Source organism: Providencia rettgeri (assembly GCF_041075285.1).
Classification (GTDB): domain Bacteria; phylum Pseudomonadota; class Gammaproteobacteria; order Enterobacterales; family Enterobacteriaceae; genus Providencia; species Providencia rettgeri_G.
On sequence record NZ_CP163512.1, the window covers coordinates 461,372 to 519,042 of the forward strand.

A 57,671-nucleotide genomic window follows, 5' to 3' on the forward strand; every position below is an offset into this window, starting at 1 on the left:
CTCTTTCAGATACCGTCACGCGGATCACCATTTCGCTAGGCGTCGCATACGGCTCAGATCTGGATAAAGTGAAACGCGTATTGCTTTTAGCGGCGACCAGTAATAGCAAAGTGATGACTGAGCCTGCTCCGAGTGTCTATTTCACTACATTTGGCGCGAGTACATTAGATCATGAACTGCGCTTCTATGTGCGCCAAATTGGTGATCGTAGCGTGACCAGTGATGAGGTGAATCGAGCAATAGATAGACTGTGTAGAGAAAACGGCATTGATATCGCCTTTAATCAGCTAGAAGTTCACCTGCACAATAATAAAGGGGAAGAGATACAGGAAGTGCAACGCTCCCCGAAACAAAACGGTCAAGAAAGCGAAAAATAATTAGGGTTCTTCAAAGCAAGTGATTGCTACCGCTTGCTTTTGTTGTTTTAAAATATAATCATTTTTAACAATATCAAGGGCTTTAAGAACAATATCAGTGTCGATATCTGAGGTTTCTAATAAATAAATTAAGTCAACGGCCAGTTGTGTTTCGAGAGGGGCGTCTTTAAGTGAGTCCATTCGTACTCCTTTTTACTTTGTGTATATTGTTATTCAATGTATTGATTTTCTTTATGTTCTATCGCTTTTTCAATGCGTAAAAGAGCTTGGCGGCAACGGTACAAACGACCTGCTAATGTCGCAAGATCTTTTTGGCATTGGTGTTGCAAACGGGAGTCCGTTAGCGTGGATAGCTGGAGCTCTTTTTCACTGACCATGGCTTGTAAACGGCGCTCATAATCTTGGTGTTGTGATAAACGTTCATATAAATCAATCTGTTCCTTTTTCTTAGTAAAGGATGATTCCTTTTCACGTAATGATTGAGTTGAAATTTCGCGGGAAATCGCCTGTATTTGGTGAACAATTTTTTCGGTAAGGAAATTCACTTGTTCTGTGTGGTTGAGCGTGACACTATGGCACAGTTGTTGGTAAAGGTTATTTAACTCTTTTTGGCAGTCCACTAAGCGCGTTGATTTATGGCTAAACAATTGCATATCAAAACGGGAATGGGAAAATTCGTTATCTTTAATGGGAGCAATACGGGTATCTAGCTCGTCAATTTGTTTTTTTAACGCATCTAATAAAGCTGGTATTTTCATTTTTTGTTCCCATTAAATGTGAAAAATCGCGTATAATTGATATTCAGCAACAAAACTCACTGCAAATAGACGGCTGCTTATTGCATTTTTATGGTACTTTACATAGATTCTACACTTTCGTGTTTACTACATGGCTTTTATTATGACCGCTAAAGAGCAACAACTGCAATTGATTAAAGAAAGTATCGCATCTATTCAAGATTATCCCATTAAAGGTGTGATCTTCCGTGACATTACGACTTTGTTAAATAATCCTGCTGCATATCAAGCAACAATTGATATGTTAGTTGAACATTATCAAAACAAAGGTGTCACTAAAATTGTAGGCACTGAAGCGCGTGGTTTTCTATTCGGCGCACCAGTAGCATTACGTTTAGGCGTCGGATTTGTTCCTGTTCGTAAAAAAGGGAAATTACCGCGTGAAGTATTAAGTATGACTTACGATCTTGAGTATGGCACTGACACACTTGAGATCCACAAAGACAGTATTTGCCCTGAAGATAACGTGCTAGTAGTTGATGATCTGCTGGCAACAGGGGGAACGATTGAAGCGACTGTTAAAATGATCAAACAACTCGGCGCAAAAGTCGTTGAAGCAGCATTTATCATCAGCTTGCCTGATCTTGGTGGTGTTGAACGCTTACAAAAAGAAGGCGTTTCTTCATATAGCCTTGTTGAATTTCCGGGCCACTAATCGTTATTTTTCCCCTATTCCTATCACAGTCTCGCCGTAAGGGTTGAGGCTGTGATAGCATGTACTATGATTATATTTATTCACGTATCATGTTAAATTACTGTGGGAACCATGAGCTATCAGGTACTTGCCCGTAAGTGGCGACCTCAAAAATTTTCAGACGTTGTTGGTCAACAACATGTCTTGACTGCACTTGCTAATGGGTTGGCGCATCAGCGGCTTCATCACGCCTATCTTTTTTCGGGTACCCGAGGTGTTGGGAAAACCACGATAGCCCGTCTTTTTGCCAAAGGTCTTAATTGCGAAACGGGGATTACGGCAACTCCCTGTGGCCAGTGTGCAAACTGCCTCGAAATTGAACAAGGTCGCTTTGTTGACCTGATTGAAATTGATGCGGCCTCACGCACTAAGGTTGAAGATACTCGTGAATTATTGGATAACGTCCAATATGCTCCAGCGCGTGGACGCTTCAAAGTCTATTTGATTGACGAAGTCCACATGCTTTCTCGCCATAGTTTTAATGCGTTATTAAAAACCCTTGAAGAACCGCCTGAGCACGTTAAATTTTTATTGGCAACGACAGATCCACAAAAATTACCTGTGACGATTTTATCGCGCTGCTTACAGTTTCATCTGAAAGCATTGGATGTGACTCAAATCAGTGATCAGTTGGATGTGATCCTCAATGCTGAAAATATTGAGCATGATCTGCGCGCTCGCCAATTAATCGCCCGGGCTGCTGATGGTAGCTTGCGTGATGCTTTAAGCTTAACTGACCAAGCGATTGCGATGGGTCAAGGGAAAGTGACAGCGAGCGTGGTTAGCCAAATGTTAGGCACATTGGATGACGAACAGCCGCTAGCGATTATTGAAGCCCTCGTGAGAGCCGATAGCATTGCTGTGATGGCTCAAGTGGAGCAAGCGGCGAGTCGTGGAGCCGATTGGGAAAATTTATTAGTTGAAATTTTATCACAGTTACATCGTATCGCGATGATACAACTGCTGCCTGCGGAACAAGAAACTGACCCCTCGTCGACGGAAGGGCGTTTACGGCAAGTGGCTAGGGTGGTTTCCCCCGCTGATCTGCAACTTTTTTATCAAACACTGTTGGTGGGGAGAAAAGAGCTTCCGTATGCGCCTGAGCGGCGTATGGGCGTTGAAATGACGTTGTTGCGTGCGTTAGCTTTTCACCCAAAGCGTGTGATTGAAGACATTGAACCCCCTCCTAGAATGGTGCAGCAGACGACAGTTGCGAGTCAGCCCGCTGCTCAACAACGTGTTGCACCACAAATGCCACGTCCAGAAAATTTGCCAGATAACAGCCCAACAGCGCAATTGTTGAAAGCTAGGCAGGCGCTACAAGCACCACAAAGTGAGGATCCTAGCCCAAAAAAGGCTAAACCGGTGACGCCTGAAAGGGCTAAGCCGGCGGCATCAGCACTTGAACGGCTGGCCGCCGTGACCAGTAAACATCAAAAAAATGTGGAAAACCGAGCCTCTCAGCCTGCGAAACCGGAAAAACCGCAACAGTATCAGTGGAAGCCTCAGAACGCAGCCGCCATGGCTGAGAAAGAGGCGATAACAACGCCAAAGGAAATTAAAGAGGCGCTTGAATACGAGAAAACCCCTGAGCTGGCGGTGAAAATTATCGAAGAAGGACGCGAACGAGATAGTTGGTCAGGTAAAATTGCACAATTAAAAATTCCTAAGCTAGTTGAACAATTAGCTTTGAATTCATATATCGAAGAATTAAGTGAATCGCAAATTGTTTTGCATTTACGTTCTGCTCAGAAACACCTTGATAAACCAGCGGCTCATAAAGCCCTGGAAGAGGCTCTGAGCGAATTATATGGTCGTACTGTTGAACTGAAAATCGTTCACGATGATAATAGCGAGGTGAAAACCCCGCTGGAATGGCGACAGGCGATTTATGAAGAAAAGCTGGCGCAAGCTCGTCAGTCTATTATTGCGGATAAAACGATTCAAAAACTGCGCTCAATGTTTGATGCACAGTTGGATGAAGAGAGTATTCGCCCCGTTTAACGCTACAGTCTCATTATTAAGCTGTAGCCTCAGTTGTGAGAGATAACTATGTTTGGTAAAGGTGGATTGGGTAACCTGATGAAACAGGCCCAGCAAATGCAAGACAAAATGCAAAAAATTCAGGAAGAAATCGCCAACTTAGAAGCGACGGGTGAATCAGGCGCGGGTTTGGTCAAAGTCACTATTAATGGTTCACACAACTGCCGTCGCGTGGAAATTGATCCTAGCCTGCTCGAAGATGACAAAGAAATGCTGGAAGATTTAATCGCTGCGGCATTTAACGATGCAGCACGCCGCATTGAAGAAACACAGAAAGAAAAAATGGCGAGTGTTTCCAGCGGCATGCAATTACCGCCAGGCTTTAAGATGCCATTCTAATGCAAACCAGTCCGCTTCTTGAATCATTAATGGAAGCGCTGCGCTGCCTGCCTGGTGTCGGGCCAAAGTCAGCGCAGCGCATGGCTTTCCAGCTATTACAGCGTGACCGCAGTGGGGGGATGCGCTTAGCGCAGTCGCTCACACGCGCTATGTCTGAAATTGGTCATTGTCGTGATTGCCGAACATTTACCGAACAGGAAGTGTGCAATATTTGCAATAATCCTCGTCGCCAACAAAATGGGTTGATCTGTGTGGTGGAAAGCCCCGCGGATATCTATGCCATTGAGCAAACAGGCCAATTTTCAGGGCGCTATTTTGTGCTTATGGGGCACTTATCGCCACTGGATGGGATCGGCCCGATGGACATAGGCTTGGATAGGCTAGAAGAGCGTTTGGCAACGGAAACGATTGTTGAAGTGATTTTAGCCACCAACCCGACGGTGGAAGGTGAAGCGACGGCGAATTATATTGGGCAAATGTGCGCGCAATATGGGGTAGCTGCGAGTCGTATCGCGCATGGTGTGCCTGTCGGTGGGGAGTTGGAGTTAGTCGATAGTACGACGTTGTCTCATTCGCTCTCCGGCCGCCTTAAACTTTGATATCCTCGTCATACTTTGCACTGTAGCGTTGTTGTCTTCATGCGTTAACCCTAGTCACATAGTGGTGTATGCTCCTAGGGATTAACGCATTGACGCCTAGCTACAGCACAAATTATTTAGAGGATATGATTGGAGATGAGTAAAATTATTCCTTTCATTAACTACCTTTAAAATGATTGCGGTTGTTATTATTTTCTTTCTAATCATTGGCTTTTGAGTTTGAACAGCTAAATTTTTTATCCCTTTCGCTTGAATTTCTGTTTTTCGCCCCCAATTAATCTGCATCGATAAGTCAAACCTATCCAATTAGATTGATGAAATAGAGGCGATTAATGAGTATGAAAGGACAGGAAACACGTGGTTTCCAATCAGAAGTTAAACAACTCCTCCAATTAATGATCCACTCTCTTTATTCCAATAAAGAAATCTTCCTGCGTGAGCTTATCTCTAACGCATCTGATGCGGCAGATAAACTGCGTTTTCGTGCACTGTCTAAACCAGAACTATATGAAAATGATGGTGAACTACGTGTACGTATCAGCGCGGACAAAGACAAAGGTACGCTGACTATTAGTGATAATGGGATTGGGATGAGCCGTGACGAAGTGATTGACAACCTTGGGACAATCGCCAAATCAGGTACCAAAGCTTTCCTTGAAACATTAGGCAGTGACCAAGTCAAAGATAGCCAAATGATTGGCCAGTTTGGTGTGGGCTTCTACTCGGCATTTATTGTTGCCGATAAAGTCACTGTACGCAGCCGTGCGGCAGGTGCGCCAGAAAACGAAGGTGTTTTCTGGGAATCAGCGGGTGAGGGTGAATACACCATCGCCGATATTGAAAAAGCAGAGCGTGGTACTGAAATCACGTTACATCTGCGCGATGACGAAAAAGAATTCCTTGATAACTGGCGTTTACGTTCAGTGATCAGCAAATATTCAGATCATATTGCTCTGCCTGTTGAAATCGAAAACAAAAACGAAGAAGACGGTACGGTTACTTGGGAAAAAATTAACCAAGCAAAAGCGCTGTGGACACGCAGTAAATCTGAAATTTCAGACGAAGAATATGTTGAATTCTATAAGCATATTTCCCACGATTATGCAGACCCATTAACATGGACCCATAACCGTGTAGAAGGTAAGCAAGAATATACTAGCTTGTTGTATGTGCCTTCCAAAGCGCCTTTTGATTTATGGAATCGTGACCAACAACACGGCTTAAAACTGTATGTTCAGCGTGTATTTATTATGGATGATGCAGAGCAGTTTATGCCAAATTACCTGCGTTTCGTCCGTGGTGTATTGGATTCGAATGATTTACCGTTGAACGTGTCTCGTGAAATTTTACAAGACAGCGCCCTGACTCGCAGCTTACGTAGCGCGTTAACGAAACGTGTTCTGCAAATGTTGGAAAAACTGGCAAAATCAGATGCGGAAAAATACCAAACTTTCTGGCAGCAATTTGGTCTCGTCATGAAAGAAGGCCCCGCAGAAGATATGGCGAACAGCGAAACTATCGCGAAACTTCTGCGCTTTGCGACAACACATACCGATAGCAACTTACAAAACGTGTCGTTAGAAGAGTATGTGAGCCGTATGGTTGAAGGTCAGGATAAAATTTATTATATCACCGCAGATAGCTATGCGGCGGCGAAAGGTAGCCCTCACCTAGAATTGTTCCGCAAAAAAGGGATCGAAGTGCTTCTGTTATCTGACCGTATCGATGAATGGATGATGAACTATCTGTCTGAGTTTGATGGCAAACAGTTCCAATCCGTCAGTAAAGCGGATGAATCATTGGATAAATTAGCCGATGAAAACAAAGCAGAGCAAGAAGAAGCAGATAAACAACTTGAGCCGTTTGTTGAACGCGTGAAAACATTCTTGGGTGAGCGCGTTAAAGAGGTGAAATTAACTCATCGCTTAACGGATACGCCTGCGATTGTGACCACCAATGCCGATGAGATGAGCACGCAAATGGCAAAATTATTTGCCGCAGCAGGCCAAGCCGCGCCAGAGGTGAAATATAATTTTGAGCTCAACCCTGCACATCCATTGGTGAAAAAAGCCGCTGAGATCTCAGATGAATCTGTATTTGCGGATTGGGTGGATGTCTTGTTGGATCAAGCTTTACTGGCAGAACGCGGTACATTAGAAGATCCAAACCTATTTATACGAAAAATCAATGAATTACTTTTAAAGTAATTTAAAATTGTATTTTCGTTTTTGAACATATTCCACGCTTTTGCTTATGCTTTAGCGTGGTTTTTTTCTTTTGCGAAAAAAGATAAATGCGAAAACGTTTACGTGTGTTCTTGAGTAAAGCGCCATGCTAATGGTATGGTAGCGTGTTTTCTTTTCAAATTATAAAAAACTAAATAGCAAGGGGTTTACGCAATGCGTATCATTCTGCTGGGCGCTCCGGGCGCTGGTAAGGGCACTCAAGCTCAATTTATTATGGAGAAGTTTGGGATCCCACAAATTTCGACAGGTGACATGTTACGTGCAGCTGTTAAATCAGGGAGCGAGTTAGGTTTGCAAGCTAAAGAGCTGATGGACAATGGCAAATTAGTAACCGACGAATTAGTTATCGCACTGGTTAATGAGCGTATCAAACAAGATGATTGCCGTAACGGCTTCTTGTTGGATGGGTTCCCTCGCACAATCCCACAAGCGGATGCAATGAAAGAAGCCGGCATCACCGTTGATTATGTTTTAGAGTTCGACGTACCAGATGAAATCATCGTAGAACGTATCGTTGGTCGCCGTGTTCATGCACCATCAGGTCGTGTTTACCACATCAACTTCAATCCACCAAAAGTGGAAGGTAAAGATGATGTTACGGGTGAAGAGCTGACAATCCGTAAAGATGACCAAGAAGACACGGTGCGTAAGCGTTTGGTTGAATACCATGCGTTAACAGCACCATTAATCGCTTATTATCAAAATGAAGCGAAAGTGGGTAACACGCAATATTTTAAATTAGACGGTACTCGCAAAGTTGCACAAGTAAGTGCAGAGTTAGCAAAAATTCTAGGCTAATAATGACACATATCATACGCGAAATTACAGTATTGATAACTGAAATTCGAATTATTTAGAGTATGAATGTATCATGTGAAGGCAGCGAATATCGCTGCCTTTCTTTTTATCTCACTAGATGATAAAAATTGTTATTTAACTGTGGTAAAGTTGGGAATGATTATCAATTAGGAGCTGTTTCATGTCAGAAAAAAAAACCGGCATTCTGTTAGCTAATTTAGGAACCCCTGATGCCCCAACAAGCTCAGCAGTTAGACGTTATCTAGCCGAGTTTCTTAGTGATAAGCGCGTTATTGATGTACCGAGTTTGATTTGGAAACCAATCTTATACGGGGCAATTTTGCCTCTTCGTTCATCGAAAGTGGCGAAACTCTATCAATCAATTTGGCTGGACGATGGCTCACCTTTATTAGTCTACTCATTGCGTCAAAAGCAAAAATTAGCCGAATTGATGCCAAATATCCCTGTAGAAATTGGGATGAGCTATGGTTCGCCGTCAGTAAAAAGTGCGATTGATCGCTTAATGGATCAAGGTGTGAATGATTTAGTCGTGCTACCGTTATACCCACAATATTCCTGTACAACTACTGCGGCGGTGTATGATGCGATAACGAGAGCGTTTGATGGGCGACGAACGCTTCCTTCGGTGCGTTTTATTCGCAGTTATGCAACCCATCCTGCGTATATCCAAGCACTGGTTGCATCAATTGAAGAAAGTTTTGCCAAACATGGTGAACCGGATCGGCTGGTATTGTCATTCCACGGCATTCCTCAGCGTTATTGTGATACAGGGGATATTTACCAACAAGAATGTGAGCAAACGGCTCAGGCGCTGAGAGAAGCGCTGAATTATCCAAGTGAGAAGGTGTTGCTTACTTATCAATCACGTTTCGGTCGTGAACCTTGGTTGATGCCATACATGGATAAAACAATGCATGAACTCCCCTCACAAGGCGTAAACTCAGTTCAGGTTATTTGCCCCGGATTCTCGGTGGATTGCTTGGAAACATTAGAAGAAATTAGCGAACAAAATAAAGAATTTTTTATCAGTAGTGGGGGCAGTAAATATAATTACATAACGGCTTTAAATGATAGTCCAAATAGTATTCGTATGATTAATTTGATTATTCAAGATGAATTAAACTAGGGGATCTTTTAAATTAGCATCAAAAAGTTCTGTAATCGATATATCAAAATTTCAAATATAGACTATAATAACTTATCTGAAATTAAAAACTATTAAAGAATTGTTATGTCTTTTGGAATTAATATGAGCAATGAGCAGCCGCCACGAGAAAGTGTTGAGCAGAAGTCAAATTCTACTCAACAATTTCACATTCAGCAGAATGACGAAATTGATCTTATGGCGTTATTGAGCGTTTTATTAAAAAATAAATTATTAATCCTCATTTTTACGGCACTGTGTATCGCTTTGAGTGCCGGGATTGTCAAACTGCTCCCTCAAAAGTGGAGTAGTACAGCCATCGTTATCCCACCTACCTCAGAAAATATGAAGGAGGTGAATGCATTAAAAGCCCAATTGGATGCCTTGGAAATCCCAATTGACTTAACTTCTCAACGTATTTTTAATACCTTTATTGACCAATATCGTTCTAAGGTGAATCAAAGTAATTATGTAAAAAGTACAGAGTATTATCATAAGTTGGTTCAAACCGTTGAACCGAAAGATGATACCGTAGCGCAGCAGCGCTTAGTGAATCAAATCATTAACAACGATATTGAAATCCAAGACCAATCCAAAGAGAAAAACAGTACTTCAAGCGATATCGTTTTGACATTTACGGCATCACAACCCACAGAAGCCCAAGATTTATTGGAGGGTTATATTCGCTACAGTGCATCCAAGGTCAGAAATCAGATTAAAAATGAGATAGATAATACGATTTCTCAACAGCTTATCTTTGCTACTGAATCACTTAAGCGTGAAGTGAGCAAAATTCAAACTGAGTATGACGTTAAAGTCGAAAGGCTAAAGCGTGCGGTTGATATAGCGAAAGCGGCGGGTATTGAAAAGCCCATTGCCAGTGACTCTCAGGCGATTAACGATGACCCAGATTACCCCATTGCGCTAGGGGCAGAGGCGTTAGAAAAGAAACTATTGATTGAGACTCAAAATCGTGATTTAGCCTTGATGAGCGAAAACCTACAAAATCGCCAAATTTACATCAATGAAATTAATGAGCTTAAAAGCAAGGAGCTGGCATTTACACCAGTGACATTTATTCTACAACCGGATTTGCCTTTGAGCAAAGATTCGCCTAAATCTGCATTAATTGTGGCATTAAGCGCCATTCTCGGGTTAATTTTAAGCTGTGCATTTGTATTAAGCCGCGAGCTATATCGAGATTATAAATTGCAAAATCAGTAAGCTCGCATTACAAAAGACAAACGATGAAGCCAGTATCTTCTTTGAAGGTGCTGGCTTTATTATATCGTGCTAGAATAGCGCGATGTTCCACTGTTAATCTTCTTATTATGAAATTCCCCGGTCAGCGTAAGTCAAAACACTATTTCCCTGTTAGTCTCAGAGACCCACTTTTACAGCCACTAAAAGAGACATTGGCTGATAACGAGAACTGTAAATCTTATATTGTGGGGATTGATCAAACCCTCGTTGATATTGAAGCAAAAGTGGATGACGATTTTATTCAACGTTATCAACTTAGCAAAGGGCATTCATTAGTTATTGATGATGATATGGCCGAGGCGCTATATATAGAATTAACGGATAATGCGTTGATTACCCATGAGTTTGCAGGTGGAACAATCGGCAATACGTTACATAACTATTCTGTGTTAGCAGATGATAGGTCGGTGTTGTTGGGCACAATGTGTAATAACATTCAAATTGGTAGCTATGCTTATCGCTACCTGTGCCATACTTCAAGCCGTATGGATCTTAACTATCTACAAGGTGTTGATGGACCTATTGGTCGATGTTTTACATTGATAACTGAAAATGGAGAACGGACATTTGCCATTAGCCCTGGTCATATGAACCGTCTGCATCCCATGAGTATTCCAGAGGATATTATTGCAGGGGCGTCGGCGTTAGTTTTAACCGCGTATTTAGTGCGCTGCAAACCGGGCGAAACTATGCCTGATGCGACAATGCAAGCAATCACTTATGCGAAAAAACATAATGTCCCAGTTGTTCTAACACTTGGAACCAAATTTGTGATAGCCCAAGATCCACAATTTTGGCGTGATTTCCTTGCGGAACATATTTCAGTCGTTGCCATGAATGAAGATGAAGCGCAAGAGTTGACAGGCCTAAGTGATCCGTTATTAGCCTCGAATATGGCACTTGATTGGGTTGACTTGGTGCTTTGCACCGCTGGTCCATCAGGGTTGTATATGGCGGGGTATACTGAAGAGCGTTACAAACGCACTACGCAACATCCATTATTACCTGGAGCAATAGCTGAATTCAATTTATATGAATTTAGTCGCGCTATGCGCCAGCAAGATTGCCAAGTACCGCTACGGATATTTTCACATATTGAACCCTATATGGGGGGACCTGAAAAAATCATGAATACTAACGGGGCTGGTGATGGTGCTTTATCTGCGTTATTGCATGATATTACAGCAAATTCTTACCATCGTTCAAATGTTCCTAACTCCAGTAAACATGAACGTCAATATTTAACTTATTCTTCATTAGCTCAAGTTTGTAAATATGCAAATCGAGTTAGCTATCAAGTGCTCACACAACATTCACCACGGTTAACTCGTGGGCTTCCGGAAAAAGAAGACAGTTTAGAAGAGGCTTATTGGGAGCGTTAAATAATCATATTTAGATTGTAATTTGTACAATTTAAAAATAAGTAATATAAAAAACAGGTTAATGTCGATATAGATATTAACCTGTTTTTTATATGCCCAATATAGCTATATCATTTATAAGTTAATAAAAGAATAAACTTAATTTGCGAGTAAGTTAGTGCTCCATTACTGACAATAAGTAATTAACTAGGTACATATCTATTGAATATTAAAATTGGACGAAAATAATATCACCAATGATGATAAATAATAAAAAACTGCATCCGAGATTATTAAGTTTCAATATTTCGAATGCAGTTATTTCTTTATTTAATATTAATTATATTTAACGTTACTTGGCGACGGCTAACTCTGCATCACCTTCAATAGCGTTAACTGTTTTTTGATCCTCAGCTTCATAACGCAATGCTTGTGGAACAGAGATTTTAATTGCGATAAACACCGCTAAGAAGCCACCAACCAGTTTTCCTAACAAAATAGGCAGTACCAGTGTTGGTTGGAAATTAGCCGTAAAGGCTAAATGGTCTCCGATGGTCGCTTGTGCACAGACACCGAATGCGACACACAGCACTTTATCTCTTGCACGCATATCTTTGAATAAATGATAAGTTGCAATAATGTTTGCCATCACCATGATGAAACCTAATGATCCAGTGTCAGTCAGTTTCAAGCGGTTGCTCAATGCACGTACTAACGGTTTACAATAACGCTGGAACAGGTAACAGATTGGGAATGTTCCTGCCAGCATGATACCAATGTAACCCGCTATCTCAATAGCACGGAAGAGCTCGTTTTGGTCTGCAAATAACGGGTCAAAGCCCCAAGCGCCAAAGATTTTGGTAAATACGCCTGTGAAGTGCTCGACAATAGAGAAGGCCAGAACCAGTTTGACAAAGGCATCCATAATTTTACCGAAGATCAAGAACCCAGTAACCATCAACATGGGACGGTATTTCAAGCCTGCGGCTAATAAGAAGCAGAAAACAAACAGTGGCATCAGGTATTGCAGCATCGTCAGAAAATCTAAGGTGAGCTGATGTGCTGCGGGGGAATTAGTCGAAATAATATCTCGCACAGGAATGTTATTGAATGTGATTAATAGCAGTGAAGCTAACACACCAAATGGGATAGAGATTAACCCAGCCATAGCACCAAGCGCGAGATATTTGTGATCTTTACGGTTCAACATGGTTAAGCCAACAGGGATCAGATACACAATTGTTGCCCCTGAGGTATAGCCAATTAACATTGCAGTGATCCACATGTCACGGTTGGTGGTTAACGCATCGGCAAGCTGGTAACCACCCATATCGACTGCGATGATCGATAATGCAGCGATAGACACATCGGAGCCGACAGAGGAGAAAACAGGGCCTAAAATATAAGAGATTAATTGAGAAAGTAACGGAACGGCAGCCATAATCCCTGCTTGAGCAAGAAATACGGGACCAATAGAGAAGATACCATTAACAAACTCTTTACCGAGATCGCTGGTGGGTCTAACAATCGAGGCGACAGCGCCAATAATGGCACCGCACATAATTAAATAAATAATATAATTTCCGAATTCAGCCATGGTAGGGTTTCCTTTTATTATTTTAGTGTCTTAATTGGCGAGAACGGGCAATGATGTCGCGATACTGTTCCATCACGCCTTGCATGTTTGTACCATCGGGGCATGTTATGGATGCATTACGCCTAACTGCCATATCGTGAGTCAGCCCTAACCCTTTGCGCGCCAATAAGGCCGCGCCAAGTGCCGTCACTTCACGGTTTGCTGGTGCTTCAATGTTTTTTTGTAATAAATTAGCTAAAAATTGCTTAAAGTACTGATTTGAAGAAAGCCCTCCATCGACAGAAATTGATTGTCCTAGTGGTGAAATTTTTTCCATTGCAAAAATGACTTCGGCAGAACGCGCGGCAATGCCTTCCAATACCGATTGCATCATGTCTTTTTTGTCGGTATCTAATGACAACCCCGCCCATAACCCGGCTGCGCTGCGATCCCAATAAGGACAACCTAAACCTGATAGTGCTGGTACAAAGGCTAAACCGCGTTTAATAGCTGGCTCTGCTCTAAAGTCACTCAGTTCATCGAACTGATCAAATAAGCCAATTTTTCTCGCCCAGTTAATGGCAGATGCGGCGTTATACACCCCCCCATCTAAGCCAAATACAGGCGCTTCATTCGGGAATTTCCAGCACAGTGTCGGTAATAAACCGCTTTCATGGGTTTGTGGGATTTCCGCGCCGGTTAGTGCTTGTAAAAATGCTCCTGTGCCAAAGGTAATTTTGGCGTCGCCTTTTTTACGGCAACCGTGACCAAATGTGCCAGCAAATTGGTCGACAATTACCGCAGTAACCGGGGTTAAGTGACCATCTAGGTTAATCGCACCAAAATCACCAATATTGTCTTTAATCGGTGGAAGGCAGTGGATCGGGACACCGAAAATCTCACACAATTCTTTATCCCACTCTAAGGTATGGATATTGAGCAATGAGGTGCGAGACGCCGAGTTATAGTCAGTCACAAATACACCACATAAGCGATCAAGGAAAAAAGCATCCATGGTGCCAATACGGAGTTTATTTTTATCAGCTAATGTCTTGGCACCTACCACATTTTCCATGATCCACCCCATTTTGCTGGCGGAAAAATAGGGGTCGAGGGGTAAGCCGGATTTGGATTGAACCAGCGGCTCTAATCCTGCTTCTTTGAGTTGAGAAATCGTTTTTTCAGTACGTAAATCCTGCCAAACGATCGCATTGTAAAGAGGTCGTTTGCTCTGTGCATCCCACGCGACAATGCTTTCACCTTGGTGACATAAACCAATGGCATCAACGACTTCGCAACTATTTAAGCACTTAATGATGTTGGTGAGTATTTCCTCTGGATCGTGTTCGACCCAACCACTGTTTAAGGTGATTTGTTTATGAGGAATGCTCATCGGGGAGTAATAGTGCCCGCCTTCTTCGAAGACCACGACTCGGGTTCCCGTTGTTCCCTGATCGATTGCGGCATAACGTTGATTGAGCATCACAGTATTCCCAGTGTTATAAATGTTGTAAATAGGTCTGTTTTTTTGCTTACTATCGTTTAATCGGAAATAAAGTCCACAAAAAACTCACAATAAGTTTCACTGATGTGACAAAACTCACAATAAAGTAACAATGTGAGTAGTTTTTGGGTTGTTGTTGTACTTAGTGTTGTTTTAGTTGTTGTGATTGTGGGAATTATGTGGTTTTATGTGTGCAAGTTTTAAGTAAAGGATCTCAGCCATGGATATTAATAATAAAAAAATTTGGGATGTCATTGTCATAGGCGGTGGTGTCATTGGCTGTGCAGTGACACGTAAATTCACATTGATGGGGGCGAAAACATTGCTACTTGAGCGAGGTGGTGACATCTTGTCAGGTGCAAGTAAAGCCAACAGTGCACTATTACATACGGGTTTTGACGCCACACCAGGGAGTCTTGAGCTGGAATGTATGCAAGATGGTTATCGCGAATTCCTTGAAATAAGAGAAAAGATGAATTTGCCGATCCTCGAAACGGGGGCACTGGTTGTTGCGTGGAATGACGAGCAACTGAGTAAACTACCGGGTATTGTTGAACAGGCACATACTAACAATGTATTAGATGTCGTACTGATCGATAAAGACGAACTCTACCGCCGTGAACCCCATTTAGCAGACGGTGCGCTGGCTGCGGTTTCTGTTCCCGGTGAAGCCGTGATTGACCCGTGGAGCACACCGTTATCTTACTTAACACAAGCAGTAAAACATGGTGCACAATACCATTTTCACTGTGAAGTGAAAGGGGGGGAGCTCAATGAGAGAGTGTGGCATTTAACCACAACTAAAGGTGAGTTTTCTGCTCGATTAGTGATTAATTGTGCGGGAATTAATGGTGATATTGTTGAATCAATTTGCCATCCATCCCCCTTTCAAATAAAACCGCGCAAAGGGCAGTTTTTGGTGTATGACAAAGCCGCTGCCGCAGATATTAATGCGATTATTTTACCTGTGCCGACAGCCATCACAAAAGGGGTTTTGTTATCAAAAACGATTTTCGGTAATTTATTATTGGGGCCTACTGCCGAAGAACAAGATGACCGCTGGAAAGCAGAGGTCAAACAAGAGGTTATGGAGGATTTAATCGCTCAAGGTTCACGCATGTTACCTTCTTTGCACAATTACAGTGTGACTGCCACCTACGCGGGCTTACGCCCTGCAACAGAAGAAAAATATTACCGCATTAATGATTACCCTGAAAAACAATGGATTTGCGCAGGGGGGATCCGTTCCACCGGCTTAACATCAGCGCTAGGTGTCGCCAATTATTTGGGGAAACTGTATCAACAAAATTTCACACCGCTATTTGAATTATCGCCACCAGAAGAACTTATTTGGCCAAGTATGCCTGTGATTTCAGAATACCATCAGCGTGATTACCAATGTAAAAGTAATGGCGGCATTGTGTGCCATTGCGAGTTAGTGACGCAACGCGAAATTGAAGCCACATTTGATTCAGATATTCCTCCCGAATGTTTAGGGGCTTTGCGCCGTAGAACGCGAGTTATGATGGGGCGCTGCAATGGGTTTTATTGCAGTAGTCAGGTGGCGGAAATTATTAATGGCCGTTTTGACCATACACTGGCAGTGGAGGCTGTGAAATGAGTTTACATTATGATGTGATTATCATTGGTTCAGGGCCAACTGGCGTTGCTGCGGCTCACACTCTACGCCGTCGCGGAATTAAAAATATTGCTATCCTTGAGCGTGAAGCTCACGCTGGGGGCGTTCCTCGCCATTGCCAGCATCCAACATTTGGTTTGTTGGTATTTAAAAGGCCGATGAAGGGAAATCAATTTGCGGCGAAAATCGTTGAAGATCTCGGTGATACGCCAATTTTTACTCGTAGCACCGTCACGCAGCTTCATCCTAACGGAAAACTGACAGTGTCTACTGCGGATGGTTTAGTTGAAATGCAGGCTAAGCGCATTTTGATTGCAACGGGTGTTCGTGAGACACCTCGTCATCCGCGTTTGGTTTCAGGGCTTCGTCCACAAGGTGTTTTAACCGCTGGGGCATTACAGCAGTTTGTTTACCTCAATGGTAAAAAGCCATGCCGTAACCCAGTCATTGTGGGGAGTGAATTAGTCAGTTTTTCTGCGCTGTGGACATTGAAAAATGCTGGTGTGAAAGCCCAAGCAATGGTCGAAAGTGGGGAACGTATTCTGGCATTTAAGCCTGCCACCTTATTTGCCAAAACAATGGGTACTCCCGTGTATTTAAACAGCAAAATTACCGAAATTGGTGGTCTTGACCGTGTAGAATATGTGATGGTGGAAACCAAAGGTAAAAGCCACAAAATTGTGTGTGATGCGGTTATTTTTACCGGGCAATTTGTGGGGGAGAATACACTTATCCGCAAAAGCCACCTTGACTTTGAGGCGAGCACAGGTAAGCCAGTGACCGATCAATTTAGTCGTTGCTCAGATGGGATCTATTATGCTGCGGGCAATATGTTGCATCCTGCGGATATGGGAGACCAGTGCTACCAAGAAGGTTTATTAACAGGTGAGTATATTGCGAATGATTTACTCGCCAATCATCACCAGTCGCAAATTAAATCTGTACAGCGCATTCCTGTTAATAGCGACCGGAATATCATTTTTAGCGTACCTGCTTGTATCGATGTGGATGCACTTTCTAAAGAAAGTATCGATTTCAATATAAAGGTCGAACAAGCCGTGCAAGGGACAATTAAAGTCATGGCGGGGAATACGGTTCTGTATGAGAAAAAGCACCGCTGCTTACCGACAAGGCGCATTTTATTGAAAAATATCGATTTAACAAAAATACAACCGGATGCTACTGAAATTCGTATCACTGTTGTATAGTGCAGGAAACGTTAAATGGTCAAGAAGGATTAAACTATGTGTGAAGGGCGCTCTTCAAAAGTACGGCATCAAACCATTATTGAGTTATTGTCGACTCAAGGCCAGGTGTACGTGCAGGAGCTCGCAAAGCATTTTAATGTCGCGCAGGAGACTATCCGTCGAGATCTCAGTAAGCTGGAATCACAAAAGTTACTCAAGAAAGTTCACGGTGGGGCGGTGAATATTCAGTCAAAATTTGAGCGAAATTTTACTGAACGTGCCCAAGCTGCCGTGGATGAAAAAAAAGCCATTGCCATTAAAGCGGCGGAATATATCAAATCAGGGGATACCTTATTTATTGATTTTGGTACGACCACATTTGAATTTAGCCAACGTGTTAAATTGATAGATAATTTAACGGTGATCACCAATTCCCCGTTATTAGCCACGACGCTGCAAGAAAATCCGTCTATTGAAACGATTTTAATTGGTGGGCAGTTTAATGCCGCGCAAAATGCATGTTTAGGTGCTATCGCACTGAAAAATATTGCCGAGTTTTTTGCTGATTATGCGGTGATTGGCGCAGGGGCTATCCATTCATTACATGGCGTGATGGATCAGCATGTGGATGAAGCAGCGATTGCACAAAAAATGATGGAAAACAGTGACAAGTTAATGGTGTTGGCGGATGGTACTAAGGCGAATAAGCATGCCATTAATTTTGTGACCAATTGGGATAATGTCGATTATTTAGTGACAACCAGTAAAGAATTTAAATTACCCGAAAATAAAAAGCGACCAAAAACCAAAATCATTGTCGCTGATATTGAGTAAGTTTTAACGTCGCATCTATTTAAACCTATCCCTTGGAAAATAATTCGTTATTTTTCACGGGATGACTATGCCTATAATTTGAATACACCAACATCAGGAATTATTATGAGCCTTTATTTTATTGCCTGCCCTTATTCAGATCCAGATAGTAGTGTCGTGGAAATGCGTTTCCAAGAATGCACCAAATTTGCAGCTGAGCTTGCTCTTAAAGGAATTGCGACCTATAGCCAAATCACAATGACACACCCAATAAATCAATATCTTGCATCTCAAGGACAAAAAGTTGCTTGGTCATCGATTGATATGGAGTTCTTAAAACGTTGTGATGGTCTCATTGTATTGACATTACCCGGATGGGAAAAAAGTGGCGGCGTGGCGGCAGAAATTCAATTTTTTAAAGATAAAGGGCTGCCAGTTTGGACCGGTGATGAGTTTATTCTTCATCATTCACAGTAATGCGTTGTAGTAAAAAAGGAAGCCGTTGGCTTCCTTAAAGTTTTTACTTGGTGAAAGAATTAATGGATTGGCTTTAGATATTCCTCTAAATTTTTGCCTTCACCATTTGTGTCGTTGTGACCATCAAGCATATCATCGATAGTACAACCGAACTCTTCCACATCATTACACATCAATGTGGCCATGGATTTGGCAATTTCATGTTCACCAATAATGATATGATCGGCACCGCGCTCTTTAATAAAGCTGACTTCATCATCGTAGTGAGCACGGACAATTACCGTCACGTCAGGATTCATCTCTTTCGCAGTGGCGACGATTTCACCTGCTTCATAACCATTCGGGATAGTTAATAATAAGGTTTTAGCACACTCAATACGGGCAAGGCTGATGATCTCTTTATTCGCACCATTACCGAGGATTGCACTAAAACCATTTTCAGCCAGTTCTTCAAAGCGAGCACGGGTGTCTTCCACTACCACAACGGGGATTTCACGTCTACGCAGTTTGTCCGCTAACATGCCACCCACACGCCCATAACCGACGATGATTGCGTGACCACAAATATCGACAGGCACTTGGGTTTCTTCTTCCAGAGTTTCCTCCAGAAGTTGCTCTTCGATCGTTTCTGTTTTTTCGAGGTATTTATCTAATAAAGTAAATAATACCGGGTTAAGCATAATAGAAACGATAGCCCCTGCTAATACTAAGTTTTGTGCGTCTTTATCCATCACGCCGAGGCTTAGCCCCATTCCCGCTAAGATAAACGCAAACTCACCAATTTGCGCAAGGCTGACGGAAATAGTCAATGCGGTTCGACGTGAGTGCCCAAACATCCTTACAAGCACTAATGCTGCCGCCGACTTACCAATGATAATAATAGCCAGAACCGCTAAGATCCCCAGTGGTTGTTGGATAAGCACCATTGGGTCGAAAAGCATCCCGACGGAAACGAAGAACAGAACTGCGAAGGCATCACGCAGTGGTAAGGTATCTTGTGCTGCACGGTGGCTGAGCTCAGACTCATTTAACACCATACCTGCGAAGAACGCACCTAATGCAAATGAAGCATCAAAGATAGCAACTGCGGCATAGGCGATCCCTAACGCAAGAGCAAGAACGGCTAAGGTGAATAGCTCACGAGAACCTGTTGATGCAGTGCGTGATAAAATCCATGGGATGACCTTACGACCTACGACAATCATAATAAATATGAATAGAACAACCTTACCAATTGTCCACGCAAGGCTTAGTGCAAGTTCGCTAAAGCTTGCATCATCGGTATTCATAATAGCGGCAGCGGCAGGTAGCAGTACCAAGGTGAGAACCATGGCTAAGTCTTCTACAATTAGCCAGCCGATAGCAATCTGCCCACGTTGGCTTTCAATAAGTTGCCGTTCTTCTAATGCACGTAATAACACAACGGTACTGGCGGTTGAAAGACACAAACCAAAAACAATACCAGTGAAAATGCCCCAGCCAAATAACATGGATAGGCCAAGACCTAAAAGGGTAGCTACCGCAATTTGTGCAATCGCACCTGGAATAGCAATGGCTTTAACGGCCAATAAATCTTTCAGTGAAAAGTGTAAACCCACACCAAACATCAGCAAGATAACGCCGATTTCAGCGAGTTCAGGTGCAAGGGCTTCATCTGCCACAAACCCTGGGGTAAATGGACCAGCAAGGACACCTGCAGCGAGGTAGCCCACTAGAGGGGAGATTTTTAATCGCTGTGCGATCATACCTAACAAATATGCAAGGGCGAGACCACCAACAATGGTTGTGATTAAGGGCGTTGAATGCTCCATTTAGTCTCCTCTGGTTAGTATGAAAAATATAAGGTGGGTACATGCCGTTGACTTTTAAAATGAGGCCTTCATTTTAAAATGCCAATTTGCATGTTTTTTTATATTAACTTTTTTTGAGAAATATTTCCTTAAAAAAATGAAATGTTTTTAAAAAAAATGCAGATTAAAGGCGCTAAATCGTTACAAACTTTAGGATTAGGGGATTTTTAGCTGAAATTTTTATGAAATATGGTAGGAAAGACCCACACTTATTTTTAAGTAAGTGTGGGTAAAATAAGAAAATAAACCTATTTATGACCGATATTTGGTAACAATACTGTAAAAATCCCAAGTAATGGCAAGAAAGCACAATAATGATAAACTTGCTCAATACTGGTTTGGTCAGCAATATGGCCTAAAACGGCTGCGCCCACACCGCCCATTCCGAATGCAAGACCAAAGAACAACCCTGATACCATGCCGGTTTTACCGGGGATTAGCTCTTGCGCATACACCAAAATAGCAGAGAAAGCAGAGGCTAAAATCATTCCAATGATAACGGTCAACACCCCCGTCCAATACAACGAGGCATACGGTAAAATGAGGGTAAAGGGGGCAACCCCGAGGATTGAGAACCAAATAACGTATTTACGGCCTATTTTGTCGCCAATTGGACCGCCAATCATTGTGCCGGCGGCAACGGCGAATAAGAAAACAAAGAGGTGGACCTGAGCATTTTGCACGGAAACACCAAACTTTTCTATCAGATAAAAGGTGTAATAGCTACTAATGCTGGCCAAGTAGAAGTATTTGGAAAAAATCAGTACCAGCAACACGGCTAACGAGCCAATAACTGCCTTGCGAGGAAGAACTTTAATATTTGCAGTATTAACGGGTTTTTTACTCGCAGCACGGTGTTGTTGCTTATACCAATTGCTCACTTGCAGTAAAATCACAATGGCTAATAGCGCCGCGAGGGAGAACCAACCCAAGTTGCCTTTCCCATAAGGCTCTATAATTAATGCTGCGAGCAGTGGTCCTAATGATGCCCCTAAGTTACCGCCCACTTGGAAAAATGATTGTGCTAAGCCGTGACGACCACCTGAGGCCATTCGTGCCACACGGGATGATTCAGGGTGGAAAACTGAAGATCCTGTCCCGACTAAAGCTGCTGCAAGTAGGATCGTAGGGAAGGTTTCTGCCATCGCTAATAAGATTAAGCCGGTTAATGTAAAACTCATTCCAATTGGTAAGGAGTAGGGTTGTGGGTGCTTATCTGTATAGTAACCAATCACTGGTTGCAGCAAGGAGGCAGTAATCTGATAGGTCAGAGTGATCATCCCGATTTGCGCGAAGCTCAGTGAGAAATCAGATTGCAATAAAGGGTAAATCGCTAGGATTAGCGATTGGATCATATCGTTTAATAAATGGGAGACGCTGATCGCCGTCAGAATACTGAAGACTGTTCTTCCTGTTTTATTCACCGTCTTAGATGGATTTGTGTTATTTGGGGTTGTGGTTTGCTCACTCATTGTTATCTACTTTTTGTGTTGCGTAATTGTTATCAATATAACTGAAATACAATTTATTGAAATGAATAAATGAGTCCAATGAAAAAATAACCTCAGTGAATTATTTGACGATGATCTCATTTTTATGAAACGAATTTCTTATTCTGCAAGAGGTATCAAATCTTGCTCATATTTTTATGCTATAAATCTGCGGGTGGTGACAAACTATAATCTAATATTAACGAATAAAAATTCCTATACCAGCAGGGAGAAGTGTATGAAGTTTGCATTTAAAGCATCCGCATGTGCATTAACCGTAGCGTTAGCGTTAATACCCGCGACGATGGCAAACGCGTGGGAAAAAGACAAAACCTACAATATCACTATTTTGCACACAAATGACCATCATGGTCACTTTTGGCATAACGATCACGGTGAATACGGCTTAGCTGCACAAAAAACTGTCGTTGATGACATTCGCAATGAAGTGGCGAAACAAGGTGGCAGTGTGCTGTTACTCTCTGGTGGTGATATCAATACGGGTGTGCCAGAATCGGATTTACAAGATGCTGAACCTGATTTCAAGGGGATGAATTTAGTGGGTTATGATGCCATGGCACTGGGTAATCATGAGTTCGATAATCCACTTGAAACGCTGCGTCAGCAAGAAAAATGGGCAACATTCCCATTCTTATCCGCCAATATTTATCAAACCAGCACAGGTAAACGCCTGTTTAAGCCTTATCACATCTTTGATAAACAAGGTGTAAAAATTGCAGTAATCGGGCTAACCACGGATGATACTGTGCGTATCGGTAATCCAGCGAATTTCCCTGATGTCGAATTCCGTGTCCCCGCAGACGAAGCGAAAAAAGTAGTGGAAGAACTGCGTCAGACTGAAAAGCCTGACATTATCATCGCCGCAACCCATATGGGCCACTATGATGATGGCAAACACGGTTCAAATGCACCGGGTGATGTTGAAATGGCGCGTAGTTTGCCTGCTGGTTACTTAGATATGATAGTGGGTGGTCACTCACAAGATCCTGTTTGTATGTCCCAAGAAAATAAAGACTACAAACAAGCGGATTATGTGCCGGGCACACCTTGTGCACCAGACAATCAAAATGGTACTTGGATTGTTCAAGCCCATGAGTGGGGTAAATATGTTGGACGGGCTGATTTTGAATTTAAAAACGGCAAATTTACCTTAAAACACTATCAGTTAATCCCGATTAACTTGAAGAAAAAAGTCACTAAAGAAGATGGCAGCAGCGAGCGCGTTTATTACACGCATGAAATTGCCCATAATCCAGACATGATGAAGTTGTTGACACCATACCAAGAAAAAGGTGACAAGCAATTAAGCGTTAAAGTGGGCTCAGTTGAAGGTAAACTTGAAGGCGATCGTAGCAAAGTTCGTTTTGAGCAAACCAATATGGGGCATCTTCTGTTAGCGGCTCAAAAAGAGCGTGCAGGTGCTGATTTTGCCATTATGAGTGGTGGTGGGATCCGTGATTCTATCGAAAGCGGTGATATCACTTATAAAGATGTGCTTAAAGTTCAGCCATTTGCTAATGAATTAGTTTACGTTGATTTTAAAGGGGATGAAGTCATTCCTTACCTGACTGCGGTAGCGAATATGAAACCGGATGCAGGGGCCTATGGTCAATTCTATAACGTAAACTTAACGTTGAACAAAGATGGCACCATTAGTGATGTGAAAATTGATGGTAAGCCTGTTGATCCGGCCAAAACGTATCGAATGGCAACGTTGAATTTCAATGGGATTGGCGGTGACGGTTATCCGAAAATTGACAACCACCCGAATTACGTCAATACCGGCTTTGTCGATGCGGAAGTACTCAAAGGATATATTGAAAAACATTCTCCGCTGAAAGCGGCAGACTATGAGCCAAAAGGTGAAATTATTTATAATAATAAATAATTTAATCATGATTACCTTGAAAGCCTCACCGCTTGCGGTGGGGCTTTTTGTCGTTATGATTTAGAGCAAGAAAACACGAGCGACTAAACGAGGGCCTTCATAAATATCAAATGAATGATAATTTACTAAATACTCATGAGGTGCATGATCAACAAGAAAGCGCACAGTTCCTCGGCTGATTTGTCGACTATCGCTATTGCGTAAATGAAACTCTAGTTGGAATACTACACTCCAAGATTCAGCGGGTTTGATGCTAAAACGTGCAACAGCATAGTAAGGCCCAATTGCTGGCGGCTGTTGCCTACCGCCTTCTTGAGCAGATAACCATTCAATCGTCGCTGTGACTATCACGGGGTTAATATTATTTACGTATTTCAGCGAAGGTTGCATTGAGTACGCTGGCGAGATCGTTAGGAGCAAGCTCAATATCTAATCCACGTTTTCCACCGGAAATAAACATAGTGTCATATTGCTGAGCTTGGTCGTCAATTACCGTTGGCAAACGCTTCTTTTGACCTAAGGGACTGATGCCACCCAATAAATAACCAGTGGTTTTTTGCGCGATTTGCGGATCTGCCATTTCCACTTTTTTCACTTTAAACACTTTAGCGACTAGTTTTAAGTCGAGCTGACCTGAAACAGGGGTGACAGCAACAGCGAGTGTTTTTTGGTCGCCATTTAATGCCACAAGTAACGTTTTAAAGACTTGTTTGGCATCTAGACCTAATTTACGCACCGCTTCATCACCAAAATTGCTTTCATTTGGATCATGCTCATAAGGGTGTAATGTGAAATTAATTTTTTGTTTTTCCAGTAATTTAACAGCAGGGGTCATTTTGGGGCCTATTAGTTATCTTTGACACAGTGGCGTAAATATTCAACAAGACTACCTTCACCAAAGAGGTGTAATGCACCGACAGCAACCACATAATTTCCCTTAGGAAGTGATTTTAGCTGTTCGCTCCAATCCGCATTACGTTTATCCATTAATACTTGATAGACATCTTCGCTGAAGGTATTTGGCAAGGTCATGGAGTGATTGGGGCGATAATCTAACCACCAACTAATCATCGTTTGTAGTGAACGTGCGTTTGCCCGCCAATGAATTAATGAGTCTTGCAAAAGCGCTAACCCATTATTAGGCAAGGAAAGCAGCAATTCAACTTGTGATGCGCTTCCTTCCAACTCAATGATCGGTTTTAGCTGAGTTTGTGCATTGCGAATGAGCTGATAATCTATCCCATAGTGGCCTCGCAGGCCAAGCCCTTGTGCTTGCGTTGCTTGTAACAGCAAGGCAATTTGCCATGAAGGGAAGCTATCAAACTTTTCGGGGGGTTGGTGGATCTCTTGGCAACACTGCAAAAATAGCGCGTATTGTTCTTCACTTAAACGTTGCTGTACGGGGAGTTGATCATCAATATGGTGGGGAAATGGGGATTGTATTTGGGTGATATCGGCTTCAACAATTAAGGCATCCGCATGATTAAGTTTATCAAGCAGTATGGCAGATAACGGAAACATATTTTCAGTTCCCATATGAATGCTGCCCACAATATGCAGCTTAAGATCGTTAGATAAGCGGATATCAATTGCAGGGTAAGGGTATACCGGTGCTGTTTCCATATGGAGCCAATTTTTTAAATTTTCGAGCAGTTTTCCCATCATTCTTTACCCTGCATTGTTCTTGATTGAATAGGTTAAACAATCTCTCGCCAATTTGCGAATGTTACGCATCTATTACGCATTTTTCGTCTTTATTAATGAAAATTGAAAATAGCCGTGAAGAAGAACTTCAATTATGGTTTTAAGAGGTGAGCTAGTCTGTTAACAAGGTGGCGTTATCAATTGGTACATACCAACGGGCGAGTAATGGCCAATAGCGGTCAACAACATTATGATTGCCCCCATAAGGGGGCAAATTGAATTAGCTATTTTTATTAATATTTTTAAACACACTTAATAACGTAAATAAACTGAATGAACTAAACACCATTTCAATACCAATTAGCGTCGTTAATAAGGTAATAGAGGTTAATGGTCCATTTCCAACAAGCAGAAAAGCAATAAAGAAATCTAATAAACCAATTAGGATTTGTAGCCAACCACTCGGGAATTTTATTTGTTGAAAGCCGACATATAAGCGAATAACACCACCGACAATAAATAACGCAGCGACTAAAATGGCAAGGGCGATTAGACTTTGCAGAGGGTCTTTAATAAAAGAGTAGCCGACGATGATATAGATTAGGCCAATCACAAAGCCAAACAAGCGAGACCATCCGGTATAAATAACGGTGCTGAGTATGCTAACAATCGCACCGACACCACCAATAATCAGTAAAACGCCGAGTACCGTACTGACTGCAATACCTGAAATCATCGGGTTAACAATACAAAAAAGGCCGCCAGCCAGCAGTAAAAAAGATAAAATTAATAAAAACGTCCGCTGTTTTTTAAATTCCTCACCCGCGAGTTTAGCGAGTTTATCACGATCAATATTAAGCATTTTGCGCTCCAAATATTAAATAGCTATTTATTTAATAGTATAGACTTAGCTGGCAAAAAATAGCATTAAAGATTGTGCGATTTAAATAAGAACAGGCTGAAGGGGAAATTATTATCTTATTTGGATGGTTAAAATTGGGCTAAAAGGGCAGAGTATGACTCCACCCTTTTTTGTGGTTATTTTTCAGGTTTAAAACGCAGTAGGCGGTTTGCATTACTGACTACGGTAATGGACGATAACGCCATTGCCGCACCTGCGACTACTGGGTTTAATAAAGTCCCTGTAATCGGATACAAAATACCAGCTGCGATAGGAATACCTAATGTATTGTAAACAAAGGCACCGAATAGGTTTTGTTTCATATTACGTAAGGTGCCTTTTGAAATAGAAACGGCATCGGCAACACCGTGTAAACTTTGGCGCATCAATGTGATAGAGGCCGTTTCAATGGCGATATCACTGCCGCCGCCCATGGCAATACCGACATCTGCGCGGGCAAGGGCAGGGGCATCATTAATGCCATCGCCGACCATCGCGACTTTGTGACCTTTAGCTTGTAATGCTTCAATTGCCGCCGACTTGCCATCTGGCATCACCCCAGCAATCACTTCATCGATCCCCGCTTCCTTGGCAATCGCATTGGCGGTTACTGGGTTATCCCCCGTTAACATCACCAAACGAAAGCCTTGTTTATGTAAGCGAGCAAGAGCACTAATGCTGTCTTCACGCAGTGGGTCGCGAATAGATAACAAGGCGGCGACTTTACCATCAACTGCCAGCAGTACAGGGGTCACCCCTTGACTGGCTTGTTGATGAAGAATATCGTCGACCTCCGTAGTGTCTACGTGATTTTGGGTTAACAGGGCTTGGTTACCTAACAAAATGGTTTTGCCGTTAATGATGGCGCTCACCCCTAAGCCTGCTAGGGTTCTAAATTGCTCATTGGTAGGGAGAGTTAACCCTTCCGCTTTTGCTAACACTGCGCGCGCTAATGGGTGGTTTGAGCCATTTTCCAAAGAGGCGGCGAGTTGCAATGCGCTATCTTGATCAAAACCATTGAACACATGGATATTAGTAACCTGAGGCATACCTTCGGTCAATGTGCCTGTTTTATCAAAGACGATAGTGTCCAATTCGCTGGCTTGTTGTAATGCATCCGCATCACGCACTAGCACCCCAAATTCTGCTGCACGGCCGACACCTGAAATTATCGACATCGGTGTTGCTAGCCCTAAAGCGCAAGGACAGGCAATAATTAATACGGTAGTGGTGATAACCAAAGCATAGGTAATTTGCGGTGCAGGACCAATAAAGTACCAGATAGCACCTGAAATCAACGCGATAGCAACCACGACGGGGACGAAAATGGCTGAAATTTTATCCGCCATTTGGCCGATTTGTGGTTTACTGCTTTGTGCTTGGCGAACAAGGTGAATAATTCGCGCTAATGTGGTTTGACTACCTACCGCCGCCGCACGAAATAGCACAGTACCATCTTGCACGACAGTACCTGCGTGCACAGAGTCGCCTAAGCTTTTTTGCTGTGGGATAGGTTCACCCGTAAGCATCGCCTCATCTAACCAAACCTCTCCTTCGATGATTTCCCCATCGACAGGTACGCGATCACCCGTTGCCAAGCGTAAGATCATGCCTTTTTTTACGTGTTCCAATGGCAAATCCACTTCGCCCTGTTCTGTGACAACTCGTGCGGTTGGTGGTGTTAAATCTAACAATCGTTCAAGGGCTTTCGATGAACGCTGGCGTGCTCGTTGCTCTAAAGCGTGACCAAGGTTGATTAGACCGATAATCATTGCACTGGCTTCGTAATAAAGGTGGCGAGCTTGCTCAGGGAACCATTCAGGCCAAATATTGACGACGATGGAGTAGAGCCATGCAGCTCCTGTACCAAGAGCAACCAAGGTGTCCATGGTGGCACTGCCGTTTTTCAAACTTTGCCATGCGCTACGATAAAAATGCCCACCAGCAAACACCATCACGAGGAAGGTTAATACCCCAATGGTGAGCCATATGGTGTGATTTTGTTCAGTCAGCACCATATTATCGCCCATCATCCCCCATACCATAACCGGGATCCCAAGGGCTAAGGCTAAGGCTGATTGCCAACGGAAACGGCGCATATTGGCTTGAGCCACCTCTTGTTGGCGTTCACGACGCTTGGCTTCATCTTGAATGATTTCAGCGCCATAACCCGCTTTTACCACAGCACTGATCAGGTCATCAGGATCGGCGGTTCCTGTCACTAATGCACTGCGTTCTGCTAAATTTACTCGCGCATTTTCCACACCTGAAACGCGACTGAGTGCTTTTTGCACTTTATTCACACAGCTTGCACATGTCATGCCATCAAGCAGTAACTGAACGCTATCATCGGTTGGGGCGATGTCAGGCTGTTCGCCTAAATCAGACTCTTGTGCCGGAATGTCACAAATTGCCGCTGAATCAGCTTCCGGCTGTTCAGTTTGGGGAGTCAGCGGCTCAGTTTTTGGGTGAGAACCCTCTTCTGTGGCTTGGTAACCCGCAGCGTTGACTGCTGCAATTAACGCCTCCACTGGTGCAGTTCCTTGCACTATCGCAGATTGGGTATCCACTTGTGCGCTGTCTACGCCATCAACGGCTTCAAGTGCTTGTTGGGTTTTCGCAGCACATTTCATACAACTTAAGCCAGAAAGAGATAAAGTCACTTTATTGGATTGGGGTACTTGCGCCTTGAAGCCTGCTTGCTCAACCGCACTAATTAAAGTTTGAACGTCAGCAGTGCCATACACGTTTGCCTGCGTCGTATTCACCACCGCAGCAACAACACCTTCGAGATCTTCAAGGGCTTTTTGCGTTTTATCTGCACATTTCATACAGTTCAAACCGGAAAGCTGCAATTTAACGTCGGGTGTTGATGCCACCTCAGCTTGATAACCTGCTTCAGTAATGGTACTGATAATATCAGCAACATTGGCATCACTTTCCAAAACGGCGTAATCAATGGTGACGTTTACATTTGCCACATCACCGCGCGCTTCTAACGCTTTAGTGACAGAGCCGACACAGTGCATGCAGCTTAGCCCCTGTAATTTTAAGATAATTTTATTACTCATTTTGCAACCTCCAAACCCGTTTGATAAATTGGGTCTATAACTTTATCTACAATTAGGTCTATACTCGTCATACTTTAAGTTGCAGCGTTGTTGATTACGTCCATCCGCTCCAGCCAAATACTGATGTATGCTCCTCGCGGCTTATTTGCTTATTGTGTAACTGCAACTTGAATTATGTGAGTCTATAATTCGACGATGTGAAAAGGTTACACCTTCCAGTAAGGTTAAGGTCAAGGGGATATGATGAATATTAGTGAAATTGCCAAAAAAACTGGGCTAACTGCAAAAGCAATCCGTTTTTATGAAGATAAAGGGCTGATTACGCCACCCGAGAGGGGCGAAAACAGCTACCGTTATTATCAAAAACGCCACCTAAACGAATTGGTATTGCTAAAACAAGCGAAAGATGTGGGGTTTACCTTGGATGAGTGTGGTGAGTTGCTGGGATTGTTTCGAAATCCAACCCGACATAGCGCGGATGTGAAAAACACAACGATTGCTAAGATCAACGAAATAGAGCAGACAATTGTCAAACTGTCTGCTATCCGCGATACATTACAGGAGTTAGTGGATGTCTGTCCGGGGGATGATGGTGCTGACTGCCCGATTATTGACCATCTGGCCCGTGGTTGCTGCCATCAGCAGAAGGCTTAACCTGTAGCGTAATACCATCAACGGCGACAACGACCACTTCTGTATTGGCAAGCAGAGGCGTATCGCTATAGACACGCCAACTGCCGTCAGCAAGGCGCACACGGCTAAAACCTTCTTCGGTATCCATTAACAAACGGGCTTTAAAACCGATAAGCTGGTGGCTAATTTGATTGACATCGTCAGCTTTGCTTTTTTTACGATTGCTTAACCATTTACGCCATAACACCGCGGAAACAAGGGTAAATATAGCAAATAAAATGCCTTGCCACTCCCAACTTAAGAATGGTAAAGCCCATGTCAGTAAGCCAACGGTAACGGCGGCGATCCCAGACCAAAGCAGATAGCCGCCAGTGCCGAGTAACTCAGCAATCAGCAATAGCCCACCAAGGCATAGCCAAAACCATGCAGGTTGAGAGCTGATAAGCGCTATCATTCTTTTGCCTTTTGTGTGGTTTTTTTGCTCTCGCCAATAAGCTCAGTAATACCACCGATAGCCCCCATTAAATTACTGGCTTCTAATGGCATCATGATCACTTTGCTGTTTTGCGCAGAGCCAATACTGGTTAAGGCATCAGTGTATTTCTGTGCAACAAAGTAGTTAATGGCTTGCATATCGCCAGCAGCGATAGCTTCAGAAACCATTTTCGTTGCTTTTGCTTCCGCTTCTGCGGCCCTTTCACGCGCTTCAGCTTGCAAGAAGGCGGACTCACGTTCCCCTTCAGCTTTTAAAATTTGCGATTGTTTTTCACCTTCCGCTTTTAGGATCGCCGCTTGGCGAATACCTTCGGCTTCTAAGATATCAGCACGCTTTGTCCGTTCTGCTTTCATCTGTGCATTCATCGCGCTGATAAGTTCTTTTGGCGGTTTCACATCACGAATTTCAATACGAGTGATTTTCACGCCCCATGGGTTAGTGGCTTCATCGACGACATGTAATAAGCGGGAGTTGATTGAATCACGCTGAGACAGCATTTCGTCGAGCTCCATTGACCCTAATACAGTACGAATATTAGTCATCGTCAAGTTAAGCACAGACAACTCTAAATTGCTGACTTCATAAGCCGCCCGAACAGGATCAACCACTTGGATAAAGCACACTGCATCAATGGTGACGTTGGCGTTATCGCGTGAAATGACTTCTTGAGAGGGAATATCAAGGACCTGTTCCATCATATTGATGCGACGACCGATTTTGTCCATAAATGGCACAATAATATGCAGCCCAGGTTGCAATGTGCGGGTATAGCGACCAAAGCGTTCAACTGTCCATTGAAAACCCTGCGGTACTGTTTTAACACAGGTAAAAACAATAACAATGGCGACAAAAATGATAATCGGAATAGCACCAAAGGCGAACAAGTCCATATTTAACCCTTAATTAATAAAGTAATGAATACATTTGGCGGCGATATTTACTCGCTATCGCATCGCCTGTTCCCATGGCTGACATAATATCCATCATGGTTTTTTTCACCGCACCGTCACCTGCGCCCAAGTCTTTACGTAAGAAGTTAAATAATATCTCAAGGGCTTCTTCGTTACGGTTTACTTCATGTAATTTTAGCGCTAATTGAACCGCTAGTGTGGTATTTTGTGGATCTTGATTAAATTCGTCCTGTAATTGTTGAATTTCAGGGGTGTCCGCCGCTTGTTTTAGTAATTCAATTTGGGCAACCAGCCCGTGGTAGCGGCTGTCTTTGTCTTGCAATGGCACCGCGTCTAAAGTGGTCTGTGCGTCATCCACTAATTTTAAGCCAATTTGCGTTTCCGCTAATAACAATGTGATATCACTATTTTTGGGATTTAGCTGATGTGCTTCTTTAAGCAGTGGCAAGGCTTCTTGAGTTTTACCTTCTGCAATTAATTCAGCGGCTTGGGCGGCTTTCATTTCTTCGGGGCTTGGTAGAACACGAGATAAAATGTCTAATACAACCTCTTCAGGTTGTGGTCCTTCAAAACCGTCAACTGGGCGGCCATTTTGCAGCACATACACGGTTGGAATTGCTTTTAAGCCGAATTGGCTAGCAATCATTTGCTCTTCGTCACAATTAACTTTCGCTAAGATATACAAACCTGCGTAGTCGTTGGCAATTCTTTCCAACATTGAGCCGAATTCTTGGCAATGCGGGCTACGTGGTGACCAAAAATAAAACATAACTGGCAAGTTCATTGATTGTTCAATGACTTGATGAAGATTGGTTTCGTTGATATCAATAATTTGTGCGTTATTAGCAAACATACGGTGTCTCGTTTTAATTTGTTATCAATAATAATAAAATGGGGTCAATTTTCCTGTTTTCAAGCCTTTTTTCCCTGATTTGCCAGTATTTTATCCATTAATTTGTCAGGTAAAATACGTTTTAGCACGCGGACGACTACCGTTAATAGTGTCACGGAATAACGTACCTGCGGGCGTGGGCTTTCTAACGCGTGGATCAGTTTTTCCACCACATGTTCGGGTGTTAAGGTAAAGCGTGAGGCAATTCCTGGGTTTTTAACAGGTTTATCTTTTTGAGTTTGTTCAACATTTTGGGTAAATGCCGTATGAATTGGGCCCGGTTCAATTAAACTCACCGAAACACCACTGCCTTTTAACTCTAAGCGCAAGGCATCCGACCAAGCTTCTAATGCATATTTGCTTGCAGCGTAGGCACCACGCCCCGGTGTAGAGATAATCCCCATTACTGAACTGGTTTGCACGATGCGCCCTTCATTATGCGCTAGCATGGCTGGCAGCAGTTGAAAGGTCAATTGATGTATGCCGAAAAAGTTTGTAGAGAACTGAGCTTCAAGTTGCTCACGGCTAACGCTGTTTAGTGGCCCATAAACCCCAAAACCGGCATTATTGAATAATCCGAAAAGGCGATGATTACAGAGTGTTAGCACCTCTTGTGCGGCAGCATTTATGCTATTCTTATCATCAAGGTCAAGAATGACGGCATCGAAACCGAGATCTTTTAAGCGTAAAATATCGCTTTCTTTGCGACAAGCGACAATCACATGGTAGCCACGTTGGCGTAACGTTTGTGCGGCACAAAAGCCGATACCGCTTGATGCACCTGTGATCAGAACCGATTTTCCGTTTCGTGCTGATGTTTGCATAACTTTACCTTCATTTCATGCAACTGAATTTATTTCGCGTATAAAGAGGCCTTTATCGCGTTTGTTTACCGTCTATTTTACTTGTTTGAGGGTAAAATATGTGCGGAAAGTTGTTTTTCCATAAAGTCAGCAATGGATGGCTGTGCCTCAACTGTTGGGTGTATTCCATCTTGTTGTATCCATTCAGGCTTAGTGATCACGTTTTCCATGTAAAAAGGCAGCAACGGAATATGATTGCTATCTGCTAATTTTGGGTACACTTTTTCAAAGCTTGTTGTATAACGTTTTCCATAGTTTGGTGGGATACGAATTTGCATTAAGAGTGGTTTAGCGCCGGATTGTACGATTTGGTCGATAATTTGTTGTAAATTAGTTTCCAATTGTTCAACGGGTAAGCCTTGCAAACCATCGTTAGCGCCTAATTCGATCAGCACCCAGCTCGGTTTATTTTGTTCCAATAAGGTAGAGAGACGTTCCAGCCCTTGTGCTGAGGTGTTGCCACTGATGCTGCCATTGACGACTTCAATGGGCGGTGACAGTTTTTGCCAGCGGTCGGCAAGCAACGAGGCCCACGCTTGTTCAGCGGGCAAACGGTAGCCCGCACTTAGGCTATCACCTAAGATCAATAGCTTAGTTGACGCAAGGGCGTGTCCACTTGCGGTCAGTAACAGGAGAAAAACCAATATATGTCGGCGAATACTATTCTTGAAGTTCATCATCTCATTAAACGTGTTGGTCAAGGTGAACATGAACTGACTATATTGCAAGGTGTTGAGCTAATTGTCGAGTCTGGTCAAACAATTGCTTTAATTGGCGAGTCAGGATCAGGGAAATCAACCTTGCTAGGGATCATTGCAGGCTTAGATGACGGCACCAGTGGTACTGTTAACTTGTTAGGACAAGACCTGACACGAATGGATGAAGAGGAGCGTGCCCGTTTACGTGCACAAAGCGTGGGGTTTGTGTTTCAATCGTTTATGTTGATCCCGACATTAAATGCCATTGAAAACGTGCAGTTACCCTCATTATTGCGTGGTGAGTCAGAGTCGGCGAGTTACCAACATGCGGCAGATTTACTGTCCGACTTAGGCCTTAAAGATCGCATGAAGCATATGCCGCCACAACTTTCGGGTGGTGAGCAGCAGCGCGTGGCATTAGCTCGTGCATTTAATGGTCGACCACAAATCTTATTTGCGGATGAGCCAACAGGTAACCTTGATAGACAAACAGGGGATAAAATTGCGGACTTGTTATTCGCGATGAACAAAGAACATGGCACTACGCTGATTTTAGTCACCCATGATAATGAGCTTGCCGCTCGTTGCCAGCGCCGCTTACGGTTAGTCGATGGGCAATTGAGGGAAGAGGCATGATTTGGCGTTGGTTCTGGCGTGAATGGAAAACGCCTTCATTACTGATTGTGTGGTTAGCGCTGACGCTCGCCGTTGCCTGTGTTTTGGCACTTGGGCGCATTAGTGACCGCATAGAAAACAGCATGAGCTACCAAAGTCGTGAGTTACTTGCCGGGGATTTGGTTCTGCGCTCTTCATATCCCAGTGATCCTGCTTGGTTGCAAGAGGCACAAAAAGAGGGGCTAAAGCTGAGTCAGCAGATTTCATTTTCGACGATGGCCTATGCGACGGAAGAGGAAGATGCACGTCCACAACTGGTGTTAGTTAAAGCCGCAGATAAGGGTTATCCACTGTATGGCGACTTAGTCACAGAACCTGCGGGGCTCGTCCCCACTCAAGGGCAAGTGTTAGTTGCTCCTCGCTTATTAGCGTTACTGGATCTGAACATTGGCGATAATATTGATATCGGTGATGCAACCTTAAAAGTGTCTGGCAAGTTGATCCAAGAGCCCGATAGTGGCTTTAATCCATTCCAAATAGCCCCGCGGGTGTTGATAGCTATCGAGGATGCGCCTTTAACGGGGGCAATTCAGTTAGGTAGCCGTTTAACATACCGTGACATGTTCGCGGGAGATAGCCAGAGTATCGAGGCATTTAAGCAAAAGTTTGCTAACGAACTGCGCAATGATCAGCGCTGGTATACGTTAAATGAAGATAATGGCGCGGTTGGTAAAACCTTCCAACGCGCCCAGCAATTTTTACTGTTATCCGTATTATTAACCTTACTGCTGGCTATTGCTGCGGTGGTGGTTTCCATGACCCACTACTGCCGCAGCCGTCATCAGCTTATCGCGGTACTGAAAACGTTGGGTGCAGGGCGCAGGGCGCTGCGTAAATGGATTATTGGTCAGTGGCTAGTGATTTTAGTGGCGGCGGCATTACTCGGTTCATTATTAGGGTTAGCGTTTGAAGGTATTTTGATGCAAATTCTGGGGGCTATGCTGCCAAAAGCATTACCCCCGGCTAGCTTAATGCCATGGGTATGGGCTATTGGTACCTTGTTTATCATTGCCATCATTGTGGGCAGTCGCCCTTATTACCAATTGATGGCCACGCAACCTTCGCGGGTATTACGTGAAGATGCCAAATCCCCAGTGTGGCCGCTGCATTATTACCTCCCAGTGGTGAGTGTAATTGTCGTCGGTGGGTTGTTTATTTTTGCGGGGGTGAATCCGCTATTGTGGTCGATTCTGGCTGGGATTGTGGTGGTTGCCATTTTATTGGCTTTGATAGGCTGGATTGGCCTTTGGGGGCTGCGCCATATTAAGTTTCGTCAACTCAGTTTGCGTCTTTCAGTCAGCCGCTTATTGCGTCAACCACTACAAACCATCACGCAAATGAGCGCGTTTTCATTATCGTTTATGTTATTAGCGTTGTTGATTTTAGTGCGCGGGGATTTACTCGAACGCTGGCAGCAACAGTTACCCGCAGATAGCCCAAATTATTTTCTGATCAATATGAATGCGTCTCAACTGGAGCCAGTGACGCAGCTATTAGCACAGTACCAAGTCACACCTACTGAGTTTAACCCAGTGGTATTAGCACGTTTAACCGATATTAATGGTCAATCAGCCATTGAGTGGGCAGATAAGCGTGACCCTAACAATAATACGGTTAGGCGCGAGTTAAGCTTAACGTGGCAATCCCAATTGGCCCCAGCAAATATCGTTAATGAAGGCACATGGCCGCCAAAAGCGGGAGAGGTTTCTATTGAGCAAACCGTGGTGAAAGAGTTAGGGTTAAAACTGGGTGATAAACTGACGTTTAACGCAGGGGCTCAAGTTTTTACTGCCACGGTAAGCAGTATACGTACTGTGGATTGGGAAAGCTTACGACCGAATTTCTACTTTATTTTTTCGCAAGAAAGCCTGTCGAACATGCCAACAACATGGTTAAGTAGCTTTCATTATGAAGGTGATGGCCAATTATTAACGCAACTTAGTCGTCATTATCCAACCATCAATGTGCTGGATACGGGGGCGATCATCACGCAAATTCAGCAAATTCTTCAGCAAGTGAGCCAAGCCCTCGAAGTGATGGTGGTATTGGTGATTTTCTGCGGGCTACTATTATTGTTGGCGCAAATTCAAGTGGGAATGAGCCAACGAGAGCGTGAGTTAGTGGTGTATCGAACCTTAGGGGCGAGTAAAAAGCTGATGCGCAGAACATTATGGAGCGAGTTTGCTTTGCTCGGCTTAATGGCTGGTCTTGCCGCTGCTTTTGGGGCTGAAATTGCCCTGTGGTTACTGCAAAGTAAAGTGTTTGATTTCCCATGGCAACCGGAATGGCGTATGTGGGGGCTGTTACCCTTGTGCGCGGCCATGTTGTTATCCATTTGTGGCGGTTGGTTAGGTTTACGTTTATTAGGAACGGGAAGTCAACATCGCCGGTTACCAAATGGGTAATTAATATATCGTGAATAATTGGGCGCGAAATAATTCGCGTCCAATTAAAATAACTGTCTCTAATCCTTCACAAAAACGTCATTCGCTCAAGTTATGATCCTGCCGTCGATTATTGATAGCCTTAAAATGGAAACATAACCATGCAGCATAACAACACGATTAAACGCTCAATTCAATGGAAGTTAGGTTCCTTTTCTATACTGGCAAGTTTAATTTCATTTAGTCTCTCAGGGTTTGCTCAACAAGAGGTGCCAGCCATACTGGCGGGGCATGCTATTTTGCCTGTTGATTCCACTGTTCCTGCGCCGCAAAATGCCCCTTCAGATCTGCAAGTGAGTGGGAAATTCACCACTGGCACACGTGTCGAGACCCTCGGCAAAGTAGAAGGAAAATCGGCAGATCGCCCAACAGGGAAATCCATCCCAATTAAAGGGCAGCCGTTGCAAGGCCATTCAGGGATTAAACGTATGGCGGATGGTACCTACTGGGTATTAACGGATAACGGGTTTGGTAATAAAGTGAATTCACCAGACTCCATGTTGTATGTGACGCAATACGATATTGATTTTAAATCAGGTAAAGCCACGCCACTGAAAACGGTTTTCTTCCATGATCCTGACAAAGTCATTCCTTTTCACATTATTAATGAGAGCACTAAGGAACGTTATTTAACGGGCAGTGATTTCGACCCAGAGAGTTTTCAGTTTGCTGATGGGGCACTATGGGTAGGGGATGAATTTGGCCCATACCTGATAAAAATGGATTTGGATGGCAAAGTGTTAGCCCTGTTTGAAACGCAAGTAGAAGCTAAAAAAGTGGTTTCTCCAGACCATTACCAAGTCACCACGCCGGGTAAACCAACAGATAAAGTGGCTTTCCAAGTCAATCGTTCAAAAGGGTTTGAAGGGATGGCTTCCTCACCAGATGGTTCAAAACTGTACCCGATGCTTGAAGGGGCAATTTGGCGCGATGAAATACAAGATTATGAAAATGTGGATGGCAAACGTGCTGCTCGCATTCTTGAATTTGATGTGAAAAAGCAAGATTGGACGGGTAGAAGCTGGTTATATCTTTTTGAAGATAACCAGAATGCGATTGGTGATTTTAATTTAATTGATGATACTCACGGGCTCATTATTGAGCGTGACAACGGGGAAGGGACTTCAGACAAAGCCTGTGCTGTGGGCAGCACAAATACCGAAAATTGCTTTAGTCATCTTGCGAAGTTTAAACGCGTTTATCGCATTGAATTTTCAGATAAAAATGTTGGTGGGATGGTTGATAAACAAGCCTATATTGATTTGATGAATATTAAAGACCCGAATAATCAAGCAAGGAAGGCACTGAATGAGGGGGTGTTTACCTTCCCATTCTTCACAATTGAAAATGTGGATGTGGTTGATGATGAACATATTATCGTGGGGAACGATAATAACTTTCCATTCTCATCGAGCCGCGAGCCGAACCAAGCTGATGATAATGAATTTATTTTGTTGAAAGTGCCTGAATTGTTAAAGCCTTGATTGACTTTGTGCCACCCGAATGCCCCTTGTGGTGGCACAATATGAAACGCATGTTGTGATCCAATATCTGGTTTTATGATTATTTTCCCTTGGTTTTTAGCTTTCCCGAGCCAGCACTCGGGATTTTTTATTGATTGTTTAAGGCAGGTGGTTTCATCATTAAGGTTAAACCAAGGATCACCACAACAGGGGTAGCAATAATCAAAAATGCAGGGGTAAAGCTACCTGTGTAGTCTTTGATCCCCCCGGCAATAAATGGTGCTAAGCAAGCAATAGTTGAAATTAAATTAACGACAGAAAATAACTCTAAATATGGACCACGACCAAAGTAGTTTGACAACAAAACACTGGATGCCAAAAACGTCATGCCGTAACCGACCCCTACGCACAAAACAAACAAAATCAACCAAACCCATGACGTTGCGATACTGAGGAAGATCACTCCAAGTACCATGATAATTAAGCTGCCAATCAGCAGTTTTTTCGGTTCCAGCCATTCCCCTGCGGCCCCACCAATAAATCGTGAAAATGCATTAACAAAAGCCATTGTGCTTAGTAATGAAACTGCGACTGTCATACCAAAGCCACGCTCTTCAATATGGGCAACAGCAAAGCTATTCACTGTGATCCCACACCATAAGAACGACGTATAAGTTGCAGCAATTAAATAAAATTGCCATGTTCGCAGAGCCCGACCAACTGTCCACACCTCAGCGGTGCGGTAAATCGGTTTACTTGCATCACTGATCTGCTTTTGCATTACTTTTTTGGCGTGCTCTTGCTCTTGCTTGCCTTCACGTAACATAAAAATGGTGATTAACGTAATAATGCTCAGATAAACTGCGCACAGTACCCAGTGCATACGCCACGACCCTAATTGGTTAGATGCGTAGAAATAAATCCAGGGACCAGCAACCCCGCCGAGCCCACCAATGGTGAAATACAAACCAAAGGCGAGAGATTGTTTTTCAAATAAGCGAGAAAGCACGTAAGTGCCTGGTACTGTAGCTAGTAAGGTAAAACCGATACCAATTAACGCTGTACCGAGGAAATAGGTGCTAATGGCGTTGGTGGAATATAGGTTATAGAACCCCGCAATAAACACCAAGGTACCCAACAATAATGTAGTTCGTACGCCAACTTTACGGATTAACAGTGAAGGAAGAAAACTGGCTAAGCCGCAGGTTAAACCTAATAAGGTAAAACCGAACCCTGCTTCACTCCAGCTCCACTTCAGCTCGCTGATCATTTCTGGTAAAACCACGCCTAAAGAGGTGAAGGTTGTGGCGGTGGCTAAAAAATAGACTAATCCTAAGAGAATTAAAATACACCACTGATAAAACGGACTAAAATGCTGCGAGGACATAGTAACTCCAGTAATGCCGCACACCTTTAGTCAGGAGAGTTATCATCTAGATGACGGCGAAAATAGCAAAATGCCCGAAAATAAGTTCGGGCATCGATTAATGGCTATTTTCTCTATTTATTGATGAGAGTACCAGTCTAATTTTGCATTTGCCCACTCAATGCCACTTTTGTACTCATTTGGTAAAAGCGGTATTAATGCGCTAAGCGTGTTGCTTAACAAGTTACAATCACGGTGGGAGAGATTTAAATGACCCACTTTACGGGCTGGGCGCACTTCTTTTTCATACCAATGCAGATGAACCAGTGGCAAACTGAGCCAATCAATATTCACATCAGTACCAATTAGATTCACCATGACCGCAGGGCTGTCTACTTCTGGAGATGGCATTGGTAGATCCAAAATGGCACGCAGATGCAATTCAAATTGACTAATTGAGGCACCATTTTGTGTCCAGTGTCCGCTATTATGCACACGCGGTGCAATTTCATTGATCAGCAGTTTATTGCCTACAACAAAACACTCCATCGCCATAACACCAATATAACCGAGCTGATCCATGACTGCGCTTAACATAGCTTGGGCTTGTGCTTGTTGAGGATTGGTGGACTTTGGAAAAGCAACGCTAGTGCGCAAAATCCCCTCTTGGTGTAGGTTGTGCGTAATCGGGTAAAAAACCGAGTCCCCCGCAGCATTACGTGCACCAATAACGGACACTTCGCCATCAAAAGGGATCCCTTGCTCAACAATGCATTCACCATAGATTTCAGCAGGCAGATTGATTTCATCACCCGGGCGTACACGCCATTGCCCACGCCCGTCATAGCCGCCAATTCTGCGTTTGACGATCAAAAAATCACCAAACTTAGCAAACAATTCGGGCCACTGATCAGGGGAGTCGAGTCGAGCCCACGGGGCAGTTGCTAAGTTTAAGCTATCAAATAGGCTTTTTTGTGGAAATCGGTCAGCTAAACGCGGGAAAATATCTCGGTTGATAAACGCATTGTGGCGGGCTAATTCTTTGGTTAATGGTGTTTCAGGCCAGCGCTCGATTTCAGCAGTAATAACACTTTGCTGATAAGGAACGGCTTCAGGCTCTGCGTCCAGTCCGACAGGGAACACAGCGATACCTAAAGGTTCCCCTGCTTGGCGCAGCATACGGCCAAGTTGGCCATTACCCAGTACGCAAACGGGTTTCATTATGCATCCCTCGGGTCTGGGTTATTAAGTACATCATTGGTTTGTGCTTCGCGCCATATGGATAAACGGTTAAAAATGTTTGAGTCGCTGATGGCTAATACTTGTGCAGCTAACAATGCCGCATTCGCCGCCCCCGCTTTGCCAATAGCAAGTGTGCCGACAGGGATCCCTTTTGGCATCTGGACGATAGAATATAAACTATCAACCCCACTGAGTGCGGCGCTTTGTACAGGAACACCAAAAACAGGCACTAATGTTTTAGCGGCGAGCATACCCGGTAGGTGAGCAGCCCCACCTGCTCCTGCAATAATCACATCAAAGCCTCTTTCTTTGGCGGTTTCTGCAAAAGAAAACAGTTTATCAGGTGTACGGTGTGCAGAGACAATTTCGACGTGAAAAGGGATCTGGAGCTCGGTTAATACATCAGCAGCGTGCTGCATGGTCGTCCAATCACTTTTTGAACCCATAACAATGGCGATTTTTGCCGCAGATTGAGCAGAAGCTTGGGCAGTCATTGAGTGCTTTCCTGTATTGAAAAAAAACGTCACCCGAAGGTGGAGAATTGAATTGTGCCGATCATATCACGACAAAGCAGCAAGGAAAACGTTTGCGTGATTAATTAGTAAGCAAACAGACATGCTAACAACCAACAACTTACGTCACTGTTATTCGAAAGGGAAAAAAATTAACTCGATACCTTGTTCATTGATAACAAAGGCGGAACCTTCATGGTGCCATGCACCCAATACGCCACGAAAATGCACTTTACCACCAATGTTGATTTCGTGAATGGCAGGGCGGTGGGTATGACCATGGATCATCCATTGCGCTTGATATTTTTTTAATGCATTAACCACCGCTTGCGGATTAACATCCATAATGGATTCGGCTTTCATGCTACTGGCATACTGGCTATTTTTACGCATTTTTTGCGCTATCCGACGGCGAATAAAGAGAGGAAGTGTGAGAAATAGGCGTTGGATCCAAGGGGTATGGACTTTTTTACGGTAGTTTTGATAGGCCATGTCGTCGGTGCATAGAGTATCACCGTGTAGAATCAAAATGCGCTTATCATAAATATCGAGAACAGTTTCTTGCGGTAAAATCGTCATGCCACATTGCTTGGCATAGTGTTTGCCAATTAAAAAATCACGGTTACCATGAATAAAATAGCAAGGAATGCCCTTTTCTGTGAGCTGTTTCAATACATTGGCAACACGTTGATGAAGGGGATTATCATCGTCATCGCCCACCCAGTAATTGAAGAAATCACCGAGAATATACAGGCTGTCTGCGTGAATAGCTTGTTGTTGAATAAAATTGATAAAACCGGCGGTGATCGCCGGTTCATCTTCACTCAAATGCAGATCTGCAATGATGTAAGTGGACATAAGATCAGGATTACTCGCTGACAGTCACTTTTTCGATCACAACATCTTCACGAGGAACGTCTTGGTGGAAACCGCTACGACCAGTTGGAACGCCTTTAATTTTATCAACCACGTCCATACCTTCAACCACTTCAGCAAATACACAGTAACCCCAGCCGTCTGGGCGCTCTGAACGGAAGTTTAAGAAGTCATTGTCAACAACGTTGATAAAGAATTGTGCAGTAGCAGAGTGCGGATCGTTAGTACGAGCCATTGCCAGCGTACCACGGGTGTTTTTTACACCGTTGTTTGCTTCGTTTTTAATAGGCGCTTTCGTGTTTTTTTGTTCCATGCCCGGCTCAAAACCACCGCCTTGGATCATGAAACCGTTAATAACACGGTGGAAAATGGTATTATTGTAAAAACCTTCACGGCAGTATGTTAAAAAGTTTTCGACAGTGACTGGCGCTTTATCGTCAAATGTTTTGATAACAATGTCGCCGTGATTGGTATGAAATGTAACCATAATAGCTATCCTGAATAATTGTTTTTTGTGCGCTATCTTGCGAAAGCGTTGAGATCTGCACGTTTATATCACAGATAAAACCTGACTTGAAGTGACAGTGCGTTTTGTCTGCGGTTTATAGCATAATAGGTGTGTGTGAAATACCGGTTGAATTTAAAAAGGAAAGGCAGGGTAAACCCTTGCATTCTTAAGGTGATCGGGGTTCAATAACATGGTATTTTACCCATAGAAATCGATAATCATTTTTCACTTACATGGAAAAGTCCAGATGCTACAAATTTTTAATACACTAAGTCGTCAAAAAGAAGAGTTTAAGCCCATCCACGCAGGAAAGATTGGGATGTATGTGTGTGGCATCACTATCTACGACTTGTGTCATATCGGCCATGGCCGTACATTTGTGGCATTTGATGCAATCAGCCGCTATTTGCGTTATTTAGGCTATGATTTGAATTATGTGCGTAATGTGACGGATATTGATGATAAAATCATTAAACGTGCCGCAGAAAATAATGAAAGTGTTGAAGAACTCACTACACGTATGCTTGCAGAAATGCACAAAGATTTTGATGCACTGAATATTTTACGTCCTGATAGCGAACCACGTGCAACGCACCATATCGATGAAATTATTGAGCTGACTCAGAGCCTCATTAAACGAGGTCATGCTTATATTGCTGATAACGGCGATGTGATGTTTGAGGTTAAAACGGATCCCAATTATGGTTTGTTGTCGCGCCAAGATTTAGAACAGTTGCAAGCGGGTGCTCGTGTCGAAGTGGCAGATGTGAAACGCAATCCAATGGATTTCGTGCTGTGGAAAATGTCCAAAGAGGGAGAACCAAGTTGGCAGTCTCCATGGGGCTTAGGTCGTCCTGGCTGGCACATTGAGTGTTCGGCAATGAACAGTAAAACATTAGGCAATCATTTTGATATTCATGGGGGCGGTTCGGATTTAATGTTCCCACACCATGAAAATGAGATTGCACAATCTACCTGTGCTCATGATGGTCCATATGTTAATTATTGGATGCATTCTGGTATGGTTATGGTGGACAGAGAGAAAATGTCTAAGTCTCTCAATAACTTTTTTACCATCCGTGATGTATTGGAATATTACGATGCTGAAACTGTACGTTATTTCCTATTGTCGGGCCATTACCGTAGTCAACTGAACTACACCGAAGAAAACCTAAAGCAAGCTCGTAGCGCATTAGAACGTATGTACACGGCATTACGTGGTACAGATCAGTCAGCTAAACCTGCGGGCGGAGAAGCTTTTAAAGCACGATTTATTGAAGCCATGAACGATGACTTTAATACACCTGAAGCCTATTCTGTGTTATTTGATATGGTGCGTGAAGTCAACCGTCTAAAAGCGGAAGATATGGCAGCAGCTAATGGTATGGCAGCAGAACTCCGTGAGTTGGCGGGCGTGCTCGGCTTACTAGAACAAGAGCCGGAAAGTTTCTTAAAAGGCGGCGCTCAACGTGAAGATGACGCAGAAGTGGCAAAAATTGAAGCATTAATTAAGCAACGTAATGATGCGCGCCAAAGCAAAGACTGGGCGCTGGCAGATCAAGCGCGTGATGCGTTGACGGCGATGGGGGTTGTATTGGAAGATTCATCGGCAGGTACTACATGGCGTCGTAAGTAAATAAATACGCGCCTACGCGTCATATTTCAAACCACAGCGTTGTTGTCTGCGCTCAGTTACCTTAGTCACATACTTGTGTATGCTCCTAAGGATACCTTCCCTTGACGCCTAGCTGTAATTTGAACTATTTAGCGTACCGCTAGAACTTAGAACTTTGAACTTAAAATTAAACGGCTAGGTATTGATGGATACAAACTTGGCCGTTTTTATTTGTCATTGTTCATATTTCAAACCACAGCGTTGTTGTCTGCGCTCAGTTACCTTAGTCACATACTTGTGTATGCTCCTAAGGATACCTTCCCTTGACGCCTAGCTGTAATTTGAACTATTTAGCGTACCGCTAGAACTTAGAACTTTGAACTTAAAATTAAACGGCTAGGTATTGATGGATACAAACTTGGCCGTTTTTATTTGTCATTGTTCATATTTCAAACCACAGCGTTGTTGTCTGCGCTCAGTTACCTTAGTCACATACTTGTGTATGCTCCTAAGGATACCTTCCCTTGACACCTAGCTGTAATTTGAACTCTTTAGCGTACCGCTAGAACTTAGAACTTAGAAATTAAAATTAAACGGCTAGGTATGGATGGATACAAACTTGGTCGTTTTTATTTGTCATTGTTCATATTTCAAACCACAGCGTTGTTGTCTGCGCTCAGTTACCTTAGTCACATACTTGTGTATGCTCCTAAGGATACCTTTCCTTGACGGAAAGATGGGTAAATAGTCTAACCTATTTACCCAAAATCTTACTCTGCAACTTTGACTTGTTCGTCGCCCATAGAGACAACTTTACCCGCCAAAATTTTACAGCGTTTACGGGTTTCTACTACGCCGTCAACCTGCACTAGCCCTTCAGCGATCATGGCTTTTGCCATTGCGCCACTTTCAGCCCAGCCTTGGATCTTGAGCAAATCGCACAGTTCAACGTGTGGGTGCCCTTCAAGATAGAAAATTTCCATTAACCACTCCAAAATACATTAAATATCGTGATACTCTTCGCACGCTTGCAGCGTGTTTTGGATCAGTGTCGCCACCGTCATTGGGCCAACACCACCCGGCACAGGCGTGATCCACGCTGCACGTTTTGAGGCTTCATCAAAGTCTACATCCCCTGTCACTTTGCCGTTTTCTAAGCGGTTAATGCCTACATCAACGACGATGGCACCGGGTTTAATCCACTCTCCTGGAATAAAATTCGGTTTGCCGACTGCCACAACCAGTAGGTCAGCATTGCGTACATGTTGCTCTAAGTCTTTGGTAAAGCGATGAGTGACGGTTGTTGTGCAACCTGCTAATAATAATTCAAGGCTCATTGGACGCCCGACAATATTCGATGCGCCAATAATCACAGCATTAAGACCATAAGTATTAATATTATAGCGCTCAAGCAGGGTGACAATCCCACGTGGTGTACAAGGGCGTAAACGCGGTGCGCGCTGGCATAAACGACCTACGTTATAAGGATGGAAGCCATCAACGTCTTTATCGGGTTGAATGCGCTCAATCACTTTGACGTTATCGATACCAGCGGGTAAAGGGAGTTGGACTAAAATGCCATCAATTTCAGTGTCTTGGTTTAAATCGTCAATCAGTTTCAGAAGTTCAGCTTCTGTGGTGGTATCGGGTAAATCATAAGAGCGTGAGATAAAACCGACTTCTTCACAAGCACGGCGTTTGCTGCCAACGTAAATTTGTGAAGCGGGGTTCGCACCGACTAAAATGACAGCGAGACCCGGAGCGCGTTTTCCTTGTGCTAAACGTAATTGTACTTTTTGGGCAACTTCCTGCCTAATTGTCTGCGCAATCGTTTTCCCATCAATAATTTTTGCTAACATCTATAACTTAATCCATATATGAGGCACGTTGATGGCTCTATTTTGTCAGAAGTTAACGCTATTGTCAGTTCAAACTGTTACATAAAATGAGCATATCGTTATTTTAGTAGCGAAAAGCCATTGACTCGGCGCTCAGCAACCGTATAATTCAACGCCATCAGCCAGATAGGCTACCCGCATTAACCATGCGCCCTTAGCTCAGTTGGATAGAGCAACGGCCTTCTAAGCCGTAGGTCACAGGTTCGAATCCTGTAGGGCGTACCATTAATTTTCAATCACTTACCATCATTTAAAATTCTCCACTTTTGCTAACTGGGACGTATTTGGGACGCAAGTACCGAAAATAGTGTCTATTTGCTTTGCGTGTTCGGTTAAATGATTAGGTGCTAAGTGAGCATATCTTCTCACCATATCAACCGACTCCCAGCCGCCCATTTCTTGTAAAACTGAAAGCGGGACGCCAGACTGAATTAACCAACTCGCCCATGTATGCCGCAAATCATGAAAGCGGAAGTTTTCTATTCTTTATGCTCTGGCGAGTCTTTATATACTTTCAGTGTTATTGACATACTTCCTCCGTTATTAACTAAAATACTGTTATACTTCGCTTAACTTAAATAAATGGATTTGTGATTATGAAATTAATTACTGTTGCCGCTCTCTTATTCTCAACATCGGCAATTGCTGCTAATCAGTGCAAGCCTGATGATGTTTGTTTAAAGTTTGAATCGAATGAATCTACTTATACCTTGCATTGCAAGGGGATTGGACGGGTAGAAATAAATGATGCTGATAGTGGCGATACGTTTTTAACTATTTTTTTAAAAAAAGAATACAATCTTTATGAGTATGCGAAAAACAACTATAAGGAAGATTCTGTTATGAGTATATTTAATAAAAAATTTAAATTAACCATCGGTCAAAGAGTTAGGCGGGTATTAGTCATACCTATAACCTCTTCAGAAATCAAAGAATCAACTGACTCATTAATGTCTTGCGTTAAGTCTCTATCTCCTATCTATTAATCAACTCAAACTATTCATCCGTGTTAGCAGGCTCATTTAGCCATAGCGGGCGATCACCTTTGCCTAAGTAAAGATCCGCTATATCTAATAGGCGAGGGGAGAATTTAAGCATTGCATTGCCACCCATTTCCTCTATCTCACACTTAGTAAATTTACGCCAATCTTCAGTTGTGTGATTTTGGCAACCCGCGAGAAGATATTCACCGTTAGTTATTGGAGAAAGTTATGGAGGCAACTGTTCACTCTAATGAATATGTTGATTCATTACTAAAAGATTATGGACAAGCATTGAAGAAAATCGGCAATAGTTGAGGGATGGTGCATGACTGATTCTGTTAATAAAGCTCTTGACGGGGTTGATAGTTTGATTCACGTAAAGGAATCAAACTTTGCTGAGATGGATGCAGATCAGCAAAAAGAAATGTCTAGAACAGATAATGAAGCCAGAGGGAAGCTAACGACATATTTTATCCGAGGTTTTGTCTTTCAATTGCTGGTGGCTGTATCTTCGTTCTTTTTTATAACTATTGTGCGGTTTTATGGATGGAGTCATTGAGTGAAAAAGGAATGGCCGAGGCAGCAAGTAAGGTTTCTTTGCTTGAACTAGATAAAGTTTTATCAATTATTATAAGCGCCCTCGGCACATCGTTAGGCTTCAGCATAGGTTATTACTTTAAAGAAAAGAAAGGCGAACAACCTACTCGGGTGGGTTTTTTATTGCCTGAAATCTGCATATATCCTAGTATTTGCGCACTTAACTTAAATATGGTGATGTATGAAAAAGGGACTTATTGCGGGGTTATTAACGCTAGCTTGTTTTAATGGATATGCAGCAGAGCCAAACAGTGATGCTAAAGCTCCATTTGGTCTGGAATGGGGACAAAGCTTTGAACACATTGATAGTGTTGGGAATATTGATTTAACCAAATGCAAAAGCCTGCGTGGGTATAAGGCATGTGAGATAGACTTTATTTTAGAGGGACAAGAGCCTTTTATGCCATGGACTAGCACCGTCATGCTAGGCTTTAAAAATAACAGGCTAATATCCGTTGTAAATTCATTTCCTGTGAATGATTTTAAAAAGAGTGATTGCGGTAATATACTTAAAGAAATTAACTACTTATCAACTCTGGGTATAGATACTACGCCATTAGCTGAATTTTCAAAATCCTGCCGTGATTTTGAAAATAAAGGCATGAAGAAAACGATTAAAACAAGCTATGGCTCCGTTGAATTTGCAGTAATAAAAATGCCTTTTGCTGGCGCAATTGGATACACAACTTACAAACTAGATAACGAATAGAATTTGCACTCTTTCTGGGCTAACCTGACTGAAACTAACTGATGAGATGGGAAGATGAAAGAGACAATTTTTTGTTTAACACTATTTTTTAGTGTTACTAAGGGGCCCACATCTACCCGTTAGTGATAGCGGTCATACAACAAAAGAAAATCGCCAGTCATAAAGTCAATTTGTGTGTATTGAATGCGGATATAGTGAGAACACCGATATCAATGCTACTCGTAGCATTTTGTAGCAGGAGATGGGGTACCGGTCGGTGAAGGATGCCAACGCAATAAAAATGGGGTGTTTTAGGACATTGCTCACCTTTGTTTTCCGCGTATGATAGTCTATCTGTCGATATTAAAGGGCTTATCGGTACTGATTAGTGTCATTAAGTTTTTAGATAACCTATTGAATCCAGAGTATATACGATGAATGACGCGCCAAGCTTTCAAGACATTATTTATCACCTAATAGGCAGTATTCCTCAAGGTCGGGTTGTCACTTATGGCACACTAGCTAAGATGGCAGGTTATTCCACTTATGTGCGCCAAGTGTGCCAAGTGATACGAACCATTCCAGCAGACAGCTCACTACCTTGTCATCGCGTGATTAATGGGCAAGGAAAATTGTCTGTTAAAGGTGAGAGTTATGTTCGGCATAAAAAAGCGCTGATTAGTGAAGGTATTGTTTTTGACTCAAACGATAAGATAAAGCTCAAACAGTATTTGTGGGAAGGCGCTGATTAGCCTTAAGATCTGCTTCAATGTCCTCAAAGACAGGGGCAATCATCCCATTCTTAATCATAAAGTCATTGATGTAACCTGTGACAAAATCAGGGCTATTATTGAAATATCACAACGCGACAACCACCCACTGACACGGCTTTTTTGTTGGGAGTTAGAAAATAAATGCGTGATAGGCAATTAAAATTAGAATTGCTGAGTATAGTCTTGAATGAAATTAAGTTAGGGATGCTTGCGGGAAGTGTATCAAAGTGAACCCGACTTACCACTGGCTTAAAAGGCCGGCCAGTGGTAATAAGCACTAAGGGATTTAAAAGAGATAGCAAAAAATACTTAATGCTCATTTTTTTGATTTTTTAAGTAGATCCACCAGTAAGTAATGCCCACTAATACGCCGCCGCCAATGATATTGCCAATGGTAACAGGGATCAGGTTGTCAGTAATAAAATTGCTGACAGTTAAGGCAGGGAAGTTATCTGCAGAACTGTGAATGGCATCCCAAAATGAGTCGGGTGCAAAATTACGAATAACGATAGCCAGAGGAATAAGAAACATATTGGCGATGCTGTGTTCGAAGCCACTGGCGACAAACATGCCGATCGGTAGTGTCAAAGCGACAATTTTGTCGGTCAAAGAGTGACCAGAGTAACTTAACCAAACGGCGAGACACACCATTAAATTACATAATGTACCAAGGCAAACGGCTTCAATAAAGGTATGGTGCATTTTATGATCTGCCGTTTGCAAAACATTTAATCCCCACAAACCATTGCTGTTCATTAGCTGACCGGAAAACCAAATAAGGCAAACAAAGAAAATTGCGCCAACAAAATTGCCGAGGTAAACCAGTATCCAATTATTAATCAATTGCTTATAAGTGATTAAGTTACTGGCTTTAGCCATGACGGTGAGTACTGTCGAAGTAAAAAGATCCGCGCCGCAAACCACCACTAAAATCAACCCTAATGAGAAGCAGAGCCCTCCCGCTAATTTAGTAAGAGAGTTGGCGGGAACAGCGCCTGTGGTGACCGTAATATAGAATGTAAATGCGATAGAAATGAAAATACCAGCCATAATCGCCAAAAAAAAGCTAATTTCCTTTTTTTTGCTGACTTTATACAGGCCTGCTTGCTCCGCAACTTTAGCCATTTCTGCAGGGAGACGTAAATCAAAGATATTATTGTCTTTCATGAGAAGCTCCTTGGATAGTGCTATAAATAGAGGTCATTGCAAAATAAATGCATAACCTATGCCAAGGTTGACTCAGTTTTATCCTTAGAAAGGGATCATGAATAGCCGTTAATTTAGTGAGCTTGTCTTTTTGTGATACAATTGTTGTGCATAGCCCCTTGCATGTTGTATAAAAATTACCTCTTTTGATTCTTATTTTGATCCATTTAAACTGGATAAATCAGCAATGAACATTAGTCAGCTAAAAAGTTTTGTTGAGGTGGTAAGAAGTGACTTTAATATCACGAATGCCGCTGAAAAAATGTATACCTCGCAACCTACGGTGAGTAAGCAGCTTAAACTATTGGAAGATGAGCTGAATGTTTCGTTATTTAATCGGAAAAATAATAACTTACTATCATTAAGTCCGATTGGAGAACAAGTTCACCAAGTTGCTTGCGATATTTTGGCGCAGTTTGATAAAATCAAAAATATCGTCTCTCACGAAGATACGTCCATTAAACAAAACCTGCATATTGCCACAACACACACACAGATCCGTTATAAATTGCCAAAAGTGATTGAACGATTTAATGCGCGTTACCCGAATATTTCTCTCCATTTTCATCAAGGTGCGCCAGCCCAATTAGCGGAAATGGTGAACAATGGTGATGTGGATTTTGCTATCGCGACAGAATCAATGCATCTGTATGATGATTTGTTAGCATTACCTTGTTATCAATGGTCACGTAGCGTTATTGTTCCTCATGACCACCCACTCGCGCAGTGTGATAAATTAACGGTAGAACAACTTGCTCAGTATCCGCTAATTACCTATGTATTTGGTTTTACTGGGCAATCAAAACTTGACCAAGTGTTTTATCAAAACAAGTTAACACCAAATGTGGTGCTAACGGCAGTCGATACGGAAATTATTAAATATTATGTGAAGCGCGGGGCAGGGATTGGCATCATTTCGACAGTGGCCTTTGATCCAGAAGAAGACAGTGAAACATTGCGCTGCATTGATATCAGTAATTTGGTGAAGCCCAGTTATACCCACGTTTGTATTAGTCGACATATGCACCTTAAAGACTATATGTATGACTTTATTTCCAGCTATGCTCCTCATCTTGATTTAAATTACATTCACCAATCCGCACAATGGGTTCCAACGGATAAAAACCAGCGGGATCAGCTATACCGTTCACTACCTGAACTATAAGAAAAAAGCCGAATAATGTCTATTATTCGGCTTTAGAGTGCTGTGTGTCTTATTTTATTTTTAGCGTGTCGCGATATTAATAAAAATTTGAGCGCCAATTAATAGGCAGTCATCGTCGACAAAATACGGGTTGGCGTGCAGGTAGTTATTAATGCCTTTTTCTTGGCTGCCACTACCTAAAAAGTACATAGCCCCAAGTTTGTCTTTGGTGGCATTGATCATAAAACTGAAGTCTTCGCTTCCTGTCATCGGTTTGCCATTTGGCTCAATATTTTCAACAGGTAAGAATGCCGCTGCTGCATCATAAATCACTTTAGCGGCTTGTGGATGGTTAACGACAGCGGGGTATCCACTACATTCTAATGTGGTTTTAAATCCGCCTGCTTCACTACGCTCAACAATTTCTTTAAAGCTCGCTTTTAAAATTTTGTCAGTTTCTTCGTCCATTGAACGAATAGTGCCACGAGCTTGAACGTGATCTGCTAGTGCATTTGGAATGGTTCCACCGTTGATCATACCGCAGCCAAATACCGCGGGGCTGAAAGGATCGGTTTTTTTCGCCACGATGTAATCCATATAATCGATAATGCGTGTTGCTTCGCGGATAGCATCTAACCCTTTATGCGGTGTTGAGCCATGGGCGGAGATGCCATGTACATCCAATGTCCAAGCGGAACCATACGAGGACATCACGCCGGAATTAAATTTGATATAGCCAGTTTCAAATGCGGCATCATTATGTAAACCATAAACTTCATCAACGCCTTCCATACAGCCCATTTCGACCATTTTGTTGGCACCTGGAACACGCATATCCTCTTCTGCCATTTGGAAGATAAAGCGGACGTTATGGGTTAGCTCATCACGATTTTCACTGAGGTATTTTGCGGCGGTTAGGGCGATAGTCATATGCGTATCGTGACCACAGTTATGGGCACAACCTTCATGCACTGAGCTGTATTCGTTGCAGGTTAAATCTGGCATTTCAAGGCCATCAATATCGGTACGATAAGCAATTAAGCGCTTAGCGGGATCAATAATGAGATCTGCGGTAAAGCCTGTATAACCTTCAAAAAGACGAATGTTATAGCCAAAACTTTGCATTAGCTCGCGGCAGTATTGCGACGTTTTGAATTCCTGACCTGATAACTCAGGGATTTTATGTAAGTCTTGGCGCGTTTTTTTGCTAAATGCCTCAAGCGCAAAGAGTTTTTCGCTAATATTGTACTTATTGGTCATTACATTATTTCCCGTATACAGAAAGCAATTTTCATGCTGATAAAAGGGCCCCTGATGTAAGCGCGCTCAATTGTTGATATCGCACTGACGTAACATAACTGCATTTTATTATTCAAAATAAGCCGACTCTCAGACAATATCTGTTAGTGGTCATTGTTGATTATTATTGGTTAGCTAGATTTTAACGTTTATATTAATAAAGTATGCGTGATGAGGATCGTATTTATATCATATCAGTATTGCATGGTTCATGAATAATAGGGATGGTAATAAATAAAAAGAGGATTAATAGAGTAATTAATTTATCTATCAGATATTTATGGGTTATTGAATTTTTAAGATAATTTTAATTTATCTTTTTTGATAATTTGACATAAGGGTGAGATATTTTGAAAGGTAATTTAGAATAAGTTGATTTGTTTTCTAAATAAAGAATGGATAGTCAAGTTTAATATATTCAAAACAGCGATGGTAAATAAAAATAAAAGAGAAGTAAGGGCTGTGAATGAAAAAATCCCCCTAAGTTTTAGCATTATATTTAGGGGGATAAAAATTAATTCTTAAAGGAGCTAATAAATGCGAGGTATTCTTCTTTGCTCATTAATGGCTTGTAATTATTAATGAGTTCATCAGCGCCAGCTGCGTCATCAAACAATAGGTCGATAATCGTCATAGCCATCATTTGAGCCGGGCGGATATACGCCATATCCTCATCGAATACCATATAATCTTTACCATGTAATCCACCACGTATTGCACCAATCCATGGGTGGCTCACTGGCATGATATGAGAAAGATCGCCAGTATCTGTGCTGCCTGTCATGTGTTCAGCAACCCAAACATTCTCTTCGCCAATTAAATCATGGGCATTGTTTTGCAGTAAGTTATTGAGTGTCTCATTGTTATAAAGTGGCAGATAACCCGGTAAATCTTTCACTTCCACTTCTGCACCAACTGACATTGCCCCTGCAACTAATGCGCGAGTGATCCGCTCATTGGCATCCACCATCGCGGGGACGTTTGACGCGCGGACATAACTTTCCATACGTACATCACTTGGGGTGACATTAACTAAATCACCGCCTTGAGTAATGATGGGGTGGAAACGAATATAATCTTTTTCTTGGAAGGTTTCGCGTATCGCATTGACCCCCATTATCCCCATCATGGCCGCGTTGAGTGCATTCACCCCTAAATGTGGTGCAGCGGCGGCATGGGAAGATTTACCTTTGTAGTTAATTAGCTTACCAATAAACCCGTTAGTGGTGGTCGACATCTCGATAAAACCGATATCACGCTCAGGTTTAACACTGGTTAAGTGGACTTGCATTGCCATATCCACATCATCAAATTCCCCAAGTGAAATTAGCTCGGGCTTGCCACCGATATAATTGATTTTCCCTTGTTCAATCAATTTATTACGATAAGCAAGCTCGACATACTCCTCTGCGGGAACCGCGAAGGGAACCACGTCTCCCGCAAGATACGCCATTGCACCTGACTTAACCAGACCAATTGTCACGGCCATCATATTGGCGATTTGGGCATTGTGACCGCAACAATGTGCTGCCCCTGTAAGGTCGTCTGCATCAGGGTGCTCTGCACAAATGATAGCATCTAACTCGCCAATCACTGCAATACTGTGCTTACTCCCTTTACCGCCTTTCAAGCGTGCTTTAACCCCGGTCAAGGCCAGTTGGTTACGGTAATTAACACCTAAAGCTGAGAATGCTGCTTCAACTTTTTTTGCTGTTTTGGTTTCTTTGTAACCGAGCTCAGGCTCTGCCCAAATATCGTCTGCGAGCTTTTTGATAGCATCTTTATTGGATGCAATTGCTTCACAAACTTTAGCTTTCAATTGGTCTTTGGTCATTGTCATGGTTAATATTTTCCTCTAATTAGATAACGCCACTCCATGAAAGAGTCACTTGACCAATAAGTGCCGCGAATAAGAATGTTCCCGTGAATACCGCCAGTGAAACTGGAATAATCCGCCAAGAGATGGCTTTAAATTTTTCGATATCTTTACCGAGTGAAAGACCGGCGAATGCAAGCACCGTAGTACTAATCACGGCAAGTGAGATTTTGCCTGTCATGGCGATCATTTCTTTATCATAAGGGAATAACGGTGAACACAGACCCGCAGCAATTAGAGATACCCAGAAAATAACAGGTAACTTACCTAGTGGCGGAATTTGGGCGATTAAGTACGCCACAAATGACATACCCCCTAAAAGTGCCATCGCAATCAGTGAGTCAGTAAAGACTGCACTAAAGCTACCGCGGCCATAGATTGACCCCCCTAGTGCATCACCCAGTGAAGTAAAGATGATAACTAATACGATGATTATTGCAATTTCTGCCATCTTTTTCATGATTTCGTGTCCTTATTCTGTATCTGCTGATGCCGTTGCACGTTTTCTTTTCAGTTTGTTGTACAAGAAAGAGGCAAAAGGTAAGGAGAAGAAAATATAGATGTACAGACCTAAAACGGAAGACATCAAGTTTGCGGATGATGAAAATGCTTGGATATCCGCCGCATGTTGAGGGTAAAGTTCCAGTAACGGTGCAACTGATGCTGCTAACATCGAGCCACTACCCACACCAGCCCCCATGGCTAACGCAAGTGGACTCATAATATCGAGTCCAGCGATAACACTGGCAATTACCCCCATCCAGACGGCACCATATAACGTACCGCAGATATACATCGCCATAACGCCGCGGCCTTCTGGTGAACTTAAACCGTATTTAGCTTCAATAATGGCAATATTGGGTTCACGACCAATAGAATAGGTTGCTCCAACAGCTTCACGTCCCATTCCTAACATGATGGCCAGCGGTAAACCGAGCAAGATAGTTCCGATAAAGTGGCCGATTTCCTGAAGGATCAGGGCACCACCTGCTTGAATAATTTTTTCCCAAGATGCACCAACAGAGGTGCTTAATTTTGCAATTAAGATAACTAACGCGACACTCATAATCGAGCTCGCACGCGCCATATTTTGTTCATTAAGAATTTTGAATTTTGGAAAACTGACAATACCACCCATCAACATGGAATAAAGCATTGGAAAAACCATCACAAGGCTGATTTTAATTTGTCCTATTGCTTCCGAAAGAAGAATGATCAGTAAGCTAACCAAAAGCAACTTACTATCTTTTAATATACCCATAGTGTTACCTTTCATTGGAAATGTTTTTAAGAGTAATTCGTATATATTTATAATAAAAAGCATTATTTGCGTATTCATACTATCCATGAAACTATTTTCCTGACAATATTCCGAAAAAGTCTTACCCATGCCTAAAAGGCATGGTTAAAATCTATAAATTAATATTTATTAATAAATTGAAATAAAGAGAATTATTCTCAATTGAATAATGAATGATATTTATTTGTTTTTCATTGAGATACAAAATAATTTTAATTTTTTAACATGTTGTTTCATAAATATTTTTGATTACTTACTGAATTTAGGTCAAAAACCACTAATTCATAAGGTTGTGTGATTTTGTTGTTATTTTTCTATTCATTCTGAAAAAATAATCCTTTTTAATGTATTTATATAATTGGGATAATTGAATTTTAAATAGCATTAGTAATAAACTTTAAGGGCTTTGGTTTTTATTTTAATCTAATTAATATGCTGTTTTCGGGTGAATTATCTAATGGTAATCGCCTTCATTTTTCTCAAATAAATTTGATAAATTAAAATGTACCTACATTGATAGGGGTTTTTGATCAAGATCTCAAAATTGAACATTTGTTAATTGGAAAGCAAGAATAGGATAGCAGTCGAATAAATTTTCAACTGAAAGCACTATCAGCCCTAAGGTTATTTAGCGCTGATAGTGGTTAAGTGCTAAAACTGAGCATTGAGGGCTAATCGGAATGTTCTTCCCGGGGCAGGCATCATGCTGCGAGTTAATGGATCAATATAGTAGCGGTCGGTGAGGTTAGTAACTAAAAACTCGATACTCATGTGTTTATCAATTTGATAACTTGCATAGGCATCTGCGGTAAAATTTGGAGCCCAATGCATAGGGCTATTATTCGCCATTGAATAACTGCCCGGATAACGTTGTATTAGTTTTTTTTCATCCTTATTTTGTACGCTGCTGGTGTAACGCAAACGCGTACCAACCTCCAGTGTTTCATCCATAAAACGCATGCCAAGGTTC

General features: G+C 42.6%; 55 protein-coding genes, 1 tRNA gene and 1 pseudogene (2 of these 57 running past the window's edge). 27 read left to right on the plus strand and 30 right to left on the minus strand.

All coding sequences use genetic code 11. The annotated features are described in order from the left end of the window. Positions 1-377: the 3' portion of a mechanosensitive channel MscK gene (gene mscK / locus AB6N04_RS02050; protein WP_369310265.1), read on the plus strand. The gene continues 3,022 nt to the left of window position 1, outside the view; only the last 377 of its 3,399 coding nucleotides appear in the window; its start codon lies off the left edge, out of view; it ends in the stop codon at positions 375-377. On the opposite strand, the gene AB6N04_RS02055 is transcribed toward mscK, so the two are convergent. Then, positions 378-557: a DUF2496 domain-containing protein gene (locus AB6N04_RS02055; protein WP_369310266.1), complete on the minus strand. Its 180-nt coding sequence runs from the start codon at positions 555-557 to the stop codon at positions 378-380. Between the two features lie 29 nt (positions 558-586). After that, complete coding sequence (gene priC / locus AB6N04_RS02060; RefSeq protein WP_369310267.1) at positions 587-1,135, minus strand: primosomal replication protein PriC; 549 nt, start codon at positions 1,133-1,135, stop codon at positions 587-589. 142 nt (positions 1,136-1,277) lie between these two features. On the opposite strand from priC, the gene apt reads away from it, so the two are divergent. From apt to AB6N04_RS02105, 9 genes are all read left to right on the plus strand, one after another. Next, positions 1,278-1,829 carry an adenine phosphoribosyltransferase gene (apt, locus tag AB6N04_RS02065; RefSeq protein ID WP_369310268.1) on the plus strand — a complete coding sequence of 184 codons (552 nt, stop codon included), beginning with the start codon at positions 1,278-1,280 and terminating at the stop codon, positions 1,827-1,829. Positions 1,830-1,940: 111 nt separating this feature from the next. Then, positions 1,941-3,872, plus strand: a complete 1,932-nt coding sequence (gene dnaX / locus AB6N04_RS02070) for a DNA polymerase III subunit gamma/tau (protein WP_369310269.1) — start codon at positions 1,941-1,943, stop codon at positions 3,870-3,872. 48 nt (positions 3,873-3,920) lie between these two features. Further along, positions 3,921-4,250, plus strand: a complete 330-nt coding sequence (locus tag AB6N04_RS02075; RefSeq protein ID WP_369310270.1) for a YbaB/EbfC family nucleoid-associated protein — start codon at positions 3,921-3,923, stop codon at positions 4,248-4,250. Next, positions 4,250-4,849, plus strand: a complete 600-nt coding sequence (gene recR / locus AB6N04_RS02080; RefSeq protein WP_369310271.1) for a recombination mediator RecR — start codon at positions 4,250-4,252, stop codon at positions 4,847-4,849. The genes AB6N04_RS02075 and recR overlap by 1 nt, the downstream gene beginning before the upstream one ends. A gap of 332 nt (positions 4,850-5,181) precedes the next feature. Further along, complete coding sequence (gene htpG, locus AB6N04_RS02085; protein ID WP_369310272.1) at positions 5,182-7,056, plus strand: molecular chaperone HtpG; 1,875 nt, start codon at positions 5,182-5,184, stop codon at positions 7,054-7,056. 192 nt (positions 7,057-7,248) lie between these two features. After that, complete coding sequence (gene adk, locus AB6N04_RS02090; RefSeq protein WP_369310273.1) at positions 7,249-7,893, plus strand: adenylate kinase; 645 nt, start codon at positions 7,249-7,251, stop codon at positions 7,891-7,893. A gap of 181 nt (positions 7,894-8,074) precedes the next feature. Continuing rightward, on the plus strand, positions 8,075-9,040 hold the full coding sequence (gene hemH / locus AB6N04_RS02095; RefSeq protein ID WP_369310274.1) for a ferrochelatase: 966 nt from the start codon (positions 8,075-8,077) through the stop codon (positions 9,038-9,040). 123 nt (positions 9,041-9,163) lie between these two features. Next, positions 9,164-10,282 carry an LPS O-antigen length regulator Wzz(fepE) gene (gene wzz(fepE) / locus AB6N04_RS02100; RefSeq protein WP_369310275.1) on the plus strand — a complete coding sequence of 373 codons (1,119 nt, stop codon included), beginning with the start codon at positions 9,164-9,166 and terminating at the stop codon, positions 10,280-10,282. Positions 10,283-10,389: 107 nt separating this feature from the next. Next, positions 10,390-11,703: an inosine/guanosine kinase gene (locus AB6N04_RS02105; protein ID WP_369310276.1), complete on the plus strand. Its 1,314-nt coding sequence runs from the start codon at positions 10,390-10,392 to the stop codon at positions 11,701-11,703. 331 nt (positions 11,704-12,034) lie between these two features. On the opposite strand, the gene eutH is transcribed toward AB6N04_RS02105, so the two are convergent. Further along, the gene (gene eutH, locus AB6N04_RS02110) at positions 12,035-13,279 is read right to left on the minus strand and encodes an ethanolamine utilization protein EutH (RefSeq protein WP_369310277.1); all 1,245 of its coding nucleotides are present in this window, start codon (positions 13,277-13,279) and stop codon (positions 12,035-12,037) included. A 22-nt stretch (positions 13,280-13,301) separates the two neighbouring features. Continuing rightward, complete coding sequence (locus AB6N04_RS02115; RefSeq protein ID WP_369310278.1) at positions 13,302-14,741, minus strand: FGGY family carbohydrate kinase; 1,440 nt, start codon at positions 14,739-14,741, stop codon at positions 13,302-13,304. Between the two features lie 241 nt (positions 14,742-14,982). Between AB6N04_RS02115 and AB6N04_RS02120 the strand changes: the two genes are divergently transcribed. The 4 genes from AB6N04_RS02120 to AB6N04_RS02135 all read left to right on the plus strand — a co-directional run bounded on the left by AB6N04_RS02120 (position 14,983) and on the right by AB6N04_RS02135 (position 18,878). After that, positions 14,983-16,383 carry an NAD(P)/FAD-dependent oxidoreductase gene (locus tag AB6N04_RS02120; protein WP_369310279.1) on the plus strand — a complete coding sequence of 467 codons (1,401 nt, stop codon included), beginning with the start codon at positions 14,983-14,985 and terminating at the stop codon, positions 16,381-16,383. Next, entirely contained in the window at positions 16,380-17,609 is a 1,230-nt protein-coding gene (locus AB6N04_RS02125) for an NAD(P)/FAD-dependent oxidoreductase (RefSeq protein WP_369310280.1), read from the plus strand. The genes AB6N04_RS02120 and AB6N04_RS02125 overlap by 4 nt, the downstream gene beginning before the upstream one ends. Before the next feature lie 36 nt (positions 17,610-17,645). Continuing rightward, a complete protein-coding gene (locus AB6N04_RS02130; RefSeq protein ID WP_369310281.1) occupies positions 17,646-18,422 on the plus strand; it encodes a DeoR/GlpR family DNA-binding transcription regulator in 777 nt (258 codons plus the stop codon). A gap of 105 nt (positions 18,423-18,527) precedes the next feature. Next, on the plus strand, positions 18,528-18,878 hold the full coding sequence (locus AB6N04_RS02135; protein WP_369310282.1) for a DUF1937 family protein: 351 nt from the start codon (positions 18,528-18,530) through the stop codon (positions 18,876-18,878). A 59-nt stretch (positions 18,879-18,937) separates the two neighbouring features. On the opposite strand, the gene ybaL is transcribed toward AB6N04_RS02135, so the two are convergent. Both ybaL and AB6N04_RS02145 read right to left on the minus strand, forming a co-directional pair. Further along, on the minus strand, positions 18,938-20,689 hold the full coding sequence (gene ybaL, locus AB6N04_RS02140) for a YbaL family putative K(+) efflux transporter (RefSeq protein WP_369310283.1): 1,752 nt from the start codon (positions 20,687-20,689) through the stop codon (positions 18,938-18,940). Positions 20,690-20,976: 287 nt separating this feature from the next. Next, positions 20,977-22,200: an MFS transporter gene (locus AB6N04_RS02145; RefSeq protein WP_369310284.1), complete on the minus strand. Its 1,224-nt coding sequence runs from the start codon at positions 22,198-22,200 to the stop codon at positions 20,977-20,979. A 256-nt stretch (positions 22,201-22,456) separates the two neighbouring features. Between AB6N04_RS02145 and ushA the strand changes: the two genes are divergently transcribed. Continuing rightward, positions 22,457-24,127 (plus strand): bifunctional UDP-sugar hydrolase/5'-nucleotidase UshA, encoded by a 1,671-nt coding sequence (gene ushA, locus AB6N04_RS02150; RefSeq protein WP_369310285.1) that lies wholly within the window; start codon positions 22,457-22,459, stop codon positions 24,125-24,127. Between the two features lie 60 nt (positions 24,128-24,187). Here the strand turns inward: ushA and AB6N04_RS02155 are convergent, their stop codons facing one another. The 5 genes from AB6N04_RS02155 to copA all read right to left on the minus strand — a co-directional run bounded on the left by AB6N04_RS02155 (position 24,188) and on the right by copA (position 29,743). After that, positions 24,188-24,517 (minus strand): hypothetical protein, encoded by a 330-nt coding sequence (locus AB6N04_RS02155; RefSeq protein WP_369310286.1) that lies wholly within the window; start codon positions 24,515-24,517, stop codon positions 24,188-24,190. Next, positions 24,489-24,962: a Cys-tRNA(Pro)/Cys-tRNA(Cys) deacylase YbaK gene (ybaK, locus tag AB6N04_RS02160; protein ID WP_369310287.1), complete on the minus strand. Its 474-nt coding sequence runs from the start codon at positions 24,960-24,962 to the stop codon at positions 24,489-24,491. The genes AB6N04_RS02155 and ybaK overlap by 29 nt, the downstream gene beginning before the upstream one ends. An 11-nt stretch (positions 24,963-24,973) precedes the next feature. After that, positions 24,974-25,789 (minus strand): TraB/GumN family protein, encoded by an 816-nt coding sequence (locus tag AB6N04_RS02165; protein WP_369311934.1) that lies wholly within the window; start codon positions 25,787-25,789, stop codon positions 24,974-24,976. Positions 25,790-26,051: 262 nt separating this feature from the next. Then, positions 26,052-26,633: an HdeD family acid-resistance protein gene (locus AB6N04_RS02170; protein ID WP_369310288.1), complete on the minus strand. Its 582-nt coding sequence runs from the start codon at positions 26,631-26,633 to the stop codon at positions 26,052-26,054. A 176-nt stretch (positions 26,634-26,809) separates the two neighbouring features. After that, positions 26,810-29,743, minus strand: coding sequence for a copper-exporting P-type ATPase CopA (copA, locus tag AB6N04_RS02175; RefSeq protein WP_369310289.1), 2,934 nt, complete (start codon positions 29,741-29,743; stop codon positions 26,810-26,812). 243 nt (positions 29,744-29,986) lie between these two features. Here copA and cueR point away from each other — a divergent pair, with 243 nt between their 5' ends. Then, entirely contained in the window at positions 29,987-30,397 is a 411-nt protein-coding gene (gene cueR / locus AB6N04_RS02180; RefSeq protein ID WP_369310290.1) for a Cu(I)-responsive transcriptional regulator, read from the plus strand. On the opposite strand, the gene AB6N04_RS02185 is transcribed toward cueR, so the two are convergent. The 5 genes from AB6N04_RS02185 to tesA all read right to left on the minus strand — a co-directional run bounded on the left by AB6N04_RS02185 (position 30,351) and on the right by tesA (position 34,218). Beyond that, positions 30,351-30,830 carry an NfeD family protein gene (locus tag AB6N04_RS02185; protein WP_369310291.1) on the minus strand — a complete coding sequence of 160 codons (480 nt, stop codon included), beginning with the start codon at positions 30,828-30,830 and terminating at the stop codon, positions 30,351-30,353. The two genes, cueR and AB6N04_RS02185, sit on opposite strands and share 47 nt — an antisense overlap. Further along, complete coding sequence (locus tag AB6N04_RS02190; RefSeq protein WP_369310292.1) at positions 30,827-31,762, minus strand: SPFH domain-containing protein; 936 nt, start codon at positions 31,760-31,762, stop codon at positions 30,827-30,829. The genes AB6N04_RS02185 and AB6N04_RS02190 overlap by 4 nt, the downstream gene beginning before the upstream one ends. A 13-nt stretch (positions 31,763-31,775) precedes the next feature. Beyond that, positions 31,776-32,636, minus strand: coding sequence for a co-chaperone YbbN (locus AB6N04_RS02195; protein ID WP_369310293.1), 861 nt, complete (start codon positions 32,634-32,636; stop codon positions 31,776-31,778). Between the two features lie 59 nt (positions 32,637-32,695). Then, on the minus strand, positions 32,696-33,499 hold the full coding sequence (locus AB6N04_RS02200) for an SDR family oxidoreductase (protein ID WP_369310294.1): 804 nt from the start codon (positions 33,497-33,499) through the stop codon (positions 32,696-32,698). A 77-nt stretch (positions 33,500-33,576) separates the two neighbouring features. Next, positions 33,577-34,218, minus strand: coding sequence for a multifunctional acyl-CoA thioesterase I/protease I/lysophospholipase L1 (gene tesA, locus AB6N04_RS02205; RefSeq protein WP_369310295.1), 642 nt, complete (start codon positions 34,216-34,218; stop codon positions 33,577-33,579). Here tesA and ybbA point away from each other — a divergent pair. The 3 genes from ybbA (at position 34,186) to AB6N04_RS02220 (ending at position 38,839) form a co-directional block, all read left to right on the plus strand. After that, positions 34,186-34,872 carry a putative ABC transporter ATP-binding protein YbbA gene (gene ybbA / locus AB6N04_RS02210; protein ID WP_369310296.1) on the plus strand — a complete coding sequence of 229 codons (687 nt, stop codon included), beginning with the start codon at positions 34,186-34,188 and terminating at the stop codon, positions 34,870-34,872. The genes tesA and ybbA overlap by 33 nt on opposite strands. Further along, positions 34,869-37,316 (plus strand): putative ABC transporter permease subunit YbbP, encoded by a 2,448-nt coding sequence (ybbP, locus tag AB6N04_RS02215; RefSeq protein ID WP_369310297.1) that lies wholly within the window; start codon positions 34,869-34,871, stop codon positions 37,314-37,316. The genes ybbA and ybbP overlap by 4 nt, the downstream gene beginning before the upstream one ends. A gap of 140 nt (positions 37,317-37,456) precedes the next feature. Continuing rightward, positions 37,457-38,839: an esterase-like activity of phytase family protein gene (locus AB6N04_RS02220; protein ID WP_369310298.1), complete on the plus strand. Its 1,383-nt coding sequence runs from the start codon at positions 37,457-37,459 to the stop codon at positions 38,837-38,839. Between the two features lie 127 nt (positions 38,840-38,966). Here the strand turns inward: AB6N04_RS02220 and AB6N04_RS02225 are convergent, their stop codons facing one another. The 5 genes from AB6N04_RS02225 to ppiB all read right to left on the minus strand — a co-directional run bounded on the left by AB6N04_RS02225 (position 38,967) and on the right by ppiB (position 43,301). Further along, complete coding sequence (locus tag AB6N04_RS02225) at positions 38,967-40,205, minus strand: CynX/NimT family MFS transporter (RefSeq protein ID WP_369310299.1); 1,239 nt, start codon at positions 40,203-40,205, stop codon at positions 38,967-38,969. A 117-nt stretch (positions 40,206-40,322) separates the two neighbouring features. Continuing rightward, positions 40,323-41,405 (minus strand): 5-(carboxyamino)imidazole ribonucleotide synthase, encoded by a 1,083-nt coding sequence (gene purK / locus AB6N04_RS02230; protein ID WP_369310300.1) that lies wholly within the window; start codon positions 41,403-41,405, stop codon positions 40,323-40,325. Continuing rightward, entirely contained in the window at positions 41,405-41,920 is a 516-nt protein-coding gene (gene purE / locus AB6N04_RS02235) for a 5-(carboxyamino)imidazole ribonucleotide mutase (RefSeq protein WP_369310301.1), read from the minus strand. Before purE ends, purK begins: the two co-directional genes overlap by 1 nt. A gap of 150 nt (positions 41,921-42,070) precedes the next feature. After that, positions 42,071-42,796: a UDP-2,3-diacylglucosamine diphosphatase gene (lpxH, locus tag AB6N04_RS02240; RefSeq protein ID WP_369310302.1), complete on the minus strand. Its 726-nt coding sequence runs from the start codon at positions 42,794-42,796 to the stop codon at positions 42,071-42,073. Positions 42,797-42,806: 10 nt separating this feature from the next. After that, positions 42,807-43,301 (minus strand): peptidylprolyl isomerase B, encoded by a 495-nt coding sequence (gene ppiB, locus AB6N04_RS02245; RefSeq protein WP_369310303.1) that lies wholly within the window; start codon positions 43,299-43,301, stop codon positions 42,807-42,809. A gap of 268 nt (positions 43,302-43,569) precedes the next feature. Here ppiB and cysS point away from each other — a divergent pair, with 268 nt between their 5' ends. Further along, positions 43,570-44,958: a cysteine--tRNA ligase gene (gene cysS, locus AB6N04_RS02250; protein ID WP_369310304.1), complete on the plus strand. Its 1,389-nt coding sequence runs from the start codon at positions 43,570-43,572 to the stop codon at positions 44,956-44,958. A 749-nt stretch (positions 44,959-45,707) separates the two neighbouring features. On the opposite strand, the gene ybcJ is transcribed toward cysS, so the two are convergent. Both ybcJ and folD read right to left on the minus strand, forming a co-directional pair. Further along, a complete protein-coding gene (gene ybcJ, locus AB6N04_RS02255; RefSeq protein WP_369310305.1) occupies positions 45,708-45,920 on the minus strand; it encodes a ribosome-associated protein YbcJ in 213 nt (70 codons plus the stop codon). An 18-nt stretch (positions 45,921-45,938) separates the two neighbouring features. Beyond that, positions 45,939-46,796, minus strand: a complete 858-nt coding sequence (gene folD / locus AB6N04_RS02260) for a bifunctional methylenetetrahydrofolate dehydrogenase/methenyltetrahydrofolate cyclohydrolase FolD (protein ID WP_369310306.1) — start codon at positions 46,794-46,796, stop codon at positions 45,939-45,941. 187 nt (positions 46,797-46,983) lie between these two features. On the opposite strand from folD, the gene AB6N04_RS02265 reads away from it, so the two are divergent. Beyond that, a tRNA-Arg gene (locus tag AB6N04_RS02265) sits at positions 46,984-47,060 on the plus strand. A gap of 21 nt (positions 47,061-47,081) precedes the next feature. On the opposite strand, the pseudogene AB6N04_RS02270 reads toward AB6N04_RS02265, so the two are convergent. Continuing rightward, positions 47,082-47,318, minus strand: a pseudogene (locus AB6N04_RS02270) (tyrosine-type recombinase/integrase); the annotation flags it as partial. Positions 47,319-47,431: 113 nt separating this feature from the next. Here AB6N04_RS02270 and AB6N04_RS02275 point away from each other — a divergent pair. The 5 genes from AB6N04_RS02275 to AB6N04_RS02295 all read left to right on the plus strand — a co-directional run bounded on the left by AB6N04_RS02275 (position 47,432) and on the right by AB6N04_RS02295 (position 49,855). Then, on the plus strand, positions 47,432-47,821 hold the full coding sequence (locus AB6N04_RS02275) for a hypothetical protein (RefSeq protein ID WP_369310307.1): 390 nt from the start codon (positions 47,432-47,434) through the stop codon (positions 47,819-47,821). A 322-nt stretch (positions 47,822-48,143) separates the two neighbouring features. Next, the gene (locus AB6N04_RS02280; protein ID WP_369310308.1) at positions 48,144-48,377 is read left to right on the plus strand and encodes a hypothetical protein; all 234 of its coding nucleotides are present in this window, start codon (positions 48,144-48,146) and stop codon (positions 48,375-48,377) included. Further along, positions 48,374-48,643: a hypothetical protein gene (locus tag AB6N04_RS02285; RefSeq protein ID WP_369310309.1), complete on the plus strand. Its 270-nt coding sequence runs from the start codon at positions 48,374-48,376 to the stop codon at positions 48,641-48,643. Before AB6N04_RS02280 ends, AB6N04_RS02285 begins: the two co-directional genes overlap by 4 nt. Next, entirely contained in the window at positions 48,597-49,124 is a 528-nt protein-coding gene (locus AB6N04_RS02290) for a hypothetical protein (RefSeq protein WP_369310310.1), read from the plus strand. The genes AB6N04_RS02285 and AB6N04_RS02290 overlap by 47 nt, the downstream gene beginning before the upstream one ends. A gap of 413 nt (positions 49,125-49,537) precedes the next feature. Beyond that, entirely contained in the window at positions 49,538-49,855 is a 318-nt protein-coding gene (locus AB6N04_RS02295) for an MGMT family protein (RefSeq protein WP_369310311.1), read from the plus strand. A gap of 330 nt (positions 49,856-50,185) precedes the next feature. Here AB6N04_RS02295 and focA read toward each other — a convergent pair whose 3' ends face one another. Beyond that, positions 50,186-51,043, minus strand: coding sequence for a formate transporter FocA (focA, locus tag AB6N04_RS02300; protein WP_369310312.1), 858 nt, complete (start codon positions 51,041-51,043; stop codon positions 50,186-50,188). A gap of 226 nt (positions 51,044-51,269) precedes the next feature. Here focA and AB6N04_RS02305 point away from each other — a divergent pair, with 226 nt between their 5' ends. Beyond that, the gene (locus tag AB6N04_RS02305) at positions 51,270-52,247 is read left to right on the plus strand and encodes a LysR substrate-binding domain-containing protein (RefSeq protein ID WP_369310313.1); all 978 of its coding nucleotides are present in this window, start codon (positions 51,270-51,272) and stop codon (positions 52,245-52,247) included. 60 nt (positions 52,248-52,307) lie between these two features. Here AB6N04_RS02305 and AB6N04_RS02310 read toward each other — a convergent pair whose 3' ends face one another. The 5 genes from AB6N04_RS02310 to AB6N04_RS02330 form a co-directional block, all read right to left on the minus strand. Further along, positions 52,308-53,486 (minus strand): M20 family metallopeptidase, encoded by a 1,179-nt coding sequence (locus AB6N04_RS02310; protein WP_369310314.1) that lies wholly within the window; start codon positions 53,484-53,486, stop codon positions 52,308-52,310. 553 nt (positions 53,487-54,039) lie between these two features. Further along, entirely contained in the window at positions 54,040-55,365 is a 1,326-nt protein-coding gene (locus AB6N04_RS02315) for an amidohydrolase (RefSeq protein ID WP_369310315.1), read from the minus strand. Positions 55,366-55,384: 19 nt separating this feature from the next. Then, a complete protein-coding gene (locus AB6N04_RS02320; RefSeq protein ID WP_369310316.1) occupies positions 55,385-55,861 on the minus strand; it encodes a hypothetical protein in 477 nt (158 codons plus the stop codon). A gap of 12 nt (positions 55,862-55,873) precedes the next feature. Continuing rightward, positions 55,874-56,662 carry a DUF3100 domain-containing protein gene (locus tag AB6N04_RS02325; RefSeq protein ID WP_369310317.1) on the minus strand — a complete coding sequence of 263 codons (789 nt, stop codon included), beginning with the start codon at positions 56,660-56,662 and terminating at the stop codon, positions 55,874-55,876. 690 nt (positions 56,663-57,352) lie between these two features. Beyond that, positions 57,353-57,671, minus strand: partial view of a TonB-dependent receptor gene (locus AB6N04_RS02330; protein ID WP_369310318.1) — the end only. 2,645 nt of this gene lie beyond the right edge of the window; 319 of the gene's 2,964 nt are visible here — the last part of the coding sequence; its start codon lies off the right edge, out of view; it ends in the stop codon at positions 57,353-57,355.

Bases quoted from the DNA above. Each gene is read 5' to 3' on its own strand.
- AB6N04_RS02055 (WP_369310266.1), bottom strand. From the start codon at position 557: ATGGACTCACTTAAAGACGCCCCTCTCGAAACACAACTGGCCGTTGAC.
- priC (WP_369310267.1), bottom strand. From the start codon at position 1,135: ATGAAAATACCAGCTTTATTAGATGCGTTAAAAAAACAAATTGACGAG.
- apt (WP_369310268.1), top strand. From the start codon at position 1,278: ATGACCGCTAAAGAGCAACAACTGCAATTGATTAAAGAAAGTATCGCA.
- dnaX (WP_369310269.1), top strand. From the start codon at position 1,941: ATGAGCTATCAGGTACTTGCCCGTAAGTGGCGACCTCAAAAATTTTCA.
- AB6N04_RS02075 (WP_369310270.1), top strand. From the start codon at position 3,921: ATGTTTGGTAAAGGTGGATTGGGTAACCTGATGAAACAGGCCCAGCAA.
- recR (WP_369310271.1), top strand. From the start codon at position 4,250: ATGCAAACCAGTCCGCTTCTTGAATCATTAATGGAAGCGCTGCGCTGC.
- htpG (WP_369310272.1), top strand. From the start codon at position 5,182: ATGAGTATGAAAGGACAGGAAACACGTGGTTTCCAATCAGAAGTTAAA.
- adk (WP_369310273.1), top strand. From the start codon at position 7,249: ATGCGTATCATTCTGCTGGGCGCTCCGGGCGCTGGTAAGGGCACTCAA.
- hemH (WP_369310274.1), top strand. From the start codon at position 8,075: ATGTCAGAAAAAAAAACCGGCATTCTGTTAGCTAATTTAGGAACCCCT.
- AB6N04_RS02105 (WP_369310276.1), top strand. From the start codon at position 10,390: ATGAAATTCCCCGGTCAGCGTAAGTCAAAACACTATTTCCCTGTTAGT.
- eutH (WP_369310277.1), bottom strand. From the start codon at position 13,279: ATGGCTGAATTCGGAAATTATATTATTTATTTAATTATGTGCGGTGCC.
- AB6N04_RS02115 (WP_369310278.1), bottom strand. From the start codon at position 14,741: ATGCTCAATCAACGTTATGCCGCAATCGATCAGGGAACAACGGGAACC.
- AB6N04_RS02120 (WP_369310279.1), top strand. From the start codon at position 14,983: ATGGATATTAATAATAAAAAAATTTGGGATGTCATTGTCATAGGCGGT.
- AB6N04_RS02125 (WP_369310280.1), top strand. From the start codon at position 16,380: ATGAGTTTACATTATGATGTGATTATCATTGGTTCAGGGCCAACTGGC.
- AB6N04_RS02130 (WP_369310281.1), top strand. From the start codon at position 17,646: ATGTGTGAAGGGCGCTCTTCAAAAGTACGGCATCAAACCATTATTGAG.
- AB6N04_RS02135 (WP_369310282.1), top strand. From the start codon at position 18,528: ATGAGCCTTTATTTTATTGCCTGCCCTTATTCAGATCCAGATAGTAGT.
- ybaL (WP_369310283.1), bottom strand. From the start codon at position 20,689: ATGGAGCATTCAACGCCCTTAATCACAACCATTGTTGGTGGTCTCGCC.
- AB6N04_RS02145 (WP_369310284.1), bottom strand. From the start codon at position 22,200: ATGAGTGAGCAAACCACAACCCCAAATAACACAAATCCATCTAAGACG.
- ushA (WP_369310285.1), top strand. From the start codon at position 22,457: ATGAAGTTTGCATTTAAAGCATCCGCATGTGCATTAACCGTAGCGTTA.
- AB6N04_RS02155 (WP_369310286.1), bottom strand. From the start codon at position 24,517: ATGCAACCTTCGCTGAAATACGTAAATAATATTAACCCCGTGATAGTC.
- ybaK (WP_369310287.1), bottom strand. From the start codon at position 24,962: ATGACCCCTGCTGTTAAATTACTGGAAAAACAAAAAATTAATTTCACA.
- AB6N04_RS02165 (WP_369311934.1), bottom strand. From the start codon at position 25,789: ATGGGAAAACTGCTCGAAAATTTAAAAAATTGGCTCCATATGGAAACA.
- AB6N04_RS02170 (WP_369310288.1), bottom strand. From the start codon at position 26,633: ATGCTTAATATTGATCGTGATAAACTCGCTAAACTCGCGGGTGAGGAA.
- copA (WP_369310289.1), bottom strand. From the start codon at position 29,743: ATGAGTAATAAAATTATCTTAAAATTACAGGGGCTAAGCTGCATGCAC.
- cueR (WP_369310290.1), top strand. From the start codon at position 29,987: ATGAATATTAGTGAAATTGCCAAAAAAACTGGGCTAACTGCAAAAGCA.
- AB6N04_RS02185 (WP_369310291.1), bottom strand. From the start codon at position 30,830: ATGATAGCGCTTATCAGCTCTCAACCTGCATGGTTTTGGCTATGCCTT.
- AB6N04_RS02190 (WP_369310292.1), bottom strand. From the start codon at position 31,762: ATGGACTTGTTCGCCTTTGGTGCTATTCCGATTATCATTTTTGTCGCC.
- AB6N04_RS02195 (WP_369310293.1), bottom strand. From the start codon at position 32,636: ATGTTTGCTAATAACGCACAAATTATTGATATCAACGAAACCAATCTT.
- AB6N04_RS02200 (WP_369310294.1), bottom strand. From the start codon at position 33,499: ATGCAAACATCAGCACGAAACGGAAAATCGGTTCTGATCACAGGTGCA.
- ybbA (WP_369310296.1), top strand. From the start codon at position 34,186: ATGTCGGCGAATACTATTCTTGAAGTTCATCATCTCATTAAACGTGTT.
- tesA (WP_369310295.1), bottom strand. From the start codon at position 34,218: ATGATGAACTTCAAGAATAGTATTCGCCGACATATATTGGTTTTTCTC.
- ybbP (WP_369310297.1), top strand. From the start codon at position 34,869: ATGATTTGGCGTTGGTTCTGGCGTGAATGGAAAACGCCTTCATTACTG.
- AB6N04_RS02220 (WP_369310298.1), top strand. From the start codon at position 37,457: ATGCAGCATAACAACACGATTAAACGCTCAATTCAATGGAAGTTAGGT.
- AB6N04_RS02225 (WP_369310299.1), bottom strand. From the start codon at position 40,205: ATGTCCTCGCAGCATTTTAGTCCGTTTTATCAGTGGTGTATTTTAATT.
- purK (WP_369310300.1), bottom strand. From the start codon at position 41,405: ATGAAACCCGTTTGCGTACTGGGTAATGGCCAACTTGGCCGTATGCTG.
- purE (WP_369310301.1), bottom strand. From the start codon at position 41,920: ATGACTGCCCAAGCTTCTGCTCAATCTGCGGCAAAAATCGCCATTGTT.
- lpxH (WP_369310302.1), bottom strand. From the start codon at position 42,796: ATGTCCACTTACATCATTGCAGATCTGCATTTGAGTGAAGATGAACCG.
- ppiB (WP_369310303.1), bottom strand. From the start codon at position 43,301: ATGGTTACATTTCATACCAATCACGGCGACATTGTTATCAAAACATTT.
- cysS (WP_369310304.1), top strand. From the start codon at position 43,570: ATGCTACAAATTTTTAATACACTAAGTCGTCAAAAAGAAGAGTTTAAG.
- ybcJ (WP_369310305.1), bottom strand. From the start codon at position 45,920: ATGGAAATTTTCTATCTTGAAGGGCACCCACACGTTGAACTGTGCGAT.
- folD (WP_369310306.1), bottom strand. From the start codon at position 46,796: ATGTTAGCAAAAATTATTGATGGGAAAACGATTGCGCAGACAATTAGG.
- AB6N04_RS02275 (WP_369310307.1), top strand. From the start codon at position 47,432: ATGAAATTAATTACTGTTGCCGCTCTCTTATTCTCAACATCGGCAATT.
- AB6N04_RS02280 (WP_369310308.1), top strand. From the start codon at position 48,144: ATGACTGATTCTGTTAATAAAGCTCTTGACGGGGTTGATAGTTTGATT.
- AB6N04_RS02290 (WP_369310310.1), top strand. From the start codon at position 48,597: ATGAAAAAGGGACTTATTGCGGGGTTATTAACGCTAGCTTGTTTTAAT.
- AB6N04_RS02295 (WP_369310311.1), top strand. From the start codon at position 49,538: ATGAATGACGCGCCAAGCTTTCAAGACATTATTTATCACCTAATAGGC.
- focA (WP_369310312.1), bottom strand. From the start codon at position 51,043: ATGAAAGACAATAATATCTTTGATTTACGTCTCCCTGCAGAAATGGCT.
- AB6N04_RS02305 (WP_369310313.1), top strand. From the start codon at position 51,270: ATGAACATTAGTCAGCTAAAAAGTTTTGTTGAGGTGGTAAGAAGTGAC.
- AB6N04_RS02310 (WP_369310314.1), bottom strand. From the start codon at position 53,486: ATGACCAATAAGTACAATATTAGCGAAAAACTCTTTGCGCTTGAGGCA.
- AB6N04_RS02315 (WP_369310315.1), bottom strand. From the start codon at position 55,365: ATGACAATGACCAAAGACCAATTGAAAGCTAAAGTTTGTGAAGCAATT.
- AB6N04_RS02320 (WP_369310316.1), bottom strand. From the start codon at position 55,861: ATGAAAAAGATGGCAGAAATTGCAATAATCATCGTATTAGTTATCATC.
- AB6N04_RS02325 (WP_369310317.1), bottom strand. From the start codon at position 56,662: ATGGGTATATTAAAAGATAGTAAGTTGCTTTTGGTTAGCTTACTGATC.